Genomic DNA, 57,671 nt, shown 5'->3' on the forward strand with positions numbered 1-57,671 from the left:
CCCAGCAAGCGTACCGGGAGTTTGTACAGGCGGGCAAGGGCCAGCCCAGCCCGTGGCAAAATTTAAGCAACCAAATCTATTTAGGGTCTGATGAATTTGTGGAAGAGATGCAAAATCAGATGGACCCCGATCAATCTTTACAAGATATTCCCAAGCCGCAAAAGCTTGGAGCGATGAAACCTTTGGAATACTACCAATCCACCTACCCATCAAGAAATGAGGCTATGGCACAGGCGTATCGCAGCGGCCATTACAGCTTAGCTGAGGTTGGTCGTTATTTTGGGGTGAGTTACGCAACGGTAAGTAGGGCGGTTAAGGCGTTAGAGTCGGTTGTGTGAAATATAAGGCCTGACCCCTATGCCTGTGTGCCTGTGACCCCTATGCCTGTGTTTCAGAAAGCGCGGGGACAGTTGCTGAAACTTTTAGCGGTAGCCTTTCTAAATTTGTTAAAGCTATAGGGAAAGCAGCTGGATCATTTGCTCACTATCAGGATGCTAAGACTCTTTATGATTTGAGTAAGATATACACTACAAATGCTCATTATTATTCAAATTTGGAGTGCAATAATAGTTTGTGTACCAACAATATTGAGGTGAAGTAGTAGTGCTAGGATTTCATTGGCCAAAAATTTTAAATCTATGTTTTTTTCTTTGGAGTAGTGTGTCTTATGGAGATGTTGGTGCTCATAACACCTGTTCGTGGATTTTTCCTGATCGTCTTGTGCCGTTGAGCGATGAGCATTGGGTAGACAACGTTCATTGGAATTCTCAAATTTATGTTGAGCGAAAACAGTTTTTCGAAAATGAAATTTTGAGTAACGCTGACAATAAAAATTTTCACAGGAGAAAGATTTTAGATGATTCCGAAAATGGTTATAGGTTTTATCTATTTGGCGATTATAGTAAAGAAAAAAATGTGTTTGTCGGAATTACTTGGGCTGTGATTGAAGATTTGGGGGAAGATAAGGTGATTTATTTAAATAACATACCTAAAAATGAAATAAGTCTTTTTACAAGCGATTGCTTGCGAAATATCTCAAATAGATTAAGCAATTTAGATCTGGATAAATGCCCATAAAAATGGGGTCACCCATTAGGCTAATTGTCAATCAATGGCACTAAAAAATTATCCCACTGTGCGGGATGCACGAATTTGCTACCTAGCGTAGCAATCGCTCTTCAACAAATTACTACCGGTTTCTCGTTTGGTTGGTGTTGCAGGTACACCAGTCACCCATCGGGATCAAGCTATCGTTAAATGGTCCTGGCATTAAGCCACTACTGCTCTTAGTGCGATTGCTTCTCGTATTCCTCTGGTAGGGCCTTATATCGCTGCTCCAGTGGGTGTTGGTTCTAATATTTATTTGAATCATACTATCCCGCAGTTACACTCTGGAGATACGATTACTTACAGTGCCACCTTTACTTTTTCAAATCAAACTGATATTGGGCTTGAGGTTTTTTCAATAACTCTTAATTTTGTACCAAGAGAGAGTAGGTAATGAAATTTAGATATTATCTGTATCGATTTGGCTTTGTTTCGACTTATTTCGATAGAGAGCTGAATCAAAGCTTTAGTCGTCCTCGTTGGCATCAGATGGTATTGATCGGTTTTACGATTTTAATCCCTGGTTTGGTATCTAATCATTTTATGGCTGATTTGCCATGGCGTAATTTTATTCAAGGAATGATGGCTATTTTCATTTATCTTTTAGGTTCTTTTATTTTTTTAAAAGCTAGAAAAAAATAGACGTTTAAAAATTAAGTAAATCAGCGCTTCTGGCTCATGTACTGTCAATCTTAGAATAAAATTGAACATCCATATATTTGATATTTTTAGATTAAATAATGGTTTTTGCGTTAAGGTCAGCGTCGTGGTTTTTACTTCTTTTTCATCCGGATCATCGGTTGCCTTGGGTGGCTGGTGCTCTATCGATTTATGGCGCAATCCCTATCACCCAATAAAAGCTCTCTCGAGCTCGCTAAAAGCTCCGAATCCGAATGTTTAAGGTAGGGGGTGGATACCTGCTAAGGTAGGGGAGGGGTACCTAATGAGGTAGGCAGGGGGTACCTGGTGAGGTAGGTAGGGGGTACCTGGTGAGGTCGGGGGAGGGTACCTGGATAGCAACGCCCTCCCTACCTCAAACAGAGCTTGCCGAGGCTTTAACCCCCCTTGTCAGTGCTTTTTCCTGCCGTGCCGACGTGTTAACCGCCCTTGCCGCACCTGCTTTGCTTGGTGCCGCCGTTATAGGGCTGGACCAGGCAGGCCGCTACAAACTGAAAGCTTGGCGTTGGTATGGAATAAGATGCGCTTTTAGCAACAAATCTTTAGTTGCTAAGCCATTGAGTCACTGAAGAATTGGTAATGCGCCACACAAGCATTAATAGAAAGCAGAATTAATCGGCCAGCTATTCTAAGAAGCGTTCAAATCTAAAAGCATGCAAAGCAGCACTAGTGCGATGACCTACCCAGTTTTAGAGCGAGAAGTGATTTAATGCCCTGATTGAAAAATCTGAAGAGCGTACCCAAAGTAAGAAGAGTAAATCTGCCTCACATCTCCTCCCAAAAACAGCCCTCATCCTCCTCCGGCTCTTCATAGGCATCGTTAATGATCACGGTTAGCGATGGCGTGCCGGTGATTGGCTGGGCGGGCTTGATGCTTTGCTGGGTGGCTTCGGCCAGGTAGCAAACACCCGTCTCGGCATCGCGCTGCGCTTGCGCCAGGATTAACAGGGTGTACTGCTGTTTATCGTTGGCTTCCCGCCGGCTGAACCAGGTTTTTAGGCGGGTTTTTAGGTTTAGGAAGGCGTTGTTGGAGGTGGCTTTTTGCAGCTCGGCAAGTACCTGCCACTGTAGGGCGTGACGCACATTGTCTGGCAGTGATTCGGTTAAATCGAACGGCTGGCCGGTTGCTTCACCCATGGTTAACTCCAACGCTATTTAATTTGTTTGATCTTTTTTGGCTTGCAGGATAACCGCTTGCCGGAACTATTTTCGCGGCTGTGCATAATACGGATTGGTGGGCGGTGGGCAATTGTTGGGCTTGACCAGAATCAAGCAGGGGCGGGTTTAAATCGGTAGCATGGCCGCCTTTATGCTGGGCAAGGTGCGCGTGAATTTTGCTTGTGGGCGTTTTTCCGAATTAGGCGAGTCTACCTGGGGGCGCAAATGATAAATCGGTTTGGCTTGGTGATGGGCGTTGGGCTGGCGTTACTACCTATTTTGTTACCGGCAGCGGAGCCTTCCCCCTACCGCCGAAACAAAGCAGCGGTAGTAAATTTTCTATCCCCCCAGGAGGTGGCCGGCTACCGCGCTGGCAAGGGGATGGGGCTGGCCCGGGCGGCGGAGCTAAACCACTACCCGGGGCCGAGCCATGTGTTGGCCTTGGCGGATGAGCTTAACTTGAGTGCCGAACAGCGAGAGCAGACCACGGCGCTGTTTAATTCGATGCAGGCCGAGGCCCAAGCCTTGGGGCAGGCGATATTGGCCGCAGAAGAGCGATTGGGCAGCGGCTTTGCCGATGGCTCCATCACCGAGGCGCAGTTGCGCAGCCGGTTAGAGACGCTGGCCGAATTGCAGGGGCAGTTGCGCTTTGTTCACCTTCATGCCCATCTGCAGCAGCGGGCACTGTTAACGGCAGCGCAGATAGATCAGTATGATCAACTGCGTGGTTATGGCGAGGGTGGTGACAGCGCCGACCATCACTATCACCACGGCCAGCCTTAGCGGGTGTTTCGGCCAGCGGCGACGACCACATATACGCGATTACCCATGCCATTGTGTCGGGGGGTTCAGCCAGACGACCTCGCAGCGCCTATCCATAATCCCGAGCCCTCAGCCCATTTCCAAAAGCTCGTTTCCAAAAGCAGATGCTGAATAGACGTTGAGCTGTTTCAACCAGGCCTCGCCATGGCTTAGCCAATATTGCTAGGTGTGCTGGTAAGTGGGCATTTACCCTCACCAGGTATCAATAAAACGACCACCGCCTTTTACCAGCGATTTGGCGCAGGCCTCCAGGCCGCGCTTCAGCCAGCGGCGGGTTTCGGCCGGGTCGATCACCGCGTCCAGCTCGAAGTAGCTGGCGATATTTACCGCCTTGCCTTTGCGGTAACGGGACTCGACCCGCTGTTCGAAAAAGGCCTGGCGCTCGGCTGGGTCGCTGATCGCCTCCAACTCCTTCTTATAGGCCAGGCGCACACCGCCCTCCAACCCCATGCCGCCCAGCTCACCGCTGGGCCAGGCGATGGTGAAGGTTGGCACTTTGAAGTTACCGCCGGCGGCGGCGGCCGCGCCCAAGCCATAGGCCTTGCGCAGTACCACGGCAAACAGGGGCACAGTTAGTGAGGCGGCAGTGGCAAACAGCCGCGCGGAGTGGCGCACCAGGGCGGTGGCCTCGGCCTCGGGGCCGACCATAATCCCCGGGGTGTCGATTAGGCTGAGCACCGGTAGACCGTGGGCGTCGCATAGGCGCAGAAAGCGGGCGGCCTTGTCGGCGGCGGGGCTATCGATGGCGCCGGCGTTAAAGCTGGGGTTGTTGGCAATAACTCCCAGCGGGCGGCCCTCTACCCGAATCAGCGCGGTGACATAGGCCTGGCCAAAGGCGCTGCGCAGCTCCAGTACCGAGTCGCAATCGGCGATCAGTTCAATCACCCGGCGCACGTCGTAGACCCGCAGTCGCTGTTCGGGCACCACATGGCGCAGCAGCCGTTCATCGTGGGCCTGCCAGTGGGGCAGCGGTCCCTGAAAATAACCCAGGTAGCGCTGGCAGGCCTCGACGGCGGCCGGTTCATCGGGCACGCGAATATCGACCACGCCATTGGCGTGTTGTACCTCAATAGGGCCCACCTGTTCCGGGGTAAAACTACCCAGCCCGCCGGCTTCAATCAGTGCCGGGCCGGCCATGCCGATGTTGCTGTTGTCGGTGGCGATAATCACGTCGGCCAGGCCGAGCAGGGCGGCGTTGCCGGCAAAGCAGCGGCCAGAGACCACGCCCACCACCGGTACCTGGCCGCTCAATTGGGCCAGCTTTTGAAAGTTGGTGTTCTCCAGGGCGGCGATGGTGACCGGGTCCTCCCGTGGGCGGCCGCCGCCCCCTTCGGCAAAAAGTACCAGCGGTAGCTTCTGCTCCCGGGCCAGGTCGAACAGGCGGTCGGCCTTCTGGTGGTTTTTGTGGCCCTGGGTGCCGGCCATCACGGTAGCGTCGTAGGCGCCCACCGCCACCTGGCTGGCCGCTTCACCAAACAGCTCGCCATTCACCGTACCTATACCGGTGATAAAGCCATCGGCGGGCGTGGTTTGGCGCAGCTCCTCATCGGATTTACGGGCGTGCAGGTAGGCCACCGCCAGTTGGCCATATTCGATAAAGCTGTCGGCGTCGCACAGCTGGGCGATATTCTCCCGTGCTGTGCGCTGGCCCCGGTTGCGCCGCCGCTCCACCGCCGCCGGGCGCTGCTCATCCAGGGTGCACGCCACCCGCTCGCGCAACTCCTGCAGGTCGTTGCGGATGGCATCCGGGTCGAAGCTTTTGTGGTTAGTGGGGTGTTGCTGGTCGCTGTCGCTGGGCGCCAGACGCAGCAGGGGCTGGCCTTGGCCTACTTGGCTGCCGGCCGGTGCCAGCAGCGCCAGCACCACACCGCTTACCGGGGCGCGCAGTTCGTGTTCCAGCTTCATCGCCTCCACCAGCGCCAGCTCGCTGCCGGCCTGCACGCTATCGCCCACGGCCACGCTGAATTGGCTGAGCAGCCCGGCCAGAGGGGCGGTGATGGTCTCTGTGCCATCGTCGCTTTGGTTGTGCTCTTGTGGTGCCTTAGCCGGCAGCAATTCCGCCATGTGCTCGGCAATAAAGCGGGTGTGGACCTGGTTGGCCGTCACTGCCGGGTGGGCCAGCAGCTGCGCCAGAAAGGGGAGGTTGGTGGCCACCCCTTCGATGGTGAACTCCGCCGCCGCCCTGAGTGCGCGGTTAAGTAGCGCCGGGTAGCTTGGGCTGGCGCTGCTGACGATAAGCTTGGCCAGTAACGAGTCGAACTGGGTGTTAGTGGTGTAGCCGGGGTAGGCGAAGGTATCCACCCGCACGCCGGGGCCGCCCGGCGGGTTAAAGGCAACCAGGGTGCCGCTGGTGGGCAGGGGGCGGCCGCAGTCGTCGAGAGTCTCCATATTGACCCGCAGTTGCATGCTCAAACCACGTGGGCTGGGTGCCTCGCCTGGGGCAAGCCTCAAATCGGCCAGGCTTTGGCCGGCGGCCAGGGCCAGCTGCACGGCGACCAGATCGAGCCCGAGTATCTCTTCGGTGACGGTGTGCTCCACCTGCAGGCGGGGGTTGGCCTCCATAAAGAGGAAGGCGCTTTCCTCGTTGGCGCGGTTCAGGTCGAACAGGAATTCAAAGGTGCCGAGGCTTTGGTAGTGACAGGCCTCGGCCAGGCGGGTGGCATAGCTGAACAGCAGCTGGCGTTGCTCGTTAGTGAGGCTGGGGCTGGGGGCAAACTCCACCAGTTTCTGCTGCTGGCGCTGCAGGGTGCACTCCCGCTCCCAGAGGTGGCTTACCTGTCGGCCGTCGCCCACCACCTGTACTTCAATGTGGCGGGCGTTGGTGAGGTAGCGCTCCAGGTAGAGGCTGCCATTGCCAAAGGCGCGTTCGGCTTCACGTTGGCAGCGGGGCCAGGCGCTGTCGAGCGCCTCCTGGCTACTCACCACCCGCATGCCCTTGCCACCGCCACCGGCCACCGCTTTAATCATCACCGCCTGGCCGGGGGGCTGAGCGCTTAAGAAGGCTTTGGCTTCGGCCAGGGTGACGGCGCCAGCGGTCGCCGGGTTGACCGGTACGCCGCACTGTTGCGCCAGAGCCAGGGCCTGGGTTTTGTCGCCAAACAGGGCCAGCTGCGCTGGGCTTGGGCCCACAAAGCGGATGCCGGCCGCCTGGCAGGCCAGGGCGAATTGGCTGTTTTCACTGAGAAACCCATAGCCTGGGTGGATGGCATCGCAACCCAGGTGCTGGGCCAGGGTGATAATCTGCTCGCCATCCAGATAGGCGGCGGGGCCACGGCCCGGCAAGGGCTGTGGCTCGTCGGCCAGGCGTAGGTGGCCGCTGTTGGCGTCTTCCTGGCTGTAGAGGGCAACGGTGGTGATACCCAGGTCGCGGGCAGTGCGGGCGATGCGCACAGCGACCTCACCCCGGTTGGCAATCAATAATTTTTTAATGGTGCTGTTGATGGCGGTGGCCGGAGCATTGGCATTAACGGGCTGTTCGGGCATTCTGGCTCAACTCTGGTTTTAGTTAGCCTCAATAGCGGTTTGAGGCGGCAGCAGAGTTTTACCACGAATAGTCACCCACTGCCCAATCGCGTGGGGTGCAAACCGGCTATCCGGTATTTTTTAGAGCCATTTAGGAGTTGTTATGCAGGAAGAGTTATGGGGGACGTTGGGGTTTAACGGCGACTATTCAGAGGCGGAGCCAACCCCGGCGGAGTTGCAGGCACTCACCGGCGAGGTGATATTGGAGTTCGGTGCCCCTTGGTGTGGCCACTGCCAGGCAGCGCAGCCGGTGATTCAGTCACTGTTTACCCCTGGTAGCCAGGTACGCCATATCAAGGTGTACGACGGCAGGGGCAAGGTGTTGGGCCGCAGTTTTGGTGTAAAACTGTGGCCGACAGTGGTTGCCCTGCGTGATGGCAGTGAACTGGCGCGGGTAGTGCGGCCGGTTTCGAGTGGCGACGTTCACGCATTGGTTAACGCCCTGGCTAAGTAGTTGATAAATGTGGCCAGTGGAGTGGCTGGCCAAGCATGCTCGCAGCCACTCTGCTTTGTGTACCACCGGCGGATAACTGAAATAGTGCTCTGCTTTTATTAATGTTCTGCCACCTTGTGCCTGTTTGGTTCTTTCTTGTCTCTTTTCTGTCTCCTTGTTGTCTCCTTGTTGTCTCCTTGTTGTCTCGCTTTTTATATCCGCATTTTGAGCGTTTTCCTCTCGTTTTTGTCGGCACCGTTTTTTAGGTGGGCGCTGCTCTCTATTCAGCCTGTTTTTAGGCTCGCTATGGTTATCGGCCAGCCAGTGTTGTCGGGTGGTTGGTTTGGCTTTTGTTGTGTTGCTTTTATTTCTTGTCAACGCGCTGTGCCTGATCTCTGATCTGGAATTGCGAGCCCATCAGCGATGGTGCACTCCACCTGCTTTGGATTGCGGCTTAATTTTTCTGCCGGTTTGGTAATAGCCTTTTTAGTGTAAGAGGATTGGGTTCTCTGTAAGGCTTGTGTGGATGACCTGATATAAATTACAGGTTTTGGTGTGCATTGGTTTTGCTGCGTTAAAACTATTGGGTTGTTCGGGTGCTAGGTTGCGGCGGTTTTTGTATAAATTTATTCAGGGTCGAACAAATATTCGCCTCCAATTTTTAAAATTTAGCCAGCCATGAATATTTTTTTTTAAATAAAAAGCGAATAAAAATTTCTAATTCTTATATGCAAAGATTTGAAAAGTTTTGTAAGCCATTTGATTTTATGGCCTCGGCGCAATTTATTTCCTTCCTGTTAATTTAAATAATCGTTCCGCCACTCTTATGTGAATGGCATCTCAATCACTTCAAATTCGATAAAAACCTGATCAAAACCACAGGATGAAATTAACGACATTTGCGTAAAATCCTTGAGTCTGGCTCTCTGTTTATCACGATTTGGTTGTGATTGGTTGCGAGAATTTGTTAACAAAACTCTAACGAGTTAGGCGCCAGGTCTGTTTCTCTCAAACCAGCTGCTACAGTTTGGAAAGAAACATTTCGAAAGTGACGATGAATAAACCGTAAGGTTTAATGTTTTGGAGAGGTTTGTAGTGGAGTCTATCGATATCAATGCCATCCAGGATGCGCTGGGTATTTTTCCACCCTGGAAGCTTAAATCATTAAGTGATGATAAAGCCAAGTCGCTCTTTCTGGTTCAGGTTCATGAGGAGCTATCTGAAAAGAAAAAGGGCTTCACGTTATTTGAATCAAAAAGAAACCACCACGACCAGGAGCCCAACGGCCATTGGTCGTATTTGTCGGTGGGTTCCTATCGCTGCCAGGTGAGTGCTTTTATTCCCCTGGTTGCCACTACCCCTCTCACGCCGGAAATATTAGCCTTGCCGGCCTTTCTGGGTAACCCCACCCGCAACTATTCCAACTTCCTTCGGCAGCAGGTGGCGGTAGCCCGGTTAAAAGGGATGGATCTGCCGCTGGTGGCCGCCTCGCTCAATATTGAAGAGAGCATGGTGAAACAGATCCTCACCGATATCGCGGCCAGCCCGTTGCCATTGCGTGGCCTGGCCCACCTGCCAACAGAGATAGACCCTATCTGGGATAAGGTGCTGTGCGACCAGGTGTTGATAAAAACCAGCGTGCTTCCGCTCAAGCTCTTACTGAGCAAATTAAAGTTGGCAGCGGCTAAAGCGCCCAGTTTGGACCAGCGCCTGCCGCTTATTTTAGAGCTGCGCCAATTTATGTTAGCCAATGGCCAACAGCTGAAGAGTGAGGTGTTTCAGCTGTGTGGTATCCACCAGGAGAAGGGGCTGAAAAAAGCGCAGGAGGCGGTTGCCCAGCAACGCCTGGTGCTGCCATCGCTCAAAAATCCTATCTGGCTGGACCTGCTCGCCGGCAAGCTCAATCTGCATTCCCAAAACATGGCCTTGAACCTATTGATCAGTCGCCAATGCAACGCTTTTTTAAACGCGGGTTCTACCCGCGATAAGGTGCTTGCCATAGAGACGCTGCGTAAATATTTCCACAAAAATCATCGCTCGCTGCGGCCGGAACTGTTACTCATCAACCGGGCGATGGAGATTCGTGAGCGCAGCACTGTGAGCCTGCCCGACCCGACGCACGCCATTTGGCAAAAAATTCTGGCCGACGACAGCTTTATTCCCAGCGAACATATGGCCTACAAACTACTGTTGGCTAAATTGCGCAGCCAGGTGAACGCAGCCCGTGACCCGGTGGTGAAAATTGAAGCCGCTCGCCGTATTCGCGGCTTCCTGCAGCAGAACCAAAAATCAATGCGCAAAGAGCTGGATCGCATCTTAATGCAACAGAGCAAAGCCGTTTAATCAAAATGGAGTAAACCCATGGCAACTGGTGAAGTAACGGTTGAATCTTCGGTAGCGGATTTTGCTACGGTTAAGCAATTGATAGAAAGCGGCGAGTACCTGGTGGTCGCCGGTGATGAAAAGGTGTTGTCGACTCTGCCTTCTGGCAACTGGATTGCCGGGACCATTCCCTACTTCATGACCGAAGAGGGGGGTAAGGTGGATCAGTCGCTGCTGTACGTTAATATTGTTCGCGGTTTTCCAGCTAACCAGCCGCCCCGCCTGACCCTTTATGATGAAAACTCCATTAGTCGTATTGCCCAAGAGGCACCGGAAAATGGCTTTACGATTTTAATTCTGCCAGCCAGCTCCGAAGTGCACTTGGCCTACGCACAAAATGCACCGGATTACCCCAATATGTATTTCTCGCCCATTATTGGTTGGATCTCCGGTGTGCATTTAAGCGAGCTGGGCAGCAACAAAGCCAAGGTGGGCTTTGGCCCGGCCTCTGGCCATTTAAGTGATAACAAAGCGGCTGCCTTGCATGTGGCGATTGGCGAATCGCAGATGGCGAACATCAAAATTGTTAACCTCTTCCAGCCGGGTAGTGGGCCGAGTATTCGTTTCCCAGAAATCGGTTTTGTGGGGGCGACCTGTACCGTTGACGGTAAAGAGGGCAACCTGGCTGATTATATTCGCGATAACAATATCGACACCCGTCTACCCCTGGTGGCCAACTATTGTGGGGTGATGGTGAATGTGAGCATTCAAGAGGTGCTTAGCAATCAGGTTAATCTATACGCGCCGGTTTTCCCGGGTGTGGAGTATAAATTTGCTGAGCCGGTAGATGACTATATTGCTGACTTTAATCGGGCGCTGCCGGCTTCCGAAAGCAACAACATCGCCTTCTGCTGTAACTGTATTTTGAATTTCCTCTACTCCGAGCTGGAAGGTAAAAAGACTGGTAATCTTACCGGGCCCATCACCTTTGGGGAGGTGGCTTATCAGCTGCTGAACCAGACCCTCGCCTACCTGACCATTGAATCTACCTAACTCCTGGCGGGCAACTGTTGGCCTTAACTTAAGGCCAACAGGCTGTCGGCGGCATCGATAATGGCTTGCTGAAAGCTGCGCGTTTGTAAGCGCGGCAGTGCAATTTTGCCTTTGGTGGCCAAATTAAAGGCAGATTCCCCACTGTGGCCAGCCAATGGGTTAGCCAACGTTTCTTCCTTGGGAAAGAGCGCCGGGCCGGCGACCATCATGTCTACAGGATGGTTGGCTACAGCTTGGTTGCCGGTGGCTCTGAGGAAGGCCTGTTTGATGGCATCGTTGTACGCTATCTGGCGCATGCCGCCGGCACAGGCCAGGTGCTCACTGAACATCAACAGGGCGAAGGTGAGAGGCATGGTGGGGATGATTGTGCCGGCGCGCAGCGCGTCGGCTAGGGCTTCGGCCTCGAGACTCTGTTCGCTTTGGCCGATTAAACGATTACCTTGCAGTTGTTGGAAGGGCAGCATGCGGCCAGCTTGCACCTGCCAAAAAAGTAGAGAGCCCTGGGGTGGCTCCAGTCGCCAGGCGCCGGCCACGCCATTCAACGCATGAATAAATTCCGTTCTTAGTTTGTTATTCAAAACTAATTGGGCAAACTCCGATTGGTTATCCATTAATGCCTGGGCCAAGAGTTCACTGGCGACCTCGCTGATATTGATAAACAGAAAGTCGTGCCCGGGTAACAGCGATTGGCAGAGCTTGTGGTTGATGAGTGCACACTGGTCTTTATAGTGTTGCAGGGCCAGTACATTTGGGTCGGCGTAGTAAACCGTTAAAAGTGTGAGTAGTTGGTCGAGCTCGGTGCGGGTAATTTCTCCGTTGCGTTGGCATTTATGCAGCTGCTGTTTGGCTTTATCGATTTCTGCTTGGGTGAAGGCCGGCATATTGGCGACTAGGGTTTTGTTACTGCTTTTGGCGAACAGATTAATGGCGGTCAATCCGCTCTGACTATTAATTAAAAACCCTCGCGGGTGGAACAGATTGTCCATGGGTACCCAGTCCGTGCTGAAGACGGGTATCACTGCTGGCGCAGCACTACCCACAACCGCCAAAGCCAGGGTTTGAATGGCAATGGGGTGGCTGAGCGAGGCGGTGTGGTGAGCGCTTAACACGACGCTCTTGTCCAGCGCTGCAGCGACTTTCTCTTTTAAGCTTTCTCCTGTACCCAGACCCAGCTTCTGTTGGCTTTGGCTAATTAAATTAACCAGGGCCTCACTAACAGTTTGCTTTTGCGGCTGCCAGCCATGCCATAAAAAATTGCTGTAGTCGGCCAGGTTGGCACCTTGCCAGTTGCGGCAGTGCCGGGCCAGCGGTGGATTGCATTGTTGAAGTTGCGCTACCAGTTCCTGCCAGGCGTCACTCATGAGTAGCTCCTTTACGCGCAGTTACCAACGGCGATACTGCCGGAAAACCAGGTGTGTGCCTTGCCAATAATTTTTACCGTTTTGTCATCGACAAAACAGGGGATCTCGCCGCCGCGCTCCGATACCGAATAGCCCAGCAATTCACTTTTATTTAATTTGTAGCGCCAAAGCGGGCCAAGTGCACCGTTGGCCGAGCCGCAAAAATAGTCTTCGTCAACACCGATGGAGGGGGCAAAGACGCGGTAGCAGTAGTCCGAGCAATCACCTGGTGCAGTGACTAATAGAGCGCGAATGGTAGAGTCCAGGGGAATGTCGAAATCGGGTTTTAAGTTGCGAACAGCGCGTTCGCTGGGGAATTCTGCGATTACGTCGTAAAAACTTTTGTACATTTTAATGGGCTTGTCGCCCAACATGCGGCTGATGCCAGAAGAGATTCCGACCGGTCGAAAAGAGAAGTTGGGTAACTCCAGCTCAAAACCGTGGGCAAAATTGCCGACTCGCACATCCAGCCGACCCAGACTAAAGAAAATATTTTCGCCCCGGTGATTGAGATGTTCTCTTAAAACGTGGGAGGCAGCTACCGTGCCATGGCCACAAATTTCCACCGGGTGTTTGGGGCCATAGTGGCGAAGCTGGTAACGCTCTGGGTGTTCAGTGGGAACCACAAAGGAGGTGATCGGTTGGTTCAACTCCTTGGCAATTTGCTGGAGGGTCGGCTCTGGAAGAAGCTCCGGTAGTATGCAAACGGCTGCTGGGTTACCAGTAAAAGGAGCGCTGGCAAATGCTTTCACAATAAATAGATTGTTTGGAATAGTCACGGTGCATCACTCTACAGTTTGTACATAGTAATAAGGTCAGCTGGCAATTTTTGATATTAGCAGTTGGTCGATATTCTTCCTGTCATTTCCGACAGAGTTCCCTTGATAGCGATAAATGATTCCGATAATAGGAATGATTAGTTATTCATAATAATTTTAATGATGATTGACTTTCCCTTGCGGAAGTAATCCCTAATTTTTTCCTGGCATTAAATTTTAAATAAATATGTTGGAAGGTTTTTTATGGTGACGGTGATCTGTTTTTTATCGCCACTTTTAATTTAATTTGCGCCGTTCGGTTCGTTTATTCGTTGAGGTATTTTTTAACGCAATTTTTGCCGGGGCGTTGTAATTAATCGGTTCGAAAATGTAAAAAGTCGATGCGGGTAACCGCATCGACCTGTTTTTAATCGGGTGGGAATTTATGAGTTGGCAGGAAAATTACTAATGGTTGTGCAGTTGGCGCAATAAAACCTGTAGTGGGCTGGGCAGGGTTACGTTCGACAGTCGCTCGGCCTGGCTGCGACAGGAGTAGCCGGTGGCCATCAGTTTGCCCTGGTTCTCGTCGGCTTCGACGATGGTCTGCCAGCTTAACTCATAGATTTTTTTCGAGGTGGCGAGGTTCTCGGTTTCGTGGCCAAAGGTGCCCGACATGCCACAGCAGCCAACACTGATCTCTTCCAAGCCCAGGCCCAGCTGAGTAAAGATCGATTGCCAGGCTTTAATGCTGGGGGCGGCATTGGTGCGTTCGGTGCAATGGCCAAGCAGTTTGAAGTCACCCGCCTGGAATTTCGCTTTTGCCGCCTGCAGTGGTTGGCTCTGTTCAACCAGCCACTCCTGAATCAACCGCACATTGGGGGCTCGCTCGCCCAACACCTTTTTGTATTCGGCGCGATAGGCGAGCGTCATGGAGGGTTCCAGGCCAACCAATGGTACGCCGGAGCCGGCCAGGCTATTTAAAAACTGCGCGGTGTTGTTGGCGGTTTTGCTGAACTGCTTCAGAAAGCCATGCACGTGCAGTGGTTTACCATTGGCCTTAAATGGCGCCAACAGCGGTGTGAAGCCCAGCCGTTGTAACAGAATAAGTGTGTCGACCAGCAGCTGGGTTTCGAAATAGCTGATAAAGGCATCCTGCACCAGGATTACCGCCTGTGATTTTTGCTCATCACTTAGGCGTTGGATATTGGCTGGGGTGGCGTAGTGTAGGCCGAGGCTGGCGAGCACGTTATCGAGCCGGATGCCGGTTAATTTGGGGCTGTCGACCATGCCGGCCACTTTTGCCAATAGGTGCTTAACTGGTGGCAAGGCCATCAGGCCGTTGTACAGCCAGGGTAGCTTGGCCATGAGTGGCATGGTGCTTTCAAGGCCGCCAATAAAGTAGTCTTTTAGGGGGCGTAGGTAACGGCCGTAGTAGAGCTCTAAAAACTTGCTGCGAAATTCCGGTACATCAATATTGATCGGGCACTGGCCAACACAGGATTTACAAGCCAGGCAGGTCATCATACTGGTGTGAATTTCGTGGTTGAAATCGTATTCACCCCGGCGTTTGGCGCGGGTGTTCTGCAGACGCGGAATAAAAGAGGTAAAAAAGCCCTGCTCTTTTACCGCGGCGCTGGCGGCGATTGGGTCGACGCCGCGCTCGGCCAGCTGCTTAAGCCATTCGCGAATCAGTGACGAGCGCCCCTTGGGCGAAAAGACCCGGTCGCGGGTCGCTTTCCAGCTGGGGCACATGGCCTCTTTCGGGTTGAAGTTGTAGCAGGCGCCGTTGCCGTTGCAGTAAACCGCTTCACTGTAGGCTTCCCAGTAGGCCACTGGAATAGTGCGGTCGAGCTGGCCGCGGGTGGTGACCTCGTCAATTTTGAGCAGTGGAATGTCGGCCGCAGGGGTGGCAATTTTACCGGGGTTTAACTGGTTGCGCGGGTCGAACTCCGCTTTGATGCGTTGCAGCTGTGGGTAGAGGTCGCCAAAAAAGGTGGTGGCGTACTCCGAGCGAACCCCCTTGCCGTGTTCGCCCCAGATCAAACCGTGGTACTTGTCGGTAAGCTTCACCACCTCGTCGCTGATGGTGCGAATCAGCCTCTCCTGTTCTGGGTCTTTCATGTCGATGGCCGGGCGCACATGCAACACGCCGGCATCGACGTGGCCAAACATGCCGTACTGCAAACCGCAGCCGTCGAGCAGGGCGCGAAACTCCAGGATGTAGTCGGCCAGGTGCTCCGGTGGCACGGCGGTATCTTCGACAAAGGGAATCGGCCGCGCTTCACCCTGGCTTTTGCCAAGCAGCCCGACCGATTTTTTGCGCATTCCCCAAATTTTGCCAACGTCGCCCCCCCAGGCTACGGAGTAGCCATAGCTGGGGCCGCTGGCGAGGGTTTTATCGAGCTGTTTGGTCAGTACGGCGACGTCCTCGCGCAGCTGCGCCTCGTCGTCGCTGCAGTACTCCACCAAATTAATGGCGGCCAGCTTTTCCGGTTGGTCGTCATCGAAAAAGTGGCCTACGCTGTGCCAGACGATATCGCTTTTGGCGAGCGCCATTACCCGCGAATCGATGGTTTCAATCGAGGTGGGGCCGGCTTGCAACAGCTCACTGGCGTGACGCAGGGCGGCGTCGAAGTTGGCGTACTTGAGGTTGACCAGAGCGGTGAATTTGGGAATTTTGAGCAGGTTGATCTTGGCTTCCGCCACCAGGCCCAGGGTGCCCTCGGCCCCGCACAGAATATTGTTGAGGTTGAAGCGGCCCTGCTCATCGCGAATGTGGGCCAGGTCGTAGCCGGTCAGGCAGCGGTTGAGTTTGGGAAATTTGGCCTCAATCTCGGCGTGGTACTCTTTGTCGATGCCATCCACCACCCGGTGGATCTGGCCGATGCGATCCTGGCCTGCCTTGGTGGCCTCGAGCTCATCGGCGGTGAGTGGTTTGGAGAACAGCACACTGCCATCGAGCAGCACTGTAGTCAGTTCCAACACATGGTCACGGGTTTTGCCGTAGACACACGAACCCTGGCCGGAGGCGTCGGTGTTGATCATGCCACCGATGGTGGCGCGGTTACTGGTGGAGAGCTCGGGCGCAAAGAAGAGGCCGTATTCGGCGGCGGCGGCGTTGAGTTGGTCCTTCACCACCCCCGCCTGTACCCGCGCCCAGCCCTCTTCGGCGTTGATCTCCAGAATGCGGTTCATATGCTTGGAGATATCCACCACCAGGCCATCGGTTAGCGACTGGCCATTGGTGCCGGTACCACCGCCACGGGGGGAGAGCACAAGCGCGTGAAAACGGGGTTGATTGGCGAGCTCGGTGATGCGCACCAGGTCATCCAGGTTTTTGGGGTAGATAACCCCTTGCGGCAGAATCTGATAGATAGAGTTGTCGGTGGCGAGCACGGTGCGGTTGGCGTAGTCCGGGCAGAGATCACCGGCAAAGCCGCGCGCTTTAAGGGCCTCCAGGAACTCTAAATAGAGGGCCTGAACGGGGGAGGTTTGGCTAATTGCCGGAATCATGCTGCTCACAAATGCTCACTACCTTGGTGCCGTATTTCGGGGGGCGCCTAGTTTACCGGGGCTTCGGCCACAGTCCAAGCGGGCGCGGGTGGCGCGCGGGACCGGGCAGGGCGAGCCTGTGATGTTACACTGGTCCGCCGAAAGCGGTTGAGACCTGGGCCACTGGCCGCAAACCGCAGCCGTTATTTATTCACCGACCAGAAGCCATGCTTCAGAAGAGAAAGTTGCGAAGTGAGAGATGCCTAAATACCAGCGCTGTTTTGATTTTGTTGTTCTGGGGGCGGGTATTGTCGGCCTGGCCAGTGCCCGCCAGCTGCAGCGCTGTTACCCCGATGCCCGTATTCTTGTGTTGGAGAAAGAGCCCGCCATCGCCCAGCATCAAACCGGCCGCAACAGCGGCGTCATTCACGCCGGTGTCTACTACGCCCCTGGCAGTTTAAAGGCGGATTTCTGTAAGCGGGGAGCCCTCGCCACCAAGGCTTTTTGCCAGGAGCAGGGCATCGCGGTCGACCCCTGCGGTAAATTGTTGGTGGCAACCGACGAGCTGGAGCTCCAGCGCATGCAGGCGCTCTACCGGCGTTGCCTGGACAATGGCATAGCGGTGCAGTTGTTGTCCGCCGGTGAGCTGAGTGCCCGGGAACCCAATATCGCCGGCGTTGGCGCGATTTGGGTGCCGGAAAGCGCAGTGGTCGATTACCGGCAGGTCTGTGCGGCATTGGCCGAGCAGTTTACCGCTGCCGGTGGTGAGCTGTTGTTGGCGGAGAAGGTAGTGGCCATTGAAGAGGCCGAGCGCCAGGTGACCGTTTCGACCCGGAGCCGGGTGGTGTGTGGCCGCTATCTATTAGCCTGCGCCGGTTTGATGGCTGACCGTGTGGCTGGCTTAATGGGCGCCCAGTTGCGCCTGCCGGGTACCCCATCTGGAGCCGAGATCGCTTTTGCCATCGTCCCTTTTCGCGGCGAGTACTACGCGCTGCCGGCGGCCCGCGCCGGCTTGATCAACCACCTTATCTACCCAATCCCCGATCCGGAGTTGCCCTTTTTGGGGGTCCACCTCACCAAAACCATCGCTGGCGGAATTACCGTTGGCCCCAATGCGGTGCTCGGTTTTAAACGAGAGGGGTATGGCCGTTTTAATTTCAGTGTGGCCGATAGCACGGCGCTGCTCGGCTTTGCCGGCCTTTGGCCGCTGCTGCGCCAGCACTGGCAAAGTGGCTGGAGTGAGCTGAAAGACTCCTGGAGCAAGGCCGGGTACCTGCAGCGTGTGCGAAAATATTGCCCGCAATTGACCCTGGCGGACTTACAACCACACCCGGTGGGGGTAAGGGCTCAGGCGGTGTTAAGCAGTGGTGAGTTGGTGCACGATTTTCTGTTCGCCGAAACCGAGCGCAGCCTGCATGTGTGCAACGCGCCGTCGCCGGCGGCCACCTCGGCTTTTCCGATTGCCGAATACCTGGTGGCCGAGCTTGGTAAAAAGATTAAAGCGGATTAAAACGGGGGTTTAAGGCCGCACCCTTTTAAGATCACCTGGGCCAGAAAACGGGTGATATTTTCAATATCTTCCGGTTCGTACTCAGCCCGGTTCATCAGGGTTAGCACCTGGGTTTCGAAATCGGCGTAGTGCTGGGTGGTGGACCAGATCATAAAAATGAGGTGTACCGGATCGACCTTGTCCATCTTGCCGGCGGCCATCCACTCCTCGAATACGCGGGTTTTGGAGCGCACCCACTGGCGCATATCCATGCGAATATATTCGCGAATGTGCGGCGCCCCCTGGATTATCTCCATGGCAAACAGCTTGGAGGCGCGGGGATGGGTGTAGGAGAGCTCCACCTTGGTTCGAATAAAGTCGTAGAGCACCTGAGCTGGGTCGTCGTCGGCGGAGATATTGGCGAGCACCTCGTTCCACAGCTGAGTGATGTACTCCAGCACTGCCCGGTAGAGGTTATCTTTGTTTTTGAAGTAGTAGTGGATGTTGGCTTTGGGCAGGCCAGCGCGGTCGGCGATAGCCTGCACACTGGTACCTTTAAAGCCATTGAGCACAAATTCATGCTCGGCGGCTTTCAAAATCGCCTCTTCGTTGCGCTCGCGGATTTTTCCCGGTTTGTATTTTTTTAGTGATGAGGTCATAAACTTCTGGTTTATAGCGCGGATCCAATGTGCCCTATAGAGAGGACGACTGTTCACGATTGGGGTGAGTCACCCCTTATGGTTCTATTTCAGCCTGGCAATGCCTTTGCCAGGCCACCCTTACTGACACCTTTCCCAGCTCACTTACGGCACCACCCTAACTGCTCCCCGAGTTGGTGTCGTAACCCGTCGTGCCGGTTCCGGCTGCACTGGATTGCTGGCGTGGCTGCCAGTTGCCAGTGCGGAGGGCGCCAACGGGGAGAGGAGCCCTTGCGAGTTTTGCGCCAACCTCCCAGTCTTTTACCCTGGTGACGATTAACAGGGGCAGAACGATAGTGCTTTAGCTTGCCATTGAGCAACTCGTATTCGATCAACCGGCAGGGGATTTCCCCGGGGTTTAGCCCTCTTTTGGACGTTGAGGTTGAGCGCCATCCTCAATATGGCCGTGGGCAATGATCGCTGGGTAAGTGATCGCCAGCAGACGCCCAATCACCTCTGGGCAGATCCCGCCGGTTTCACTTGCCAGGGTGCTGCCTGGTTTGTCTCTTGGGCTCTGCTTGGCCAACCTGGGGTGGCCAGGCAAGCTCGGTGGACATCACACTGGCCCACCTGGGTGCCCGCAGGTGCTGCTCATGGGTAGCCAAATCCGCTCGGTTTTTGCCGGTACCCTATTTCATGCTCTAACTGACCAATTGGACAGGTATTTGCAAGCTGCCTGCCAAGTTCTACGGAATAAGCAAGCCAGCCTATAGACAAAAACTCTATTCCAATTTTCAAAAACTTGTCTATGTGGTCAGAAAGTTGCATTATTGGCTGCTGCAAATCAGGTTAAATCGGGTTAAATAGCACTTCTTCTGCCAGTCGTGCCCGGTTCGCTGCATAAACTTGGAAGCAGGTATCTTAGTGATTCAATTTTATTTAAATGGCCAACCCCATTCAGTCGATGACGCTGAGCCATCGCTGACCATCCTGCGCTATCTGCGCACAAGCAAAGGGCATCTTGCTACCAAAGAGGGCTGCGCTTCGGGCGATTGCGGTGCCTGCACCGTGATGGTTGGCGATTATCAACAGGGCAGTTGGCACTATCGCAGTGTTAACAGTTGCATCACCCTCCTGGCCAGTATCCACGGCAAGCATCTCATTACAGTAGAGGGGCTGGCCGACACCACGCAGGCGGAGCGGTTGCATCCGGTGCAGCAGGCGATGGTGGAGTGTCATGGCTCACAATGTGGCTTTTGCACCCCTGGTTTTGTTATGTCGCTGGTGACCGCCGACGAGAACAACCAGCATCAACCACTGACCGAGGAGCAGGTGCTGGATGCGGTATCGGGCAATTTGTGCCGCTGCACCGGTTATCGGCCCATTGTTGACGCTGCTTTGAGTTGCACCACGCACGCCAAGAACCAAGCGCTTTTTTATCAGGCCGAGGCGCCGGCCCCGGTGGCCAGTGCCGATATCACCACGGCCAGTGGCCGCACTGTTTTTCCCACCAGCGAGGCGGAGTTGTTGGCCGCCATGGCGGATATGCCCAATGCCCGGCTGGTGGCGGGCGGCACCGACCTGTTACTGGAGCAGACCCAAGCCTTTAAAACCTTGCGTCATTTGATCGGCATTAGTCAGGTGCCGGAGTTAAAAGCCATTCAGGTTGAAGATGGCCGTGTGGCGATTGGTGCGGCGGTGACCTTTTCGCAAATGGAGGCCTCCCTCGCCGACACCTGCCCGGAGTTGATTCAACTGTTACACAGAGTCGGCTCACGACAAATTCGCAACCAGGGTACCCTGGTGGGTAATATTGCCAATGCTTCCCCCATTGGCGATTCACCTCCCTTTCTATTGACCATGGATGCCGAGTTGGAACTGGCCGGTGCCAGTGGCCGCCGGCTGTTACCGCTTGACCAATTTTTCCTCGACTACAAAAAAACCGCCCTGCAAGCCGGAGAATACATTCGCCAGGTGATTTTCAATCTGCCCGGCGATGAGGTTTTTGTGCGTGCCTATAAGGTCAGCAAGCGTTACGAAGACGATATTTCCGCGGTGTTACTGGTGGTGCGCTGGCAGGTGGTGGATGGCAAATTCAGTGATGTCCGCATCGCCTACGGCGGCATGGCCGCGATTCCGAAAAGGGCCCTGGCGGCAGAAAAGGGTTTGACTGGAGCCCCGGCCAGCGAGGCCACCATTCAGGCGGCGATGGCGGCCGTCGACACGGAATTTACCCCCATGACCGATGTGCGCGCGAGCGCCAATTATCGAGCCACCGTGGCTAAAAACCTGCTGCTGAAAGCGTGGCTGGAATTTAGTGCCGGTGGCCAATCCGCCAGTGTCTGGCAGTCACCGCTGGTGCGGGAAGTCAGCCAGAGCTTTGGAGGTTAATTATGCGCAACGTTCGTCCTTACGATCCAAATTCGACCGCCGCTGCCTCCGCAGAAAATGCCAATGCGCCGGCGCTGTTCAATCAGCGGGTAAAAAAAGCCAACACCTCGGCGTTGGGTAAACCGGGTATTCATGAGAGTGCCATCAAGCATGTCACCGGTACCGCCAAATATGTCGACGATATCCCCGAACTGCCCGGCACGCTGCACATGGCCGCCGGTGGCAGTGCTTATGCCCACGCCAACATTCTGGCGATGGATTTGGACGAGGTTGCCAACAGCCCCGGCGTGGTGGCGGTGTATACCTATGAAGATGTGCCCGGTGAACTCGACGTGGCGCCAGTGTTTGATGGCGACCCACTGCTGGCCCCGGGTGTGACCCAATTTGTTGGCCAGCCAATCTTCCTGGTGGTGGCCGAAACCTACGAGCAGGCGCAACAGGCGTTGCCCCTGGCGAAAGTGGAATACGAGCCGCTGCCGGCTAATATCACCCTGGCCGAAGGGCTGGCGGGTGGTGAAAAGGTACTGCCCGATAACGTTATCACCCGCGGCGATGCCGATGCCGCCATTGCCAGCGCCACCCATCAGCTGCAGGGCGAGGGTTACATCGCTGGCCAGGAGCACTTCTACCTGGAGGGGCAGATCAGCCTGGCTTGGCCCACCGAGGATGGCGGTATGCACATCCACACCTCCAGTCAGCACCCAACGGAAGTGCAAAAGCTGGTGGCCGAGGTGCTGCACATTGGCAGCCACCTGGTGACCGCCGAGGTGCGGCGCATGGGCGGTGGTTTCGGCGGCAAGGAGTCACAGGCGGCGGTGCTGGCCTGTTCCGCGGCGCTGGCGGCCTACCACCTGCAGCGGCCGGTGAAGTATCGTCTGCCCCGGCGCGCCGATATGGAGCGCACCGGTAAGCGTCACGATTTTGGTTTTGAATATCGCATCGGATTCGATAACGAGGGTGTGATTGCTGGTATCGATCTGACCCTGGCCGGCCTCTGTGGCTGCTCGGCGGATCTTTCGCAAGGCATTGTTGATCGCGCCCTGTTCCACGCCGACAACGGTTACTATCTGAATCAGGCGCGGGTCACCGGCCTGGCGCCGCGTAATCACATCGTCTCCAATACCGCCTTTAGGGGCTTCGGTGGCCCGCAGGGGATGTTGGCTATCGAGAGCATTATCGATGACGTGGCGCGAGCGGTGGGTGAAGATCCGCTCACCGTGCGCAAGCTCAACCTCTATCGCCCGGGCGCCGATACCACACACTATGGCCAGACCATCGATCAGTTGGTGCTGGCTGAGATTATCGGCAGCCTGGAGCAATCTGCCGATTACTGGCAGCGGCGAGAAGCCATTAATGGCTTCAATAGCAGCAACACCTACCTGAAGAAAGGGCTGGCGTTAACGCCGGTGAAATTTGGTATTTCGTTTACCTCCACCCACTTGAATCAGGGCAGCGCCCTGGTGCATGTCTACACCGACGGAACCATTCTGGTTACCCACGGCGGCACCGAAATGGGCCAGGGGCTCTATACCAAAATTGCGCAGCTGGTCGCGGCAGAGTTTGGTGTCGATAGCGCCCATGTGCAGGTCAGCGCCACCCGCACCGATAAAATTGCCAACGGCTCACCCACCGCCGCTTCGGCGGGCACCGACCTCAACGGCTTTGCGGCGTGTAACGCCTGCCAGGAAATTAAAGGCAATTTAATTGAGTTTGCCGTTCGCCATTTTAATGTGAGCGCTGAGCAGGTTGTTTTTGCCAACAATCAGGTGAGTGTCGGTGAGCAGACCATCAGCTTTGCCGAGCTCTGCCGCGTCGCCTACATGAACCGCGTCTGCCTGATGGCGCACGGCTTTTATAAAACCCCCAAAATTTATTTCGACCGGGCCACAAACCAGGGCCATCCGTTTTACTATTTTGCCAACGGCGCCGCCTGTGCCGAGGTCATCATCGATTGCCTTACCGGTGAATATAAAGTGGAGCGCGTGGATATTCTGCACGACGTCGGCAGGTCGATTAACCCGGCGTTGGATATCGGCCAGATTGAAGGTGGCTTTATTCAGGGGATGGGTTGGCTTACCTCGGAGGATTTGTTGTGGGACAGCCAGGGTCGGGTAATCTCCAACAGTCCCGCCAACTACAAAATTCCAACGGCCTTCGATGTGCCGCGTCATTTCCATGTTGGTCTGTACGAAGGTGCCAACCCGGAGAGCACTGTCTTTAACTCCAAAGCCGTAGGCGAACCGCCATTGATGTTGGGTATTGCGGTGTGGGCAGCGTTGCGCGATGCCTGTGCCAGTGTTGCCGAGCACAAGTTTAATCCGCGTTTGGATGCGCCGGCCACACCGGAAAAAGTGTTGGCCGCCGTCAATGCCGCACTCGCCTTTACCGAGGAGGGCAGCAGCAATGCGTAAAGCCTGGTACCAAGCCATTGCCCACTGCCAAGAGGTGGGCGAAGCCTGTGCGTTGGTTACTGTGCTGGGCGCGGCGGGCTCCACGCCGCGCGAACCCGGTGCGAAAATGGTGATTACCACCAACAGCAGCTACGACACCGTCGGTGGTGGCCAACTGGAGTATCTGATTATTCAGTTCGCCCGTGAGCGCATAGCCGCCGGTGAGGTGGGTATCCACATGCAGGCCTTCCCACTGGCGGCTGAGGCGCGCCAATGTTGTGGTGGCCATGTCAGTGTCATGATCGAAATTTTTGCCTCGGCCACCTGGAACTTGGTCGTTTTTGGCGCCGGGCATGTGGCACAACAATTGATACCGATCCTGGCACGCATGCCAGCCCGCGTGCAGTGGTTTGATAATCGCCCCGATTTTCAGTTGAGCAGCGCACAACTGCCTGACAGCAATAATCTGGAGGTAACGCCGTTACTGGATCCAGAGCAGACTATCCGTCAGCTGCCGGCCAACAGCGAGGTGATTATTCTGACCCACGATCACGCTCTCGATTTTGAGTTGTGCCGCCTGGCTTTGGCGAGAAGTGACATCCCCTTTGTCGGATGTATCGGTTCCAACACCAAGGCCAAGCGCTTTGAGCGCCGCTTACAGGAGGCCGGATTTAACGCAGAGGATCTGCAGCGCTGGGTCTGTCCCATTGGTCTGCCTGAGGTACAGGGCAAACTGCCCATTGAAGTGGCGGTTTCAATCAGTGCGCAACTGGTGGCGCGCAGACAGCTGCACACTCAACATCAGCACGACCGTCGCGGACTGGCATGGCGGGAATTGAAAACGGCGCTCTCCACATCCGCAGAGATCGGCCAAAACCGTCTGCAAATTTCATCCGCTGCCCATGAAGATCACAACGAGCAGTAGTTTGGGGCTGGATGGCAATGGTTAGTGCAGAGCGTGCAATGAAAGCAATGTGTTTAAGGACGACGTCAATAATGCCAGAACAATCCACTAGCCCAGTACCCGACCTGTTATCACTGGAAGAGTTAAATATTTTATCGCCACAAATTGCCGAGGAGTTCTTCCTGCAAATCTGTCACTGCCAGCGCTGGGCGCGGGAGATGGTAACCGCACGACCCTTTGCCAATGCCCGCGAGTTGCGCAGCAGCGCCGAGCGCCTTTGGGAAAATGCCACCGAAGCGGAAATTCTGGAATCTTTCGCCGGCCACGCCCGCATTGGTGATCTCTCCGCGCTGCAGGAGAAATACAGTGCGGCATCCACCGAGCAGGGCCAGCAGATGGCTGACTCCAGCCCGGAAATTATTACCCAGTTGTTTGAAGACAATAACCGCTACTTTGATCAGAACGGTTTTATTTTTATTGTTTGTGCCACGGGTAAAAGCGCCCGGGAGATGCTCACCCTGTTGCGCACGCGCCTGTTTAACACCCGCGAGCAGGAGTTGATGAACGGTGCCGCCGAGCAGAGCAAAATTACTGCTTTGCGCTTGGCCCGCAGAGTCACTTAATACCCAGGCTTTACCACAACCCAACATTTAAAACCGCTACTTAAAATCACTAATTAACATTGAGTGCTAGGAAATTTTTATGGCAGACAGTGGCCGTGCGCCAATTACCACCCATATTCTCGATACCGAACGCGGCCAGCCTGCGGCCGATGTGGCTGTAGCGCTGTTGAAACTCGAGGGGGAGCAGTGGCTGCCGGTGAGTGCCGGCATTACCAACAGCGATGGCCGGGTGGAAACCTGGCAGAGTGACTACAGCGTTAGCCCTGGTGTCTACCAACTGCAGTTTGCCACCGGCGACTATTTTGCCCGTGTCGGTGTGGATAGTTTTTACCCGCAGGTGACTATCAGCTTTCAAATCGCCAATACAGCGCAGCACTACCACGTGCCTCTGCTGTTGAGTGCGTTTGGTTATACCACCTACCGGGGTAGTTGATAATGAGCAACACGATGGACTCCGGACTGCAGGCTTATCGAGCCAGCATTTTACACTTTACCGGCGAGCCCACTGCCCGCGGTGAGGGGGTGGAGTTTTTTGAAGATGGCCTGCTGGTGGTGGAAAATGGGCGTATTAAAGCGCTCGACCACGCTCAGATTTTATTACCAAAATTAAGTGAGTGGTCTCCCTCGACTGCGGTGGTGGATCTGACCGGCCAATTTATTCTGCCGGGTTTTATCGACAGCCATATCCATTTTCCGCAACTCGATATTATTGGCAGCTACGGTGAGCAGCTGCTCGACTGGTTGAATAACTACACCTTTCCCGCCGAGTTGCGTTTTGCCAACGCTGACTACGCGGCGCAGGTGGCGGCGCGTTTTCTCACCGAGCTGTTGTCCGCCGGTACCACCACGGCAATGGTCTACTGCACGGTGCATTCGGAATCGGTCGAGGCCTTTTTTAGCGAATCACAATCGCGCGGCACCGGCATGTTGGCGGGTAAGGTCCTGATGGACCGCAACGCGCCGCCGGCTTTAACCGACAGCGCAATCAGCGGTTATGAGCAGAGCCAGGCATTGATCGACCGCTGGCATAACAACGGCCGGCAAAAATATGTGGTCACGCCCCGGTTTGCGCCCACTTCCACCGCGGCGCAGTTGCAAGCGGCCGGCAAACTCCTGCGTGAAAATTCCGGCGTTTATATGCAGACCCACCTCTCCGAAAATTTGGCGGAGATCGAGTGGGTGAAGAGCCTGTTCCCCGAGCGCAAACACTACCTGGATGTCTACGAGCACTACGGCCTGGTGGGTGAGACCTGCGTCTTTGGCCACGGTATTCACCTGAGTGAGGATGAGTGGCAGCGGCTGGCGGCGACCGGTTCCGGTATCGCCTTTTGCCCAACCTCCAACCTGTTTTTAGGCAGTGGCCTGTTTGATCTGGCCACCGCCAAAGCGCATGGGGTGAGTGTCAGCCTGGCCACCGATGTCGGTGCCGGTACCAATCTTTGCCAGCTGGTCTCTTTAAACGAGGCCTACAAGGTCAGCCAGTTGCGCGGTTATCCGTTACACCCCTACGAGGGCTTTTACTGGCTCACCTTGGGCAATGCCAAGGCACTGCAGCTGGAGTCGGAAATCGGCAACTTTGCCGCGGGTAAGTATGCCGATTTTGTAGTGTTGGATGGCAGCCAGATACCGGTGGTTGATTATCGGCTATCGCTCTGTAACGAGCTGTGGGAAAAGCTGTTTCTGTTTATGACCTTGGGTGATGATCGCTTGATTGCCCAAACCTATGTTGCCGGCCAACGTTGTTAAACAAACGGGTTTGTCGGGGCGGCCCGGAATCATTCCGGGCCAAATCTTTTCGCAAAGCATTTAATACATTCAGTTAGGATCGGTTGTGGTTGCATATATTTTGGATTGGCTCAGTTTGGCTGTTCGCTGGTTACACCTGTTGGCGGCCATTGCCTGGATTGGCTCTTCGCTCAAGTACGTTTGGATCGATAACAATTTACGCAAACCACCCCAGTGGAAGGCCGATAAAGGCATCAAGGGGGATGTCTGGGTTATTCACGGTGGCGGTATTTACGAGTTTCAAAAATATAACGTGGCACCGGAAAAGATGCCGGATGTGCTGCACTGGGTGAAGTGGGAGTCCTACACCACTTGGTTGTCCGGTTTTTTGCTGATTTCGGTGGTCTACTACAGCCAGGCCTCCAGCTACTTGATGGTGAGCGACGGTATAATTAGCTCGCCCTGGATGGCCGTGGCCGCCGGCCTCGGCTTTTTGGCGAGTATCGTTGGGCTCTATGAAATTTTAATACGCACGCCGCTGGTAAAAAGCGGGCCGCTGTTTGCTTGCGCCATGGCATTACTGCTGCTGGTGGCGAGCTATATCGCCTTTCATCTGTTTGCGCCGCGGGCGGCAGCCCTGCATATGGGGGCGGCCATTGGCTCCATCATGAGCGGCAATGTCTTTTTTGGCATTGTGCCGGCCCAAAAGGCATTTTTGAAAGCGATAGAGAATGGCCAGCCGCCACCCCAGGCACGGGCGGAGTTTGCCAAGCTGCGCTCGACCCACAACAACTACTTCACCCTGCCGGTGATTATGTTGATGATCTCCAACCACTACCCCGTGGTCTATAGCCACGCCTGGGGCTGGTTGTTGGTGGTGGCTATTGGGGTGATCAGTGCCTACGCCCGCCACTATTTCAATCTGCGTAACCAGGGCAAATCGAAGCCACACATTCTGGTGGTGGTGGCCATTGCGGCGGTACTGCTGATCACCCTGGCCCGGGTTACCAGCTCCACGGTCGCGCTGAGTGATGCCGCCAACACGGTAACGGATGAGCAGATGATGGCGGTAGTAAGCAGCCATTGCAGCAGCTGCCATGCGGTGGTGCCCACCCAACCGGGCTTTGTGGCGCCACCGGCCGGGATTGTGCTGGCCAACGCTGAGCAGGTGCGCGCGGTCTCTGACCGCATCATGACGGTAGCGGTGCAGAGCCAGTACATGCCGCTTGGCAATATGACCGGCATGACCCTTGAGGAGCGTCAAACCCTTGGTGCCTGGTTACAGCGCCAATAATCTCTGACGGTTTCATTCTCACTCGGCTGGGTTAAAATCGGCGGCTGATAAGTCAGCGAGCTTAAGCCGCCAGCAGCCAAGTGAGTCAACCATGCAAAACCTCTCCCTATCCACCTTTACCGTTAATGTACTAGCCATTAGTGCCATTCTGTTTGTCGTTGCCCTGGGGCTGACGGCGCTGGCGGTGGTGTACATGTATTGGGTGGATACCCATCAGAAAAAACACACGGTACGCCGCAACTACCCGGTGATTGGCCGCTTCCGCTATTTCTTTGAATACCTGGGGGAGTTTTTCCGACAATACTTTTTCGCTCAGGACCGGGAGGAGTTGCCCTTCAATCGCGCCCAGCGCTCGTGGGTTTATCGGGCGGCCAAAAACATCGACTCCACCATCGCCTTTGGTTCCACCCGGCCCCTTAACCAGCCAGGGGACGTGCTCTTCCTCAATTGTCTCTTCCCGACTATTGCTCAGGATCACGTACCGCCGGCGCCGGTGGTTATCGGTGAGGGTTATGCCCGTTTCCCCTATGCCGCCCAGTCGTTTTTCAATATCTCCGGTATGAGTTTTGGCGCCTTGTCGCAGCCGGCGGTGCGGGCGCTCTCCCGCGGTGCGGCCAAGGCCGGTATTTGGATGAACACCGGCGAGGGCGGCCTCTCGCCCTACCACTTGGAAGGTGGCTGCGATCTGATTTTCCAGTTGGGCACCGCCAAATACGGTGTCCAGGACAACGAAGGCCGGCTGGATGAACAGAAGTTGCTGGCGGTTTCTGCCCATGAACAGGTGAAGATGTTTGAGATTAAGTTGAGCCAAGGGGCGAAGCCGGGCAAGGGCGGTATGCTGCCCGGGGCTAAGGTGACCGCCGAAATCGCCCGGATTCGCTCCATCCCAGAGGGGCAGGACTCCATCAGCCCCAATGGCCACGTCGATATTCGCAGCCTTGATCAACTGCTCGATATGGTGCACCGCATTCGCGAGCTCACCGGTAAGCCCACCGGCATGAAGCTAGTGTTGGGCAGTGCCGATTGGCTGGATGAGATCTGCCTGAAAATTCATGAGCGCGGCTGGCAGTACGCCCCCGACTTTATCACCCTCGACAGTGCCGATGGCGGTACCGGCGCGGCGCCCCAGAGCTTGATGGATTTTATGGGGCTGCCCATTGCCGCCAGTCTGCCGGTGATTGCCGATAAACTGGTGGAGTATGGTTTAAAGCAGCGTATTCGCCTGATTGTCTCCGGCAAATTGATCAACCCGGGTAAGGTTGCCTGGGCGCTGGCCATGGGGGCCGATTTTGTGGTCTCGGCGCGCGGATTTTTATTCTCCCTGGGTTGCATTCAGGCGTTGCAGTGCAACAAAAACACCTGTCCGACGGGTATCACCACCCACGATAAAGATCTGCAGAGGGGGTTGGACCCACAGGAGAAATCGGAGCGGGTTTACCACTATGCCACGACCATGGTGAAGGAGGTGGGGGTGCTGGCTCACTCCTGCGGTGTGACCGACCCGCGTTCGCTCAATCGCCACCATCTGCAAATTATCAATGAGACCGGTTTGCCCGAGCCGATGACGGATCTCTATCCGGTTGTGCGTACCCGGCCGGAGTATGATCTGCCGTAAATTTCTACTCGCCGGGCACTAGGTAAAGCAGTGTCGTAGGGAGACGAACAGTGAAAAAGCTTGGTGGTTTACTGTTACTCGGTTTGGCGGCCCACGCACAGGCGGAAGGTTATCGCTTGGGAGTGGAGGTGGTGTTTGCCGATTTGGATGTGAAGCCGAAATTTGAGCCGGGTGTGGTGGATTTGGGTGAAAGCAGCAGTGGCATTGGCGGTTATGGCGGCCATAGTCTGTTCGACGATTTTTTTATCGACCTGGGCGTGGGTGTGGTGCGCAGCGGCAGCAGTTGGATCTTCGATTGGGGCGACGAGTATAAATTTCGTCACTAGGATCTGCTGGCCGGCTATACCTTTCGGCAGGGCAAATTTTATCTGGAGCCAAAGCTCGGGGTGAGCCGCTGGGACCTGGAGATCAACGGCGGTGAGTTATCGTTTTTTGGCAGCTCAGCGCTGACGCGGCTCGATTACGATGGCTCCGATATAACCTGGGCGCTCACGGCCGGGTATCAGATACGCAGGCTGTTTGGCCTGTCGCTTACCTATCAGTTTATCGATACCGATATCGGCCGCTATGATGCCGCCCAGCTCGATTTTAATTTTCGTTTTTAACGTGCCTTAATTGAGTATGCGGATAGCAATGCCGGCGGCCGCGGTTCGATTTTCCACGCCCAATTTGGGAAAGACCTGCTCCAGGTGTTTGTTGACGGTACGCACGCTGATATCCAGAATTTGGGAGATCTCTTTATTGGCTTTGCCGCAGGCCAGCCAGTAGAGCACTTCCGATTCGCGGCTGGTTAAATTGAGTGCCTGCTGCAATTTTTTCTCGCCAGGAACACGCGTGGCATTGCTGAACTTCAACAATACCTCGCGGTTGTTGCGATACTCCAACAGGGTGACCTCCAGTGGAAACTCCGGAGACTCCAACGCCAGGGTCTGCCCGGCTGGGGGTTCGTGGGGAAACCACTCCTTCAAGCGCTCGGCCAAAACGGTGGCTACCCAGTTTTGGCTGACATTGGCGCGCGCCAACAGGGCGTGGGTTTGCGGCGTGGCCCAGACAATCTGGCCGTTTTTATCCACGGTGGCAATATTTTGGCCGATGCTGTCGAGTGCCTGATGGGCGCTGCTGGTCAGGCGTGCGTTTTTCAGATGTACCCGCATGCGGGCCAGCAGTTCATCCGGGTTAACCGGCTTGGTGAGGTAGTCTACGCCGCCGGCGGCAAGCCCCTTAACGATACTGTTGGTATCGGCCAGGCCGGTCATAAAGATGACAGGAATAGAGGAGAGGGCCGGGTCGGCCTTGAGTGCCTGGCAGGTTTCAAAGCCGTCCATGTTGGGCATCATGGCATCGAGCAGAACCATATCGGGTTTTAACCGGTTGGCGATGGTCAGCGCCTGTTTACCATCCAATGCCACCAGGGTGCTGATGCCGGCCTGTTCCAAGGTGTCGTTAATTAAGCTGAGTGAGTCGGGGGCATCGTCCACCACCAATACGGTATTGCCCAACGGATTAACATTCATGGCTTATCTCCCCAGTTATTGCCTGGCTTAGCAGCTCATATCGAAACTCGGCGGCCAGCGTTTGTAATTTTTGATATTGCTGGCTGGTTAGTGACCCGACAGTGGCGATTTTTTCCAAGGTTTCGTTAACGCCGCGATAGTAGCCCAGGTCGGCGTAGGCTTTTAATTCACGCAACAGTGCGTGTGATTCCGTAGTCAGTGGTGCGGCTGGTTGTGTGTGTTCGGGCTTGGCCTGGTGGTTGGTGATCTTTTCCCGGCCTTGATAGAGCCAGCGAATCTCCAGTAGTTTACTGATCTTCTCCAGTAATACCTGATTATTAATCGGCTTGACCATATAGTCGTCGTGGGCGCAGTTATCGGCGGGCTGGCGGTGGCGCTCCTGGGCATCGGCCGAGATCATGATAATTGGGCTGTGGTGTTCGTGGGCACGCAGCCATTCGGCCAACTCCAGGCCGTTCATGCCCGGCATGGTGACATCCAGTAAAAAGAGATCGGGCTCCCGCTCTTGCAATATTTCCATACAGCTCGGTGCGTCTTTGGCCTCCAGGGTGATAAAGCCCAGCGGTACCAGTAGGTCGGAGATGAGCCCGCGGTGCACCGGGTCGTCGTCCACCACCAGCACCACCAGCTTGTCGCCTTCGTAGCCAATCACCGATTGTGGTGGCACCACCGGCATTACCGGGGTATCCACCCGGCTCAGCATAAGCGATACCTTGAATTCACTGCCCGTGCCCACCGTGCTGGTAATTTGCAATTCACCACCCATGACATCGGTCAACAGGCGGACAATGGTCAGCCCCAAGCCGGTGCCGGTGACATTGGGCACCTGGGTGTTACGCACCCGCTCGAAGGGGTCGAGGATGCGTTGGATATCCTCCTGGGCGATGCCGACGCCGGTATCTTTCACAATGAATTCCGCCACTTGGTTTCGGTAGCGGATGATAAATTCCACCTCGCCTTCAACGGTGTATTTAATGGCGTTAGAAAGCAGGTTGATCAGAATTTGGCGCAGCCGTTTTTCGTCGGTGATGACATGGGCAGGTAGATTGGCGGGGCGGTTGAAGCGGAACTCAATGCCCTTGGCCTCCGCCTGGGGGGCGAACATCTCCACCACCTGGTCGAGCAGTTCGGGTAGCTTCACTTGGTTGCGGTAGAGGTCCAGGCGGCCGGCCTCAATTTTGGATATATCCAGCAGCCCTTCAAGTAGGTCGGCCAGATACTCGCCGCTGCGGCGAATAATCCGCAGCCCCTTTTGCTGGTCGTTATTGGGGTTGTTCTGCTGCAGCAGCTGTGCGTAGCCAAGAATCGACTGCAGCGGCGTGCGCAGTTCGTGGCTGATGCCGGTCAGGTAGCGGCTTTTGGCGCTGGAGGCGCGCTCGGCCAGCTCCTTGGCCTGCTGCAGCGACTGGTCGGTAATCTGGTGTGCCTCAATCTCCTCGACCAATCGCTGGGTTTGGCGGTTGGACTCCTTCTGGGCCACCTCCTGGCTTTCGTGAGCCAACAAAAAGAGCCAGGAGATCACGCCAAAGACGATCATCAGCACAAAAAATAGGGTCCAGATGGTGGTGCCGAGTAGCTGCTGTTGCGCTGCGTCGGTGGGGTGCATGTGGTAGTAGATGAGTGACAGCAGCGCGCCGGTGAGCATATTGACGCAGAGAAAAATAGCCACGAAACGGCCCACCCGGGAGTTGATGGTGGCGGCCATGCGCGGTGGTAGAAAGAGCTCAAAAAATTGCCGGGTCTGTACCGAGAGCCGGCCGTGGGGTTTGCAGCTGTCGAGGCAGCGGGCGTCGAGTGAGCAGCAGAGTGAGCAGATGGCGCCCTGATAGGCCGGGCAGTAGCTGATATCCGAGTGCTCAAATTGGGTTTCGCAGATACAGCAGCGCAGGCTGTCGCCACTGTGCTCGTGCAGCTCTGGCGACTGCCGGGCCAGGTAGTAGCGGCCACGGGTGAACAGGGCGATGGCGGGGGTGGCAATAAAGCAGACCAACAGGCTGAGGTAGGGGGCCAGGTGCTTGGCAACCGAGCCAAAAACGCCCAGATAGGCGAGTATGCCCAGGGTGGTGGCTAAGATCATGGAGCCGACGCCCACCGGGTTAACATCGTAGAGGTGGGCGCGTTTGAATTCGGCCTGGGGTGGGCTCAGTTTGAGGGGTTTGTTGATCATCAAATCGGCGGAGAGGGTGGATAACCAACTTAAGGCGACGATGGCAAAGATCCCCAGTATCGACTCCAGCGCCCGGTAGATGCCGAGCTCCATCAGCATCAGGGCGATCAATACGTTAAACACCAGCCACACCACCCGCCCGGGGTGGCTGTGGGTGAGGCGGGAGAAGAAGTTGGACCAGGCAATCGAGCCGGCGTAGGCGTTGGTGACGTTGATCTTCATCTGCGAGATCACCACCATCACACCGGCCAGAATCAACGAGAAGGTGGGGGAGTGAGTGATGTAGTTAAACACCGCCTGATACATATAGGTCGGGTCGGTGGCCTGTTCGAAACTGGCGCCGCGCTCGATGGCCAATACCGCCAGAAATGAGCCGAACAGCATTTTTATCAGGCCGATAAAGATCCACCCCGGGCCGGCCAGCAGCATCCAAAACCACCAGCGCCGGCGGTTGCTGCTGTTTTTTTCCGGCATAAAGCGCAGGTAGTCCACCTGCTCACCAATTTGCGCAATCAACGCGAAGAGTACCGCCGAGGCGCCGCCAAACAGGGCCAGGTCAAAGCCGCCACTGTTGGCTTGGTGGGCCGGTGCGTAGTGCAGCCAGTCGCCAATTTTGCTGAATTCATAAACCGCCACCACCGCCAGTGCCGAGAGTTGCAGTACCAGCCAGACCGGCTGGGTACCGATTTGAAAGCGGCTGATGGCGCTGATACCGTGGGTGACGATGGGCACCACGGCAATAGCGCACAGGATGTAACCAACGGCGGGCGGGATGCCGAGCAGGGCGTGCAGTGCGGCGGCGAGGATGGCCGCCTCCAGAGCAAAGAAGATAAAGGTAAACGAGGCGTAGATCAGTGAGGTAATGGTGGAACCCAAATAGCCAAAACCGGCACTGCGGGTTAACAGGTCGATATCCAGGCCGTTTTTGGCGGCGTAGTAGCTGATGGGGGCACCGGTAATAAAAATCACCAGGCCGACGGTGATCATCGCCCAGAAGGCGTTGGTAAAACCCCAGTTGAGAGTGACGGCGGCGGCAATGGCCTCCAGGGCCAAAAAGGCGGTGGCACCCAGAGCGGTTTTAGCGACCTGCTCAATGGAAAAGCGGCGGGCGCCAGTGGCGGTGAAACGAAGGGAGTAGTCCTCGAGGGTTTGGTTGCCCACCCACTGGTTGTATTGTCGTCTGACTCGAAAAATCTGCTGCGGAGCTCGCATCCTTATCTATCTCTCGGGCCTTTTTTGGCCGCGTACAGCCAGTGAATAAACTGTCAATCCATTAAAAAATACAATCGAGCATATTAGCCAAACAAATTGGCCCTGACTATGCGTAGAATGACGCAGTTTACCGCTGTTTATTGTTTAGTCAGCGCTTAATTACTTTGTTGTCCTTTGCTGTTGTTAGTGTTGAAATATCGGTTCTTGCCCCCATGGTGTCACAGCACCGTACATCAACCTGTATAAGGATTAGTGAAAATGGCTTTTGAATTACCACCCCTGCCCTATGCAAAAGATGCATTAGCGCCTCATATCTCTGCGGAAACTATCGATTTCCACTACGGTAAACACCACAACACCTACGTGGTAAAACTGAACGGCTTGATCGAAGGCACCGACAACGCCTCCAAGAGCCTGGAAGAGATCATCAAAACCTCCAGCGGTGGCCTTTTCAACAACGCCGCTCAAGTTTGGAACCACACCTTTTACTGGAACTGCTTAAGCCCCAATGGTGGCGGTGAGCCTACTGGTGCTCTGGCCGATGCCATCAATGCCAAGTGGGAATCCTTCGCCAACTTTAAAGAGGTTTTCACCAACAGCGCCATCAACAACTTCGGTTCTGGTTGGACCTGGTTGGTGAAAAAAGCCGACGGCAGCCTGGATATCATCAACACCAGCAATGCCGGCTGCCCACTGACCGAAGAGGGCGTTACCGCTCTGTTGACTGTTGATGTTTGGGAGCACGCCTACTACATCGACTACCGCAATGCCCGCCCAACTTACATGGATGCCTTCTGGGCTCTGGTGAACTGGGAGTTCGTTGCCGGCAACCTGTAACAGGTTTTACGCAACCAATAAAAAAGGCCGCATTAAGCGGCCTTTTTTATTGGTGTGACTGTTTCCGGTTGTGGCAGTGATCAGGCGCTTTCATCCAGCCAGGCTTGAAAATCACCCAGAGCCACCGGTGACAGTATGCCGGCCATGTAGGCGCCGTTGCGGGGCAGCAGATGGTGGATAAAAAAGTCGGCGGTGGCGACTTTGCGCTGCAGGAATTTACTGCTGCTGCCGGCGGCAATTGCCGCTTCCGCTTTTTGATGGGCGGCGGCCATCAGGCTGCCGGCCAGAGTATTGGCAAACAACATCATAAAATCAAACGCCACCGCCGGGCTCTCTTTCGGGTGAGCCAGCAACCACTCCAGCGCCTCCTGGCACTGTTTTATGGCAGCGTTGAGCTCCGCTTCGTGCTTGGAGCTCTGGCAGAAGTTGACCATATCGGCCAGCAACAGGCGTATGCCATCGCCACCGTCACGCAGACATTTGCGGCCGATAAAGTCGAGTGCCTGAATACCATTGGTGCCTTCGTAAATCGGGAAAATACGGCAGTCGCGTTCGTGCTGGGCGGCACCGGTCTCTTCGATAAAGCCCATGCCGCCGTGCACCTGTACCCCCAGTGAGGTGACCTCCAGGGCAATCTCGGTACACCAGCTTTTCACCAGCGGGGTGGCCACATCAAGCAGTGTCTGCTGGGCCGCTTGCACCTCGCTGTCGGGGTGGCGCATGGCCTTGTCCTGGCAGCTGATGGCGTAGAAGGAGATAGCGCGGGCGGCCTCGGTCAAGGCGCGCATGGTGAGCAGCATGCGGCGCACGTCGTCGTGGGCAATGATGGGGGCCTTCTGCCCGGCTACTGTGCCTTGGATACGCTCCTTGGCGTAGGCCAGTGCCTGCTGGTAGGCGCGCTCGGAAACAGAGACCCCTTGGTGGCCTACCGCCAGGCGCGCCTGGTTCATCATGGCAAACATATAGACCAGCCCTTTGTTCTCCTCGCCCACCAGGTAGCCGATGGCACCGGCGTCGTCGCCATACTGCATGACGCAGGTGGGGCTGGCGTGGATACCGAGTTTGTGTTCGGTGGAGATCGCTTTGACATCGTTGCGCTCACCCAGGCTGCCGTCGCTGTTGATGAGGTATTTAGGCACGATAAACATGGAGATGCCCTTGGTGCCGGGCGGCGCATCGGGCGTGCGCGCCAGCACCAGGTGAATAATGTTCTCCGACAGTTCGTGATCGCCCCAAGTGATAAAGATCTTCTGGCCGCTGATCAGGAAGTGGTCGCCCTCGGGTACCGCTTTAGTAGCCACGGCGCTCAGGTCGCTGCCGGCATTGGCCTCGGTCAGGTTCATGGTGCCGGCCCAGACACCACTGACCAGGTTGGGCAGGTACTGCTGTTTCTGCGCTTCACTGCCGTAGAGGTCGAGGGCGTGGATAACGCCCTGGCTCAGCATGGCCAGCAGACTGTAGGCAACGTTACTTGATTGCGCCATCTCATTAACGGCCAGGGCCACCAGATTGGGGAAGCCGGAACCGCCATACTCCGGCTGGGAGGCCAACGCCATCCAACCCGCCTCCACCAACTTGGGGTGGAGAGTGGCAATCATCTCCGGCACCTGCACCTTGCCGTCCACCAGGTGGCTGCCGGCCTGGTCACTGGGGTGATTGCTGGGCGCCACTTCGTGCTCGAAAAATTTGGCCGCCTCCGGCAGCAACTCTTTCACCATGGCCAGGTCGGCATCTTCGTAGCCGGGCAGGGCGGCAATAGTGGTGTAGTTAAGTAGTTGTTCCAGCAGGAATTCATACTCTTCAAGTGGCGCACTGTAGGTGCTCATGACGTTCTCCCGATTGTCAGCTTGGCAACGATGATTGTTGCTCTTAAATATTAAGCGGAAACTACCAGCAAACAGATTTGCGTGAAAGTCGATTAAAGTTTTAGGTTTTTGCCGGGTGGCAAGGGGTGTGTCAGTTGCCGCTGGCCGGGTTAGGCAGGGCCAGCTGAGTAAACTCTTCGGCTAAAAAGTTGATAAACAGCCGCACCTTGTGCGACATGTGCCGGTTGCTGGGGTAGACCGCCCAGGTGCCGGTATCGGTGGGGTAGTAAGGCTCTAGTACCTTTACCAACTCTCCGGCCTGAATATGTTTTTCCAGATAGAAAGAGGGCAGTTGTACCAGCCCCAGGCCACTCAGTGCGGCCAGCACCAGGGCGCGGCCGTTGTTGCTGCGCCAGTTGCCCTCCACGCGCAGATCCAGATGCTGCCCGCGATCCAAAAAGCGCCAGGTGTTGAGTGTGCCCACCAGGCAGTTGTGTGGCCGCAGCTGGGTTAGATCTTCTGGTTGGCCGTGTTGTTCCAGGTAAGCGGGGCTGGCGCAGATATAGAGCTTGCGGGAGGCGATGCGGCGGGCGATGAGTGACGAGTCCTTCAGCCGTCCGGCCCGTATCGCCAGGTCGTAGCCCTCGGCCACCAAGTCCACCAGCCGGTTGCTGAAGTCCAGGTTAACGGTCACCTGAGGGTATTTGGCCATGAATTTTAGGGTGGCCGGCACCACGTAATCTTCACCGAACTGGCCGGCCACACTCACGGTTAACAGCCCCCGCACGGTGTGCTGCTGTTCGATGATAGCCTGCTCTGCCTCACGCAGGGAGGTGAGCATCTCCCGGCAGGTGGGGTAGAAGCTCTGGCCGACGTCGGTAAGCGAGACCTTGCGTGTGGTGCGATTGAGCAACAGCGCATCCAGGTGGTTCTCCAGCTGGCTGATCTGTCGGCTGACGTGGGATTTGGAGACGCTCAACCGCTCCGCCGCCTGTGAGAAGCTGCCGCAATTGACGACTTCAACAAAGGTGGCGATGGCTTCCAGATGATTCATGGGTGGTGATTGTTTCTATATGGCAACAGAGTTGTGAATTTTAGGCTATTTAACCGCACCAGGGAAACTATTACGCTTGCCAACCTGTTTATGATCACTATTAACCTGGGCTGCTAGGCGGCCGTTAGGGCGGAGGATTCCCATGAAAACAAAAGCTGCGGTGGCGTTTGAGGCCGGTAAACCATTACAGGTGGTCGAGGTGGACCTGGCCGGCCCGAAGGCCGGTGAAGTGCTGGTTGAGATTAAAGCCACCGGCGTCTGCCACACCGATGCCTTCACCCTCTCCGGCGATGACCCTGAAGGCGCTTTTCCGGCCATTCTCGGCCACGAAGGGGCCGGGGTGGTGGTTGAGGTTGGTCCCGGTGTGAAAAGCGTTAAACCCGGCGACCACGTCATTCCGCTCTACACCCCGGAGTGCCGCGAGTGTGACTACTGCCTGCACCCCAAAACCAACCTCTGTCAGGCCATTCGCACCACCCAGGGCCAGGGTGTAATGCCCGATGGCAGCAGCCGCTTCTCCTTCGAGGGCAAGCCGATTCTGCACTACATGGGCTGCTCTACCTTCTCCAACTACACCGTCCTGCCGGAGATTGCCCTGGCCAAGGTGCGCCCGGATGCCCCTTTCGACAAGATCTGCTACATCGGCTGTGGCGTCACCACCGGCATTGGCGCGGTGGCCTTTACCATGAAGGTTGAGCCCGGCTCCACGGTGGCGGTATTTGGCCTGGGAGGTATTGGTTTGAACGTGATTCAAGGGGCGAAGATGGTAGGCGCTACCCGCATTATCGGTGTTGACCTGAACCCCTCCAAGGTGGCCCTGGCCAAGCAGTTTGGTATGACCGATTTCGTTAACCCGAAAGAGGTCGATAACGTGGTCGACCATATTATTCAGATGACCGGCGGCGGCGTTGACTACAGCTTCGAGTGTATTGGCAATGTTAATGTGATGCGCCAGGCGCTGGAGTGTGCCCACAAGGGCTGGGGGCAGAGCTGTATTATTGGTGTCGCCGGTGCCGGCCAGGAGATCAGCACCCGTCCGTTCCAACTGGTGACCGGCCGCAGCTGGCGTGGCAGCGCCTTTGGTGGCGCCCGTGGCCGGACCGATGTGCCTAAGATTGTCGACTGGTATATGGAGGGCAAGATCAACATCGACGATCTGATCACCCACACCATGCCGCTCACCGATATCAACAAGGCGTTCGATCTGATGCACGCCGGTGAAAGTATCCGGTCTGTGGTTTTGTACGATTAATGGTTGGGGGCAGTAACCATGTACACCAATATTGAGCTGATCGATTCCCATCGCTGTTTTGGCGGTGAGCAGCTGCGCTTTAAACACCGCTCCGAGGTGCTCGGCTGTGAGATGACCTTCTCCCTCTTTTTGCCGGCTGGGGTGCAGTCGCCACCGGTGTTGATCTGGTTGTCCGGGCTCACCTGCGACGACCAGAATTTTGTCACCAAGGCCGGTGCCCAGCAGTACGCCGCTGACCACGGCCTGGCGATTTTGGCGCCGGACACCAGCCCGCGGGGAGAGGGGGTGCCCGACGACCCCAACGGCGCCTACGATTTTGGCCTGGGGGCGGGCTTTTACCTGAACGCCACCGAGGCGCCCTGGGCTGACCACTACCGCATGTACGACTACCTCTGCAGCGAGCTGCCGGCACTGGTCACCGCCGAGCTACCGGTGGATATGAACCGGTGCAGTATCTCGGGCCACTCCATGGGTGGCCATGGTGCTTTGACCATCGCCCTGAAAAACCCCGGCGTCTATCGCTCGGTGTCAGCCTTTGCGCCTATTTGCGCACCGAGTCTGTGTGGTTGGGGGGAGAAGGCGTTCAGCCATTACCTGGGCGGCGATCGCCAGCGGTGGGCGGAGTACGATGCCTCGCAATTGGTGGGTAAAGCTCAGGAGCGGCTACCGGTGCTGGTGGATCAGGGGGATGCCGATCAGTTTCTCGCTGAACAGCTACTCACCCAACGCTTGGTTGATGCCGCCGCCGCGGCCGACTACCCCATGACCATTCGTCTGCAGGCGGGCTACGACCACAGCTACTTCTTTATTGCCACCTTTATCGGTGAGCACATTAAATTCCACGCCAAGAATTTGCTGTAAGGGCAACCCGCTAGCGGCTGAACTTCGCCTCGTGGGCCAGTAGCCAGGCTTTTGCCTCTGGCCCGCCGGCGTAGCCGGACAGCGCTCCATTGCTGGCCAGCACCCGGTGGCAGGGGATAACAATGGCCACCTGGTTGGCGCCGTTGGCGCTGCCCACCGCCCGATACGCCTTGGGTCGCTGCAGGCGGCGGCTCAACTCTCCGTAGCTGAGCCGGCCGCCATAGGGTATGGCCGCCAGCTCTCTCCACACCGCCTGCTGGAACTCGGTACCGGGTTGTTCAACCGCAAGCTCAAACTGCTGACGCTTGCCCGCGAAATATTCATCCAATTGACGGACGACTTCGGCAAACCGCTGGTCGGTTTCGGGTAGGCCTGCGGCGATGCCGGCGTAGTGGCGATGACCGGGCAGATAGAGGCCATTGATAGTGACATTGTTGCCTGTGATCAACAGCTCGCCCAGTGGGCTTCTACAGCGGCGAAAATAGTTATTGTTTGGCATTGAGGCTATTCCATAAGTGCAGGCAGGCGTAGCTGCGCCACGGCCGCCATGAGAGTGACATCGCTTCCGCCTGCCGGGCACTCACCCCACCCAACGCTTTCTGCAGCACCACATCCTCCTTGGGAAAGGCATCCGGCCAGGCCAGAGCACGCATGGCGACATAGTGCGCGGTCCAGGGGCCAATCCCTTTAATCGATTGCAGCAGCTGAATAACCTGCTCGGCATGACTGCCGGGGGTGAGCTGCAGGGTGCCGGCGTCGACCAGTCGGGCCAGGTCGATAATGGCCTGGGCGCGGCGGGCAATAATGCCGAGGCTGGCGATCTCATCCACGCTGCTGTGGGCTATGGTGCTGGCGGCCAACGGCTGGCGGGTGAGCTGGGGGTGTATCCCCTGGTAGGGGGCACAAAAGCGATCACTAAAGCGTTGCGAGAGGGTGGAGGCCGCTTTCACGGTGATCTGCTGGCCGAGTATCGCCCGTACCGCCAGCTCAAAGCCCGAGTAGCTGCCGGGCAGGCGCAGGCCGTGGCCGGTGTTGGCGAAGTCGCCGGGCAGAGCGCCCGTGACCAGATCTTCGGTGATGGCATCGGGTTGGGCGTCGGTGTCGAACACGGCCCGCGAAAGCGACAGGATGTCGCTCAAATGGGCGAGCAGGTTGGCACTGACCGCGACCAACAGTCGATCGGCGCTAGGGTGTTGCTGCACGCGAATTTCACCCACCTGCTTGCCGGCGCGCAGGGTGCGGTGGTAGCTGTGGTCGTCGATCCACTCCACGCCGGCTACGGCCCGGGCCTTTAGAAATCCGAGCATCTCCGGCCAGCGATAGGGTGGGCGATAGCCGAGGCTGAGTTGAATCCAGTCGCTGCAGGCCTGCCCTTGCTCGCCGGAGTCACGGCGCAGGGCGCTGGGCGTTAGCTGGTAGCGCTCCTTAAAGAGCTGGTTGAAGCGGCGCAGGCTGCTAAAGCCGCTGGCGAAGGCGACGTCGGTGATGGCCAGCCGGGTGTCGGTCAGTAGCTGTTTGGCGAGCAACAACTGCTGGGTGCGCTGCCACTGCCTGGGGGTGACACCGGTGCACTGTTTTACCAGACGGCGGTGATGGCGTTCGCTGACGGCGGGAGTGCTGAGGGCGCCGGGCACGGCTGCCGGCTGAGTGCTGGCGCCGGGGGCCAACTCCGGCCGGCAGATCAGACAGGGGCGAAAGCCGGACTGTTCGGCCTCGGCTGGGGAGGTAAAAAACCGGCAATTTTCCCGCTTGGGTTTGCGCGCCCGGCACACCGGCCGGCAGTAGATACCCGTGCTGATCACGCCGGTGAAAAAAAGGCCATCGTAACGCGGGTCACGAGCGTAAAACGCTTTGAGGTAGTGTTCGGGAAAGCTGTTCATGGGGCGCATTGTAGCGCTGGCTGGCGTGTGCCGCTCGCCATTTTCGGACACGCAATTAGAAAGAGTTGCGCGGTATAAAAAGGTGGTTTATCACCAAGGCCGGCGCCCCGCGCCGGCCTTGGGAAGGTCAGTCGCTGCTGTTACGCTGCACCGCGAAGGGGCTCCAGGCCTGCTGCACGGGCATCAACTCCAGTTGATTGACGTTGAGATGGGGCGGCAGGGTGGCTAGCCAGTAGAGGGTGTCGGCGATATCCTCGGGCTGAATCGCCTCCACACCGCGATAGAGGTCATTGTAGGCCTGCTGATTGCCGCCGGTACGCACCAGGGTAAATTCACTCTCCGACATACCCGGGGCGAGGTTGCTCACCCGCACACCGCTGCCGAGCAGGTCGCAGCGGATGGCCTTGCTGAACTGCTCTACGAAGGCCTTGGTGCCGCAGTAGACGTTGCCGCCCGGGTAGGGGTAGCTGCCGGCCACCGAGCCCAAGTTGAGAATACTGGCACCCCGGCCGAAGGCCATCAGCTGGGGTAACAGGGTTTTAGTAACGGTGACCAGGCCCTTGATGTTGGTGTCGATCATGGTGTGCCAATCGTCCAGGCTGGACTGCGGCGCAGGCGTGGTGCCGAGTGCCAGACCGGCGTTGTTGATCAGGGTTTTCAATGGCGCCAGGTTGGCCGGCAGGGTGGCCAATTGCGCCTGACAGGCGGCGGTGTCGCGCACATCCAGGGTCAGGGTGGCAACTTCGGTCTGCTTGGCCAACTCGGCTTGCAGAGCCTCTAAGCGATCACTGCGGCGACCGGTTAGCAGCAGGTGCCAACCCTCGCTGGCAAATTTGTAGGCGGCCGCCCGGCCGAAGCCCGAGGTCGCCCCTGTTATGCAAACAGTCTGCGTCATTACTCACTCCTTCTTTCTGCTCAGTGCCTGTTTTAAGGGCAGGGTAACACGCATTGAAAAACTCTGCTCCGACCTATATAATCCGCGCCTTTAAAAGTGCGGGCTCCCTACGAGTTGAACAAGCTTCGAATGGCCACTGGTGGTGGCTAGGTGCTTGGCTCGGAAAGTAACGCATCGGGAAATGGCTCAATCGTGCAAGGCATTGGATATATGTCGCAATCTAAAACACGGTCAAATGTCTAGGCTTTTGCGTCAGCGAAGCTTAGCTCACAGGTGTAACGTGAGTTAAGGCCCGGTTAGTGCCAGCGATGGCCCTGTGGTCAAAGAGGCAATAATGAGTTGTAAAAGCCCCTGATTAGGGGCTTTTTCGTATCTGCAGCTGGCCCGTCAGGGTGGTTTTGCGCGATGGGCTCCAGGCCCATTTTTTGTTTTTAGCGAATCTGTTTTAGGAAGTAACCGACAACACCATGTCCGCACGCATCGATCAGTTAACAGCCCTGCTACAACCTTCGGTGGAAGCCCTCGGTTGTGAGCTGTGGGGGATTGAGTACCAGGCCCAAGGGCGTGGCGGGGTGTTGCGCGTGTTTATTGAGACGGCCACCGGCGTCACCATCGATGATTGTGAGCGCGTTAGCCGGCAGCTGAGCAGTGTGCTGGATGTTGAAGATCCGATTACCGGTGAATACACCCTGGAGGTCTCTTCGCCGGGGGCGGATCGGAGCCTGTTTACCCTGGCCCAGTTTCGCCAATTTGTTGGCCACCAGGTGAGTATTCGTCTGCGTGCGCCGTTTGATGGTAGACGCAATTTTAAAGGCCTGTTACGGGCTGTAGAAAACGAAGATGTTGTGGTGGTGGTCGATGCCGATGAGTATCTGCTGCCGATCAATTCAATAGAAAAAGCCAATATTGTCCCCCAATTCTAGGGGTGGAGTAACGAGGCCTACATGACTAAAGAGATTCTTTTGGTAGCGGAAGCTGTATCCAACGAAAAGGGTGTGGATAGAGGCTTGATCTTCGAGGCGATTGAGGTTGCCTTGGCAACTGCCACCAAAAAACGTTACGACGAAGATTCCACCATCGAGGTGACCATCGATCGCAGAACTGGTGATTACGAAACCTACCGTACTTGGGAGGTGGTCGACGATGACACCCTGGCCGAGTTGGGTACCCAGTTCACCCTGGAAGAGGCGCACGAAAAAGATCCAGCGCTGAAGGCGGGCGATGTCTACCGCGAGCAGGTGGAGAACATTGGGTTTGGTCGTATTGCCGCCCAGACCGCCAAGCAGGTGATTGTTCAGAAAGTCCGTGAAGCCGAGCGCGCGCAGGTGGTCGATGAGTATCGCGACCGCGTGGGCGAACTGGTCAGTGGTTCTGTCAAGAAGGTGACCCGCGACAACATTATTGTCGATTTGGGCAACAACGCCGAGGGCCTTATGCCGCGCGATCAGCTGGTCGGCCGGGAGATCTTTCGGGTGGGCGACCGCGTGCGTGCCATCCTGTTGGAGATTCGTACCGAAAACCGTGGCCCGCAGCTGTTGCTCAGCCGCTCCTGCCCGCAGATGCTGATCGAGCTGTTCCGTATTGAGGTGCCGGAGATCGCCGAAGAGGTGATCGAACTGCGCAGTGCCGCACGCGACCCGGGTTCTCGCGCCAAGATTGCCGTGACCACCAACGATGGTCGTATCGACCCGGTCGGTGCTTGTGTTGGTATGCGCGGTTCGCGCGTGCAGGCGGTCTCCAATGAGCTCGGCAACGAGCGGGTGGATATCGTGTTGTGGGACGACAACCCGGCACAGTTTGTGATCAACGCCATGGCGCCGGCCGAAATCGAATCGATTGTGGTCGATGAAGATACCCACTCCATGGATGTGGCGGTGCAGGAGGATAACCTGGCGATGGCCATCGGTCGCGGTGGTCAAAATGTGCGTCTGGCTTCCGAGCTCACCGGTTGGGAGATCAACGTCATGAGCCAGGAGGATTGGCAAGAGAAGCAACAGGCTGAAACCGGCAGCTACATGGAAACCTTCATGGCCGCTCTGGATGTGGACGAGGATATCGCCGAGGTCTTGGTTGAAGAGGGCTTCACCACCCTGGAAGAGATCGCCTATGTGCCATTGGATGAGTTGGTCTCTATTGAAGGCTTCGATGAAGACATCGCCGAAGAGCTGCGCGCCCGCGCCAAGGATGCTCTGCTGACTCAGGCCCTGGCCTCGGAAGAGCAGCTCGACAACGCCGAACCGGCGGAAGATCTGCTGACCATGGAAGGCATGGACAAACAATTGGCTTATCAATTGGCCAGCCGCGGCGTGATCACAATGGATGATCTGGCGGAGTTGGCGATTGATGAGTTGCTCGATATCGACGGTATGGACGAAGACCGCGCCGGCGCACTGATTATGAAAGCTCGTGAACCTTGGTTCGCGGACAGCGACAGCGCCGATAATTAATAGACTTTGGAGTGATAATGGCTGAAGTAACAGTAAGTGAACTCGCCAAATCAGTCGGCGCTTCGGTGGATCGACTGCTAAGCCAGATGAAAGACGCTGGCCTTAGCCACAGTAGTGCTGACGCTCTGGTATCCGACGACGAAAAACAACAACTGTTGTCGCACTTGAAAAGTAGTCATGGTGAAGCGGCGGAAGCGCCGCGCAAGATTACTCTCAAGCGCAAAACCACCACGACGTTAAAAACAGGCAACCGCAAAACCGTTAATGTCGAGGTGCGCAAGAAGCGCACCTACGTTAAACGCAGTGAGGTGGACAGCGGTGCTGAGGTGGGCGCTGAGGTCGACGCGAAAGAGCTGGAGCTGGACAGCGCACCCGAGCCGGAAGCGCTGGAGGTGGTGACACCTGAACCGGAAGAGCAGGCGGTGGCTAAAGAGGTGGAATCCACCGCCGAGCCAGTCGAGGCGGTAAGCTCGGAAGAGCCAGCCGAGGTAGAACCTGCGGCAGCGGCCGAGCCTGAGAAGAGCGCCGATAAATCCTTCTCGGTGGACGACTTTGAAGAGCGTCGTCTGGCGGCAACCAAGTTGCGCAAAGAGGCGGAAGTCCGTGAAGCCGCCGAACTGGAAGAGAAGAAGCGCGCGCTGGAAGAGAACCAACAGAAAGCGGAAGGCGACGATGGCGATAAGAAATCGGCCGACGGCAAGGTTCACAAGCGTCGCCATCACGAAACTGAAGTTCAGGAAGATGAGATCGACGATGACGAGAAGCATGCCCGCCATGTGAAAAAAGCGGGTAAAGCACCGTCGAAACCGAAGAGCGCGGGTCCGAAGAAAGCCAATTTGAAATCTCTGTTGGAACTCTCGGACGACGAAGACGATGATGGCCAAGGTCGTCGTCGTAATCGCTCCACCATCCGCTCTAAAAACAAGCATGGCTTTAAAAAGCCAACGAGCAAAATTGTGCATGAAGTAGAAATCGGCGATTCCATAGTTGTTTCCGACCTCGCCCAAAAAATGTCGGTAAAAGCCACTGAAGTGATCAAGCAGCTCATGAAAATGGGCACCATGGCCACTCTTAATCAAGCCTTGGATCGTGACACCGCAGAGCTTCTGATCGAAGAGATGGGCCACAAGCCCAAGTATGTGAGTGACACTCACATGGAAGACAAATTGGTGGAAGCCGCCACCGAGGCCGAGGGCGAAAAAGTCGCACGGGCGCCGGTGGTTACCGTTATGGGTCACGTTGACCACGGTAAAACCTCACTGCTCGATTACATTCGTAAAAGTAAGGTCGCCTCCGGTGAAGCCGGTGGTATTACCCAACATATTGGTGCCTACCGGGTTAAAACCGGCCACGGTGAGATCACCTTCCTGGATACCCCTGGGCACGCCGCGTTCACCGCCATGCGCGCACGTGGTGCCCAGTGTACCGACGTTGTTATTCTGGTGGTTGCCGCCGACGATGGTGTCATGCCACAAACCCGTGAGGCGGTGGAACACGCCCGTGCCGCCGGCGTACCGCTGGTGGTCGCGGTTAACAAGATCGACAAAGAGCAGGCCGACCCGGACCGTGTACGCAACGAGCTGTCGGTGCTGGAAGTGATTCCGGAAGAGTGGGGCGGTGATACTCAATTCATTAACGTTTCCGCCCACACCGGTGAAGGTATCGATGACCTGCTGGACGCGGTCAGTCTGCAGGCTGAACTGCTCGAGCTGAACGCCCAGACCGGCATCCCGGCCCGTGGTGTGGTAATCGAGTCACGCATGGACAAAGGCCGCGGTGTGGTTGCCACCGTCCTGGTACAAAACGGCGAGCTGAAGCGCGGCGATATTATTCTGGCCGGCCAGAGCTTTGGCCGTGTACGGGCGATGACCGACGAATTTGGTAAGGACGTGAAAGAGGCCGGCCCCTCCTCGCCGGTTGAGATCTTAGGTTTGGATGCGCCACCGGAATCCGGTGAAGACTTCCTGGTGGTTGCTGATGAGCGCAAAGCGCGCGAAGTGGCTGCTGCCCGGGCAGATCGCGAGCGCGCCGAGAAGTTGCAGCGGCAGCAGGCGGCCAAGCTGGAAAATATGTTCGCCAACATGGGCGGCAACGAGAAGAAAGTTCTGCCGGTTATTCTGAAAGCCGACGTACGTGGCTCGTTGGAGGCGATTACTTCAGCCTTAATGGAGATCGGTAACGAAGAGGTGGAGGTGAACGTTGTCTCCTCCGGTATCGGTGGTATTACCGAAAACGATATCAACCTGGCGGTAACCTCCGGTGCGGTGGTGCTGGGCTTCAACGTTCGTGCTTCAGCCGCGACTCGCTCCCTGGCGGAAGAGGAGACAGTGGAGATTCGTTACTACAGCATCATTTACCAACTGTTGGATGAAGTGAGATCGGCTCTGGCCGGTATGCTGGCGCCTGAGCGTGTGGAAGAAATTGTCGGTATCGCTGATGTCCGCGAAGTGTTCCGATCCCCCAAATTTGGCCAGGTGGCTGGCTGTATGGTGGTGGAAGGTACCGTCTACCGCTCTAAACCCATCCGCGTACTGCGCGACAACGTGGTTATCTTCGAGGGTGCACTGGAATCACTGCGCCGCTTTAAAGATGACGTCAACGAAGTGCGCAACGGCATGGAGTGCGGTATCGGCGTAAAAGACTATGACGTTAAAGTCGGCGACCAGATTGAGGTATACGACGTTAAAGAAGTGGCTCGTGAGCTGTAATCAAACCCTATTGGGAGGCCAAAAGTAGCGCATGGCGAAAGAGTTTAGCCGTACCGACCGACTGGCAGACGCTCTGCAGCGTCTGCTGGCCCATGCGCTGCAGTTTGAAGTGCGCGACCCGCGCGTGGGAATGGTCAATATCAATGAGGTGGTGGTGTCGAGAGATCTCTCCTACGCCAAGGTCTATGTCACCTTTGTTGATCGCGATACCGACCAACAGCGGCAGGAGGCGCTTCACGCCCTTAATAATGCTGCCGGTTTTCTGCGTAGTCTGGCTGCCAAGCAGCTCGATATTCGCGTTACCCCGCGCCTGCAGTTTATTTTTGATGAGACCAGTACCCGAGGCCAGGCGCTATCCAACCTGATCGACAAAGCGGTGGCGAGCGATCGCGCTCACCACAGTGATGAGAGTTCCGACGAGTAACGAGTTCGGAGTCGAGCGATGGCGAAAAAGAGCAACCGGCGCCCGGTGCACGGCGTATTGGTGTTGGATAAACCTTTGGGGTTGTCTTCCAACCAGGCTTTGCAGCAGGCCAAACGTCTGTTTAATGCCGCCAAGGCCGGACACACCGGGGCCTTGGATCCTTTGGCAACGGGTGTGCTGCCTCTCTGTTTTGGTGAGGCCACCAAGTTTTCCCAATATCTGCTCGACGCCGACAAGGGCTACCTGGCCACTTTTCGGCTGGGGTTAGAGACCGCCAGCGGTGATCTCGACGCCGACGTAGTGGCTGAGGCCGATGCCAGTGCTATTACCGGGCAGCAGGTAGAGGCCGCGGTGGCTCAATTTCGCGGTGCCATTGAACAGGTGCCGCCGATGTTTTCAGCGCTTAAGCACCAGGGCCAGCCGCTCTATAAGCTGGCCCGCTCTGGTCAGCAGATTGAGCGGGCGCCACGCCAAGTGACGCTCTATGACTATCGGGTGACCGAATTTCGGCCCGGCCCTCAGGCCGAACTGGACGTGGTGATTCACTGCTCAAAAGGCACCTATGTTCGCAGCCTTGCCCTCGATTTGGGGTACAAGCTGGGGGTTGGTGCCACCGTGGTTAAGCTGCGGCGCAGCCAGGCCGGACCGTTTACGCTGGCGCAGGTAGTCACTCTGGAACAGTTAGCCGAGTTGGCTGAGGCTGGCCCCGAGGTGCTCGACGGTTGCCTGCAACCGGTGGATGCGCCCGTTGATAGCCTGCCGCAAGTCGAACTGCCGGAATCGAGCTGTTTCTATTTTCGTCAGGGCCAGGCGGTGCTCGAGCAAAAAGTGTATCGATTTGCCAAAGAAGGTGATAAGGTGCGCGTCTTTTCTGAGGCTGGTGACTTTTTAGGCATCGGCGAAGTTGAAGCGTCCGGTCGTGTGGCGCCCAGGCGAGTTGTCAGCTGCGGTTGAACTATAGTCAGCTGCGGTTGAACTACTGGCGGTGAAAGAACATGCACAGCCTTCGGGGGGTGCATCCGGGGTGGGGCAACCCACCTCTCGGACCTGTCTGTAAATATGCGCGGGCAGGCCTAAGTGGGGTACCTGTTTTTGTAACAGATGTTGTTACTCATGATGTAACAGGTACTTTGGGCATATTTCCTAAATGTAAAAGAGGAACAACCATGGCACTGAGTGCTGTAGAAAAAGCGGAAATCGTTAAAGAACACGCCCGTGGAGATGGCGATACCGGCTCTCCCGAAGTCCAAGTCGCTCTGTTGACTGCCAATATCAACAAGCTGCAAGGCCACTTCGCCAGCCACAAGCAAGATCACCACTCCCGTCGCGGTTTGATCCGCATGGTAAACCAACGTCGTAAGCTGCTCGACTACCTCAAATCGAAAGATGTTAGTCGTTACGCCGCTTTGATCCAAAAGTTGGGCTTACGTCGTTAAACCCCATCAATGTGCCCGCAGTAGCGGGCACATTGCTTTTTTTCAGGTCTTGGATGTTCTGTATAACCGTGCGTGCACTGCATAGCCGGTACTCAATCGCGAGTAAACACGCCCTGTTGTAATGAGGCCAACGATAAGTGGTTGGTAGGCGGTGCGTTTTGGCGATTGGGCTCCCTATGCGTGGGCGTTAACAGCTGCAAGAACATCTGCATAAATCGAGATTACTTAAGGATACAGTCGTGAATCCTGTGATAAAAACATTTCAATACGGTAATGACACCGTAACTCTGGAGACTGGCCGTGTAGCTCGCCAGGCTACCGGAGCCGTAGTCGCCAGCGTTGGCGATACTTCAGTTTTGTGTACTGTTGTCGGCGCTAAAGAGGCTTCCCCTGGACAGGGTTTTTTCCCACTCTCTGTTCATTATCAGGAGAAGGCTTACGCTGCCGGTAAAATTCCGGGTGGCTTCTTCAAGCGTGAAGGCCGCCCCAGCGAGAAAGAGACTCTGACCTCGCGTCTGATCGACCGTCCTATTCGTCCACTCTTCCCGGACGGTTTCCTGAACGAAGTTCAGGTGGTCTGTACTGTGCTGTCGGCCAACAAAAATGTTGATCCAGACATCGCCGCCATGATCGGTACCTCCGCCGCCCTGGCGATCTCCGGTATCCCTTTCAATGGCCCCATTGGTGCCGCCCGTGTGGGTTACACCGAGGCCGATGGTTACCTGTTAAACCCCACCTACGCCGTAGTGCGCAGCGCTGAGCTGGACATGGTGGTAGCCGGTACCAAAGACGCCGTACTGATGGTTGAATCGGAAGCCAACGAACTGCCGGAAGACATCATGCTGGGTGCGGTACTCTACGCCCACCAAGAGATGCAGGTGGTTATCGCCGCGATTGAAGAGCTGGCGCGCGATGCCGGCAAAGCGAAGTGGGATTGGCAGGCTCCGGCTGTGAACTCCGCGCTGAAAAGTGCTGTGTCAGAAGCCATGGCGGGCGCCATTGCTGAAGCCTACCGCATTACCGACAAGCAGGCCCGTTACACCAAGCTGGGTGAGCTGCGCGCCGATGCAGTGGCCAAGCTGGCTCCGGAAGGTGGCGAATTCAGCGCCGACGACGTGAAAGGCGAGTTTGGCAAGCTGGAGAAAAACATTGTACGTTCTTCCGTGGTTGCCGGCGAGCCCCGTATCGATGGCCGCGACAACAAAACCGTACGCCCCATTGCCGTGGAAGTGGGCGTTCTGCCCAGCGTACATGGCTCCGCACTCTTCACCCGTGGTGAGACTCAGGCACTGGTTGTGGCCACTCTGGGCTCTTCCCGCGATGCGCAGATCATCGACGCACTGGAAGGTGAGCGCCGCGATAACTTCATGCTGCACTACAACTTCCCTCCCTACTCTGTAGGTGAGTGTGGTCGTATGGGGGCCACCGGTCGCCGCGAAATCGGCCATGGCCGTTTGGCCCGTCGCGGTGTGGCGGCAGTGCTGCCAACCGAAGAGGCGTTCCCCTACACCATGCGTGTGGTCAGTGAAATTACCGAATCCAACGGCTCCAGCTCCATGGCTTCTGTCTGTGGCTCCAGCCTGGCGTTGATGGATGCCGGTGTGCCCTTGAAAGCGCCAGTGGCGGGTATCGCCATGGGCCTGGTGAAGGAAGAGAACGGCTTTGCGGTTCTGACCGACATCCTCGGCGACGAAGATCACCTGGGTGATATGGACTTTAAAGTGGCCGGTACCGCTGATGGTGTTACTGCGTTGCAGATGGATATCAAAATCGAAGGCATTACCGAAGAGATCATGGAGATCGCTTTGAAACAGGCCTTGGATGCGCGTCTGCACATTCTGGCTGAAATGAACAAGGTGATTGCCGAATCCCGCGGCTCGGTCGCCGATAGCGCTCCTCGCCTGGAGACCATCAAGGTCGAGCCAGACAAGATCCGCGACATCATCGGTAAGGGCGGTGCCACCATCCGTTCTATCACCGAAGAGACCGGTGCCTCCATCGATATCGAAGACGATGGCACTGTTAAGGTTTACGGCCAGGGTGAATCTCTGCAGCTGGCTCTGGATCGCATTCAGGCGATCACTGCCGAGGCTGAAATTGGTGAAGTTTACGAAGGTACCGTGGTGCGCATTGTGGACTTTGGTGCGTTTGTTAACTTCCTGCCTGGCAAAGATGGCCTGGTGCACATCTCCCAGATCGCCCACGAGCGCGTCAACAATGTCTCTGACTACCTGAAGGAAGGCCAGAAGGTTAAGGTCAAGTGCATGGATGTCGACAACCGTGGTCGTATCAAGCTCTCCATCAAAGAGCTGCTGGACAAACCCGAGGAGGCCGCAGAAGCACCGGCAGCCAACGGTAATGTGGAGCCAGAGGCGTAAGCTGTATTGTCTCCTTGTCGAAAAAGCCGCTGTTAAACAGCGGTTTTTTTTTACCTGAAGAGAGTGGTCTGGGCGATAGTCGGGCCTCGCTTTGCCTCTGTTGGCCGGGATTTTCTGGCCGGTGGCTAAGGCTTCAATAGCTGCCTGCGGCAGCCTCTGTTGTTTTAGCGCGCAGTGGGTTGGCTATTGGGCAACGGTTCGGTTTACTATTGCCGACCTCTACAGTTAAGACCAAATTATGTCCGCATTCACCAACTCCTCATTCGATACCATTATCGTCGGTGCCGGCAGCGCTGGCTGTGTGTTGGCCAATCGTCTGTCGCAAAACCCCGGGCGTAAAGTCCTGCTGTTGGAAGCCGGCGGTAACGATAACTGGCACTGGTTCCATATTCCCGTGGGCTACCTGTTTGCCATGGGTAATCCACGCGCCGACTGGTGTTACAAACTGGAGCCACAGGCGGGTCTCAACGGCCGGGTTCTGCCTTACCCGCGAGGTAAGGTCCTGGGTGGCTGCAGTGCCATCAACGGTATGATCTATATGCGCGGCCAGGCGCAGGATTACGACGCCTGGCAATTGCCCGGTTGGTCCTGGGCGGAGGTGCTACCTCGCTTTAAAAAGTCGGAAAACTATTTTGCCGGCAACAGTGAATTCCACAGCGCTGACGGGGAGTTGCGGGTGGAGCAGCAGCGCCTGCGCTGGGCGATATTGGATGCTTGGCAGCAGGCCTGCGTCGACTACGGAATTCCTGCCAGCGACGATTTCAACACCGGTGATAACGCCGGTGTGGGGCTGTTTCACGTCAACCAGAAGGGCGGCCTGCGCTTCTCGGCCAAAAGAGCCTTTCTCAACCCGATTAAAGAGCGTAGCAATCTCACCATTGCCACCGGCGTGTTGGTTGATAAATTGATTCTCGATGGCAATCGTGTCGCCGGTTTGGAGATCATTCAAGCGGGCGAGTCTCTGCGGGTGATGGCCAGCGGTGAGGTGATTCTGTCGGCGGGCGCCATTGCCTCGCCGGCGATATTGCAACGCAGTGGTATTGGCGACGAGCAGGCTTTAAAGCAGGCCGGTATTGAGTGCCGGGTGGCGCTGCCTGGGGTGGGCGCCAACCTGCAGGACCATCTGCAGATTCGTGTGCAGTTTCGGGTGGAAAACGCCACCACCCTCAACGACCTCAACCGCACTTGGTTGGGCAAGCTGCGCATGGCAGCCGAGTACGCCCTTAAGCGCTCTGGGCCGCTCTCCATGGCACCCAGTCAGCTCGGGGCATTTTTTAAGTCCGACAGCAGCCAGGCCACGGCTAACCTCGAATATCATGTGCAACCGATGAGTGCCGAGCAGTTGGGCCTCAATCTGCACCCCTTTCCCGGCATCACCGCCAGTGTCTGCAATCTTCGACCGACCAGCCGTGGCCGGGTTGATGTGGTCAGTGGCGACCCGCGTCAGCCGCCTCGGATAGACCCCAACTACCTGAGCACGGAAGAGGACCGGCGCATAGCGGCGCAGTCGATTGAGATTACCCGGGAGATAGCCGCCCAGCCGAGTGTCAGCCGGTTTAATCCCCGAGAGATCAAACCGGGGGCCGAGCTGCGTTCGCCCGCAGAGCTGAGCAAAGCGGCGGGCGATATCGCCACCACCATCTTTCACCCAACCTGCACCTGTAAAATGGGCGAGGCGGGTGACCCTATGGCCGTGACGGATGCCAATCTGAAGGTGAATGGCTTCGATAACCTGTTTATTGCCGATGCCTCAGTCATGCCGAACATCACCAGTGGCAACACTCATGCGCCGGTGGTGATGATTGCGGAAACTCTGGCCGAAAAACTGGGTTAACCGATTTAGCCACCGCTACTTTGCCAACCCAGTCGACGCTTTTGACAATGTCTGCCCCGCTGTTGCGATTACTGACTATACTGAAGTGTCTAAGGTAGCTAGATTGAACTAGGGCGTAGATTTAACTGGGTTGGGTGCTTATTATTCAGCACCCTGCTGGTTGGAGGCATGGGTCTTGGTGTGACATGTCCGACTACTACGTCCGCTTAGAAATGATAATAAACAAACGGTAATCGTCTTAAGCAGGAAGCTATAGAGTTAGTCACTACATGATGTGTTACACACCACCTTTCTATCTGTCTATCGCCAGTTGTCCAATGTGCTCGTCAATTATACGGAGCGTAATTGATTGACGATGCTGTTGAGTCGAAAACCCCTCTCCCTGTTGCTTATTATTCTCGGGTACCTCGCCTGCGGTGTTGCGCATGAGGTGTCTGCGGAAGTGGTTGTTATTGTTAATTCAGCTCAACAGCAGGAAGAGTTGTCAGGTGAGACGCTCCTGCGGCTCTTTGCCATGAAGAAAAAATTCTGGTCGGATGGCACCCCAGTGACCGTTTTTACCCTGCCCAATAATAACGACACCTATAAAGAGTTCACCAACCTCTATCTCAAGATGCAGCCGCACCAGTTAAACCGTTTGTGGCATCGTTTGGTCTTCAGTGGCACTGGCGTTAAACCGGAGGTGGTCGACTCAATGCAGGCGATGTTGGAAAAGGTGGCCGCCACCCCAGGCGCTGTAGGCTATGTCGACCGGCTCCAGGTCGATCTCAATAATCCATCTGTGTATCCGGTGGCTGCTCATGAATAAACGCCAGTTATCCTCTTTCTCGCTGCTGTTGATGCTCTGCCTGCTGCTGGCTAATGTGGCCAGAGCGGGCGCGCAGTATGGTGGTTATTTCAGTCAGGGGTTGGTCTATAGCCCTGATAACCCCTTCTACGACAACAGCACAGGCACCAGCCTGGATTACCGTGAGCTTGGTCTCACTGGTGGTTGGCAGGTGAATACCGATCTGCGTTTCGCCGGACAGTTTCTATCGCGCAAGGTGGGGGATCTCGATGATGGTTCCCCCCAGATCGATTTTCTGTTGATGGATTACAGCTTTCTGAGCCTGGATGATGTGAGCGCAGGTATTCGCGTGGGCCGGGTGAAAACCCCCTACGGTATCTATAACCGCACGCGTGATGTACCCCACGCCCGCCCCGGGGTGTTTGTACCCCAGTCGGTCTATTTTGAAACCTTCAGAGACGCGTTACTGTCGGCCGACGGTGGCAATCTGTATCTCAACCTGCGCTGCTGCTGGGGCGATTTGGGTATCGACCTTATCGCGGGTACCGCCCACATCGATAACAACGTCGTTGAGTATCAGGCTTACCAGCAAAACATCAATGGTCGGTTTGAAGAGGTTGATATCTCCGGTTTTAAAATTGCCTATAGCCCCGCGGTCCTCAGCAATTTGAATATTGGTTTCAGTCTGTTGGATGTCTCCACCGAGCTGGACAATGCCGCCCGCATTAGCACCGCGGAGCTGCAAGCCGGTGTTAGTGACCTGCTCGACAACCCGCAAAATTTTGTGCACTACATCACTGCCACTCGGATTGAGCCGATGCTGAAGCTCTTTTCGCTGCAGTACAACTGGCGCAACTGGGTATTTACTTCGGAATATCTGGAAGTGGCGATCAAAATGTCCGACCTGGAGGTGTTGTACTTTCCCCTAGAAGCTGTATCGGCCAATCTGCAGGGTTACTACGCTCAAACCGAATGGATGCCGAGCGATAAGTTAAGCCTGTATGCCCGTTATGAACACCTGGTATACGACACAGGTGATCGCGATGGGGAGGCGTTTGCGGTGCAAACTGGCGGTAATCCAGTCACACAATACAACGAAGCGGTGACGGTGGGCGCTCGCTGGTATTTTAATCCCGATTTTTCGCTGACCGGTGAGTGGAGTTGGAACCAGGGGGCAGCGTTTATCAATGGACCAGACAATATTGATTATCAGGCCTTGCAAGAGGACTGGGATTTTCTGGTGTTACAGCTCTCTTACCATTTTTAATTGTTCAGCGGAGCCCGACGGTGTTTGTCAGCTTAAAGTGGCGCGGTGTTATCTTTATCAGCCTGGTTTCGGTCGGGATGTGCGTGCTTTGGATTTGGCAAACCATCGATAAACAGCAATACCTGTTTCAACAGGAGTTGCAGTACAACTACCGCACACAGTCGGCGCTGCTGGATGAGTTGTTCGACGATAACTTTCTGCAGTTATCGCAAATGGCCCAGTTGATTGCCTCTAACCAGCCGGTGTTTAACCAGCAGGCGGGAGAGGATGAGCGCGCGAATGTGCAATCCCTGCTGGAGCAGAAATGGTTGTCGGTTAACATCCTTCTGGAGTTGGATTACATAGCCTTCTTTGATAGCCAGGATAGGGAGCTGGTGCGAATGTCGCCCAGCAATCTCTCCAATGATGAACCATTTGTCACCGAGCTTTATGCCGAGCTGGAAGATAGCCGATCCAGAAACGAACCGCGCTATTTTGTCTATTGCCAGAGCTCCTGCTCGATGGTGGTATTGGAGCCATTCATCAATGCCAAAGGTGAATACAATACCATTGCCATTGCGCAAAATATTTCCGATATGGTGCGGGTGTTCTACAACCTGTCGGTCTCTTCGGTGGCGATATTAATTGAATCGGATACCCCTGCGGCGAGTGAGCGGGAGCGCTATCTGAAGCAATGGGGGGTAACCGCCTGGGCAGGTAGCGACTTTGTTAATATTTTTCCTGTCATTGAAAACTTCTCTCGGTCCCACGCAATAACCGGCGATGCTCGCGACCAGTTGTATGAGCTGGATAACAAATACTATTTAATTAAAGAGCTGGCCGCACCCGACGGCCGCTTTTATGGCCGCCGGGTACACTTCTTTTCCATCTCGGATAAAACTAACTCCTATCAGCAGATGAAATCGGGCATCTATCAGGCCGCCTTGATCGCCATTCTCTGCTTGATTCTGGCCGAGGTGATTCTTATCTCCATTGGCCACCGCTCGATCAAGCAGCTGTTGCGAGTGGTGCAGGCGCTGCTGGCACTACCCAAACAGGAGTTTGACCAGGCGATTGAGCTGGTCAGTGTCGATGAGCCTTTTTTCGAAGACGAGATAAC

45 protein-coding genes (1 of these 45 running past the window's edge) are annotated in these 57,671 nt (G+C 56.0%); 32 read left to right on the top strand and 13 right to left on the bottom strand.

Annotated elements, in window-relative coordinates; translation table 11 throughout:
• From SBL51_RS13270 to SBL51_RS13280, 3 genes are all read left to right on the top strand, one after another.
• A partial coding sequence (locus SBL51_RS13270; protein WP_411860482.1) for a helix-turn-helix domain-containing protein occupies positions 1 to 338 on the top strand: 338 nt, incomplete at its 5' end.
• Positions 339 to 660: 322 nt separating this feature from the next.
• On the top strand, positions 661 to 1,077 hold the full coding sequence (locus SBL51_RS13275; protein WP_317931458.1) for a hypothetical protein: 417 nt from the start codon (positions 661 to 663) through the stop codon (positions 1,075 to 1,077).
• A 423-nt stretch (positions 1,078 to 1,500) separates the two neighbouring features.
• A complete protein-coding gene (locus tag SBL51_RS13280; RefSeq protein ID WP_317931459.1) occupies positions 1,501 to 1,749 on the top strand; it encodes a hypothetical protein in 249 nt (82 codons plus the stop codon).
• Between the two features lie 801 nt (positions 1,750 to 2,550).
• Here the strand turns inward: SBL51_RS13280 and SBL51_RS13285 are convergent.
• Positions 2,551 to 2,922, bottom strand: a complete 372-nt coding sequence (locus SBL51_RS13285) for a hypothetical protein (RefSeq protein WP_317931460.1) — start codon at positions 2,920 to 2,922, stop codon at positions 2,551 to 2,553.
• Between the two features lie 246 nt (positions 2,923 to 3,168).
• On the opposite strand from SBL51_RS13285, the gene SBL51_RS13290 reads away from it, so the two are divergent.
• Positions 3,169 to 3,726, top strand: a complete 558-nt coding sequence (locus SBL51_RS13290; protein WP_317931461.1) for a Spy/CpxP family protein refolding chaperone — start codon at positions 3,169 to 3,171, stop codon at positions 3,724 to 3,726.
• 231 nt (positions 3,727 to 3,957) lie between these two features.
• Here the strand turns inward: SBL51_RS13290 and SBL51_RS13295 are convergent, their stop codons facing one another.
• Positions 3,958 to 7,248 (bottom strand): carboxyl transferase domain-containing protein, encoded by a 3,291-nt coding sequence (locus SBL51_RS13295; protein WP_317931462.1) that lies wholly within the window; start codon positions 7,246 to 7,248, stop codon positions 3,958 to 3,960.
• Positions 7,249 to 7,390: 142 nt separating this feature from the next.
• Here SBL51_RS13295 and SBL51_RS13300 point away from each other — a divergent pair, with 142 nt between their 5' ends.
• From SBL51_RS13300 to SBL51_RS13310, 3 genes are all read left to right on the top strand, one after another.
• Positions 7,391 to 7,741: a thioredoxin family protein gene (locus SBL51_RS13300; protein WP_317931463.1), complete on the top strand. Its 351-nt coding sequence runs from the start codon at positions 7,391 to 7,393 to the stop codon at positions 7,739 to 7,741.
• A 1,059-nt stretch (positions 7,742 to 8,800) separates the two neighbouring features.
• Complete coding sequence (locus SBL51_RS13305; RefSeq protein ID WP_317931464.1) at positions 8,801 to 10,063, top strand: hypothetical protein; 1,263 nt, start codon at positions 8,801 to 8,803, stop codon at positions 10,061 to 10,063.
• Positions 10,064 to 10,081: 18 nt separating this feature from the next.
• Complete coding sequence (locus SBL51_RS13310; RefSeq protein WP_317931465.1) at positions 10,082 to 11,095, top strand: DUF6976 family protein; 1,014 nt, start codon at positions 10,082 to 10,084, stop codon at positions 11,093 to 11,095.
• A gap of 23 nt (positions 11,096 to 11,118) precedes the next feature.
• On the opposite strand, the gene SBL51_RS13315 is transcribed toward SBL51_RS13310, so the two are convergent.
• The 3 genes from SBL51_RS13315 to SBL51_RS13325 all read right to left on the bottom strand — a co-directional run bounded on the left by SBL51_RS13315 (position 11,119) and on the right by SBL51_RS13325 (position 16,766).
• Entirely contained in the window at positions 11,119 to 12,456 is a 1,338-nt protein-coding gene (locus tag SBL51_RS13315; RefSeq protein ID WP_317931466.1) for a hypothetical protein, read from the bottom strand.
• A gap of 11 nt (positions 12,457 to 12,467) precedes the next feature.
• Entirely contained in the window at positions 12,468 to 13,274 is an 807-nt protein-coding gene (locus SBL51_RS13320) for a PhzF family phenazine biosynthesis protein (protein WP_317931468.1), read from the bottom strand.
• 444 nt (positions 13,275 to 13,718) lie between these two features.
• Positions 13,719 to 16,766: an FAD-binding and (Fe-S)-binding domain-containing protein gene (locus SBL51_RS13325; RefSeq protein ID WP_317931770.1), complete on the bottom strand. Its 3,048-nt coding sequence runs from the start codon at positions 16,764 to 16,766 to the stop codon at positions 13,719 to 13,721.
• A 238-nt stretch (positions 16,767 to 17,004) separates the two neighbouring features.
• On the opposite strand from SBL51_RS13325, the gene lhgO reads away from it, so the two are divergent.
• Positions 17,005 to 18,255 carry an L-2-hydroxyglutarate oxidase gene (lhgO, locus tag SBL51_RS13330; RefSeq protein ID WP_317931469.1) on the top strand — a complete coding sequence of 417 codons (1,251 nt, stop codon included), beginning with the start codon at positions 17,005 to 17,007 and terminating at the stop codon, positions 18,253 to 18,255.
• Here lhgO and SBL51_RS13335 read toward each other — a convergent pair.
• Positions 18,252 to 18,893 carry a TetR/AcrR family transcriptional regulator gene (locus tag SBL51_RS13335; protein WP_317931470.1) on the bottom strand — a complete coding sequence of 214 codons (642 nt, stop codon included), beginning with the start codon at positions 18,891 to 18,893 and terminating at the stop codon, positions 18,252 to 18,254. The two genes, lhgO and SBL51_RS13335, sit on opposite strands and share 4 nt — an antisense overlap.
• Positions 18,894 to 19,796: 903 nt before the next feature.
• Here SBL51_RS13335 and xdhA point away from each other — a divergent pair.
• The 10 genes from xdhA to SBL51_RS13385 all read left to right on the top strand — a co-directional run bounded on the left by xdhA (position 19,797) and on the right by SBL51_RS13385 (position 30,419).
• A complete protein-coding gene (gene xdhA / locus SBL51_RS13340; protein ID WP_317931471.1) occupies positions 19,797 to 21,263 on the top strand; it encodes a xanthine dehydrogenase small subunit in 1,467 nt (488 codons plus the stop codon).
• 2 nt (positions 21,264 to 21,265) lie between these two features.
• Positions 21,266 to 23,674 (top strand): xanthine dehydrogenase molybdopterin binding subunit, encoded by a 2,409-nt coding sequence (gene xdhB, locus SBL51_RS13345; RefSeq protein ID WP_317931472.1) that lies wholly within the window; start codon positions 21,266 to 21,268, stop codon positions 23,672 to 23,674.
• Positions 23,667 to 24,578, top strand: coding sequence for a xanthine dehydrogenase accessory protein XdhC (gene xdhC / locus SBL51_RS13350; protein WP_317931473.1), 912 nt, complete (start codon positions 23,667 to 23,669; stop codon positions 24,576 to 24,578). The genes xdhB and xdhC overlap by 8 nt, the downstream gene beginning before the upstream one ends.
• A gap of 71 nt (positions 24,579 to 24,649) precedes the next feature.
• Positions 24,650 to 25,180, top strand: coding sequence for a 2-oxo-4-hydroxy-4-carboxy-5-ureidoimidazoline decarboxylase (locus tag SBL51_RS13355; protein ID WP_317931474.1), 531 nt, complete (start codon positions 24,650 to 24,652; stop codon positions 25,178 to 25,180).
• 79 nt (positions 25,181 to 25,259) lie between these two features.
• Entirely contained in the window at positions 25,260 to 25,613 is a 354-nt protein-coding gene (uraH, locus tag SBL51_RS13360) for a hydroxyisourate hydrolase (protein ID WP_317931475.1), read from the top strand.
• Between the two features lie 2 nt (positions 25,614 to 25,615).
• A complete protein-coding gene (gene guaD, locus SBL51_RS13365) occupies positions 25,616 to 26,926 on the top strand; it encodes a guanine deaminase (protein ID WP_317931477.1) in 1,311 nt (436 codons plus the stop codon).
• 85 nt (positions 26,927 to 27,011) lie between these two features.
• Positions 27,012 to 28,199, top strand: a complete 1,188-nt coding sequence (locus SBL51_RS13370; protein WP_317931478.1) for a urate hydroxylase PuuD — start codon at positions 27,012 to 27,014, stop codon at positions 28,197 to 28,199.
• Positions 28,200 to 28,290: 91 nt separating this feature from the next.
• Positions 28,291 to 29,814: an FMN-binding glutamate synthase family protein gene (locus tag SBL51_RS13375; RefSeq protein ID WP_317931479.1), complete on the top strand. Its 1,524-nt coding sequence runs from the start codon at positions 28,291 to 28,293 to the stop codon at positions 29,812 to 29,814.
• A gap of 50 nt (positions 29,815 to 29,864) precedes the next feature.
• Entirely contained in the window at positions 29,865 to 30,140 is a 276-nt protein-coding gene (locus tag SBL51_RS13380; RefSeq protein WP_317931480.1) for a hypothetical protein, read from the top strand.
• Positions 30,141 to 30,200: 60 nt separating this feature from the next.
• Positions 30,201 to 30,419 (top strand): hypothetical protein, encoded by a 219-nt coding sequence (locus SBL51_RS13385; protein ID WP_317931481.1) that lies wholly within the window; start codon positions 30,201 to 30,203, stop codon positions 30,417 to 30,419.
• A 6-nt stretch (positions 30,420 to 30,425) separates the two neighbouring features.
• On the opposite strand, the gene SBL51_RS13390 is transcribed toward SBL51_RS13385, so the two are convergent.
• Both SBL51_RS13390 and SBL51_RS13395 read right to left on the bottom strand, forming a co-directional pair.
• Entirely contained in the window at positions 30,426 to 31,328 is a 903-nt protein-coding gene (locus SBL51_RS13390; protein ID WP_317931482.1) for a response regulator transcription factor, read from the bottom strand.
• Positions 31,318 to 34,707, bottom strand: a complete 3,390-nt coding sequence (locus SBL51_RS13395) for an ATP-binding protein (protein ID WP_317931483.1) — start codon at positions 34,705 to 34,707, stop codon at positions 31,318 to 31,320. Before SBL51_RS13395 ends, SBL51_RS13390 begins: the two co-directional genes overlap by 11 nt.
• A gap of 258 nt (positions 34,708 to 34,965) precedes the next feature.
• On the opposite strand from SBL51_RS13395, the gene sodB reads away from it, so the two are divergent.
• Entirely contained in the window at positions 34,966 to 35,544 is a 579-nt protein-coding gene (gene sodB, locus SBL51_RS13400; RefSeq protein ID WP_317931484.1) for a superoxide dismutase [Fe], read from the top strand.
• Between the two features lie 80 nt (positions 35,545 to 35,624).
• Here the strand turns inward: sodB and SBL51_RS13405 are convergent, their stop codons facing one another.
• A complete protein-coding gene (locus SBL51_RS13405; RefSeq protein WP_317931485.1) occupies positions 35,625 to 37,370 on the bottom strand; it encodes an acyl-CoA dehydrogenase in 1,746 nt (581 codons plus the stop codon).
• Between the two features lie 130 nt (positions 37,371 to 37,500).
• Entirely contained in the window at positions 37,501 to 38,403 is a 903-nt protein-coding gene (locus SBL51_RS13410; protein ID WP_317931486.1) for a LysR family transcriptional regulator, read from the bottom strand.
• Positions 38,404 to 38,545: 142 nt separating this feature from the next.
• Between SBL51_RS13410 and SBL51_RS13415 the strand changes: the two genes are divergently transcribed.
• Positions 38,546 to 39,655, top strand: coding sequence for an S-(hydroxymethyl)glutathione dehydrogenase/class III alcohol dehydrogenase (locus SBL51_RS13415; RefSeq protein WP_317931487.1), 1,110 nt, complete (start codon positions 38,546 to 38,548; stop codon positions 39,653 to 39,655).
• An 18-nt stretch (positions 39,656 to 39,673) separates the two neighbouring features.
• Positions 39,674 to 40,516, top strand: coding sequence for an S-formylglutathione hydrolase (gene fghA / locus SBL51_RS13420; protein ID WP_317931488.1), 843 nt, complete (start codon positions 39,674 to 39,676; stop codon positions 40,514 to 40,516).
• Positions 40,517 to 40,526: 10 nt separating this feature from the next.
• Here fghA and SBL51_RS13425 read toward each other — a convergent pair whose 3' ends face one another.
• The 3 genes from SBL51_RS13425 to SBL51_RS13435 form a co-directional block, all read right to left on the bottom strand.
• Complete coding sequence (locus SBL51_RS13425) at positions 40,527 to 41,015, bottom strand: methylated-DNA--[protein]-cysteine S-methyltransferase (protein ID WP_317931489.1); 489 nt, start codon at positions 41,013 to 41,015, stop codon at positions 40,527 to 40,529.
• A complete protein-coding gene (locus tag SBL51_RS13430; protein ID WP_317931490.1) occupies positions 41,002 to 42,396 on the bottom strand; it encodes a DNA-3-methyladenine glycosylase 2 family protein in 1,395 nt (464 codons plus the stop codon). Before SBL51_RS13430 ends, SBL51_RS13425 begins: the two co-directional genes overlap by 14 nt.
• A gap of 127 nt (positions 42,397 to 42,523) precedes the next feature.
• Positions 42,524 to 43,291, bottom strand: coding sequence for an SDR family NAD(P)-dependent oxidoreductase (locus SBL51_RS13435; protein ID WP_317931491.1), 768 nt, complete (start codon positions 43,289 to 43,291; stop codon positions 42,524 to 42,526).
• 467 nt (positions 43,292 to 43,758) lie between these two features.
• Here SBL51_RS13435 and rimP point away from each other — a divergent pair, with 467 nt between their 5' ends.
• The 11 genes from rimP to SBL51_RS13490 all read left to right on the top strand — a co-directional run.
• A complete protein-coding gene (gene rimP, locus SBL51_RS13440) occupies positions 43,759 to 44,214 on the top strand; it encodes a ribosome maturation factor RimP (RefSeq protein ID WP_317931493.1) in 456 nt (151 codons plus the stop codon).
• 21 nt (positions 44,215 to 44,235) lie between these two features.
• Positions 44,236 to 45,738, top strand: a complete 1,503-nt coding sequence (nusA, locus tag SBL51_RS13445; RefSeq protein ID WP_317931494.1) for a transcription termination factor NusA — start codon at positions 44,236 to 44,238, stop codon at positions 45,736 to 45,738.
• 17 nt (positions 45,739 to 45,755) lie between these two features.
• Positions 45,756 to 48,446, top strand: a complete 2,691-nt coding sequence (infB, locus tag SBL51_RS13450; RefSeq protein ID WP_317931495.1) for a translation initiation factor IF-2 — start codon at positions 45,756 to 45,758, stop codon at positions 48,444 to 48,446.
• A 31-nt stretch (positions 48,447 to 48,477) separates the two neighbouring features.
• Entirely contained in the window at positions 48,478 to 48,870 is a 393-nt protein-coding gene (gene rbfA, locus SBL51_RS13455; RefSeq protein WP_317931497.1) for a 30S ribosome-binding factor RbfA, read from the top strand.
• 18 nt (positions 48,871 to 48,888) lie between these two features.
• A complete protein-coding gene (gene truB, locus SBL51_RS13460) occupies positions 48,889 to 49,824 on the top strand; it encodes a tRNA pseudouridine(55) synthase TruB (RefSeq protein WP_317931498.1) in 936 nt (311 codons plus the stop codon).
• Between the two features lie 212 nt (positions 49,825 to 50,036).
• On the top strand, positions 50,037 to 50,306 hold the full coding sequence (gene rpsO, locus SBL51_RS13465) for a 30S ribosomal protein S15 (protein WP_317931499.1): 270 nt from the start codon (positions 50,037 to 50,039) through the stop codon (positions 50,304 to 50,306).
• 239 nt (positions 50,307 to 50,545) lie between these two features.
• On the top strand, positions 50,546 to 52,684 hold the full coding sequence (pnp, locus tag SBL51_RS13470; protein ID WP_317931501.1) for a polyribonucleotide nucleotidyltransferase: 2,139 nt from the start codon (positions 50,546 to 50,548) through the stop codon (positions 52,682 to 52,684).
• A 238-nt stretch (positions 52,685 to 52,922) separates the two neighbouring features.
• The gene (locus tag SBL51_RS13475) at positions 52,923 to 54,518 is read left to right on the top strand and encodes a GMC family oxidoreductase (RefSeq protein WP_317931502.1); all 1,596 of its coding nucleotides are present in this window, start codon (positions 52,923 to 52,925) and stop codon (positions 54,516 to 54,518) included.
• 361 nt (positions 54,519 to 54,879) lie between these two features.
• On the top strand, positions 54,880 to 55,326 hold the full coding sequence (locus SBL51_RS13480; protein WP_317931503.1) for a hypothetical protein: 447 nt from the start codon (positions 54,880 to 54,882) through the stop codon (positions 55,324 to 55,326).
• Positions 55,319 to 56,572: a hypothetical protein gene (locus tag SBL51_RS13485; protein ID WP_317931504.1), complete on the top strand. Its 1,254-nt coding sequence runs from the start codon at positions 55,319 to 55,321 to the stop codon at positions 56,570 to 56,572. The genes SBL51_RS13480 and SBL51_RS13485 overlap by 8 nt, the downstream gene beginning before the upstream one ends.
• A gap of 20 nt (positions 56,573 to 56,592) precedes the next feature.
• On the top strand, positions 56,593 to 57,671 hold the start of the coding sequence (locus SBL51_RS13490) for a putative bifunctional diguanylate cyclase/phosphodiesterase (RefSeq protein WP_317931505.1). It continues 1,795 nt past the right edge of the window; 1,079 of the gene's 2,874 nt are visible here — the first part of the coding sequence; it begins with the start codon at positions 56,593 to 56,595; its stop codon lies off the right edge, out of view.

The organism is Halioxenophilus sp. WMMB6, from assembly GCF_033283405.1.
Classification (GTDB): Bacteria; Pseudomonadota; Gammaproteobacteria; order Pseudomonadales; family Cellvibrionaceae; genus Halioxenophilus.

Bases quoted from the DNA above. Each gene is read 5' to 3' on its own strand.
- SBL51_RS13280 (WP_317931459.1), top strand. From the start codon at position 1,501: ATGAAATTTAGATATTATCTGTATCGATTTGGCTTTGTTTCGACTTAT.
- SBL51_RS13285 (WP_317931460.1), bottom strand. From the start codon at position 2,922: ATGGGTGAAGCAACCGGCCAGCCGTTCGATTTAACCGAATCACTGCCA.
- SBL51_RS13290 (WP_317931461.1), top strand. From the start codon at position 3,169: ATGATAAATCGGTTTGGCTTGGTGATGGGCGTTGGGCTGGCGTTACTA.
- SBL51_RS13295 (WP_317931462.1), bottom strand. From the start codon at position 7,248: ATGCCCGAACAGCCCGTTAATGCCAATGCTCCGGCCACCGCCATCAAC.
- SBL51_RS13300 (WP_317931463.1), top strand. From the start codon at position 7,391: ATGCAGGAAGAGTTATGGGGGACGTTGGGGTTTAACGGCGACTATTCA.
- SBL51_RS13310 (WP_317931465.1), top strand. From the start codon at position 10,082: ATGGCAACTGGTGAAGTAACGGTTGAATCTTCGGTAGCGGATTTTGCT.
- SBL51_RS13315 (WP_317931466.1), bottom strand. From the start codon at position 12,456: ATGAGTGACGCCTGGCAGGAACTGGTAGCGCAACTTCAACAATGCAAT.
- SBL51_RS13325 (WP_317931770.1), bottom strand. From the start codon at position 16,766: ATGATTCCGGCAATTAGCCAAACCTCCCCCGTTCAGGCCCTCTATTTA.
- lhgO (WP_317931469.1), top strand. From the start codon at position 17,005: ATGCCTAAATACCAGCGCTGTTTTGATTTTGTTGTTCTGGGGGCGGGT.
- SBL51_RS13335 (WP_317931470.1), bottom strand. From the start codon at position 18,893: ATGACCTCATCACTAAAAAAATACAAACCGGGAAAAATCCGCGAGCGC.
- xdhB (WP_317931472.1), top strand. From the start codon at position 21,266: ATGCGCAACGTTCGTCCTTACGATCCAAATTCGACCGCCGCTGCCTCC.
- xdhC (WP_317931473.1), top strand. From the start codon at position 23,667: ATGCGTAAAGCCTGGTACCAAGCCATTGCCCACTGCCAAGAGGTGGGC.
- SBL51_RS13355 (WP_317931474.1), top strand. From the start codon at position 24,650: ATGCCAGAACAATCCACTAGCCCAGTACCCGACCTGTTATCACTGGAA.
- uraH (WP_317931475.1), top strand. From the start codon at position 25,260: ATGGCAGACAGTGGCCGTGCGCCAATTACCACCCATATTCTCGATACC.
- guaD (WP_317931477.1), top strand. From the start codon at position 25,616: ATGAGCAACACGATGGACTCCGGACTGCAGGCTTATCGAGCCAGCATT.
- SBL51_RS13375 (WP_317931479.1), top strand. From the start codon at position 28,291: ATGCAAAACCTCTCCCTATCCACCTTTACCGTTAATGTACTAGCCATT.
- SBL51_RS13390 (WP_317931482.1), bottom strand. From the start codon at position 31,328: ATGAATGTTAATCCGTTGGGCAATACCGTATTGGTGGTGGACGATGCC.
- SBL51_RS13395 (WP_317931483.1), bottom strand. From the start codon at position 34,707: ATGCGAGCTCCGCAGCAGATTTTTCGAGTCAGACGACAATACAACCAG.
- sodB (WP_317931484.1), top strand. From the start codon at position 34,966: ATGGCTTTTGAATTACCACCCCTGCCCTATGCAAAAGATGCATTAGCG.
- SBL51_RS13405 (WP_317931485.1), bottom strand. From the start codon at position 37,370: ATGAGCACCTACAGTGCGCCACTTGAAGAGTATGAATTCCTGCTGGAA.
- SBL51_RS13410 (WP_317931486.1), bottom strand. From the start codon at position 38,403: ATGAATCATCTGGAAGCCATCGCCACCTTTGTTGAAGTCGTCAATTGC.
- SBL51_RS13415 (WP_317931487.1), top strand. From the start codon at position 38,546: ATGAAAACAAAAGCTGCGGTGGCGTTTGAGGCCGGTAAACCATTACAG.
- fghA (WP_317931488.1), top strand. From the start codon at position 39,674: ATGTACACCAATATTGAGCTGATCGATTCCCATCGCTGTTTTGGCGGT.
- SBL51_RS13425 (WP_317931489.1), bottom strand. From the start codon at position 41,015: ATGCCAAACAATAACTATTTTCGCCGCTGTAGAAGCCCACTGGGCGAG.
- SBL51_RS13430 (WP_317931490.1), bottom strand. From the start codon at position 42,396: ATGAACAGCTTTCCCGAACACTACCTCAAAGCGTTTTACGCTCGTGAC.
- SBL51_RS13435 (WP_317931491.1), bottom strand. From the start codon at position 43,291: ATGACGCAGACTGTTTGCATAACAGGGGCGACCTCGGGCTTCGGCCGG.
- rimP (WP_317931493.1), top strand. From the start codon at position 43,759: ATGTCCGCACGCATCGATCAGTTAACAGCCCTGCTACAACCTTCGGTG.
- nusA (WP_317931494.1), top strand. From the start codon at position 44,236: ATGACTAAAGAGATTCTTTTGGTAGCGGAAGCTGTATCCAACGAAAAG.
- infB (WP_317931495.1), top strand. From the start codon at position 45,756: ATGGCTGAAGTAACAGTAAGTGAACTCGCCAAATCAGTCGGCGCTTCG.
- rbfA (WP_317931497.1), top strand. From the start codon at position 48,478: ATGGCGAAAGAGTTTAGCCGTACCGACCGACTGGCAGACGCTCTGCAG.
- truB (WP_317931498.1), top strand. From the start codon at position 48,889: ATGGCGAAAAAGAGCAACCGGCGCCCGGTGCACGGCGTATTGGTGTTG.
- rpsO (WP_317931499.1), top strand. From the start codon at position 50,037: ATGGCACTGAGTGCTGTAGAAAAAGCGGAAATCGTTAAAGAACACGCC.
- SBL51_RS13475 (WP_317931502.1), top strand. From the start codon at position 52,923: ATGTCCGCATTCACCAACTCCTCATTCGATACCATTATCGTCGGTGCC.
- SBL51_RS13485 (WP_317931504.1), top strand. From the start codon at position 55,319: ATGAATAAACGCCAGTTATCCTCTTTCTCGCTGCTGTTGATGCTCTGC.